Origin of the sequence: Streptococcus sp. HMSC067H01, assembly GCF_001814775.1 — a bacterium.
Lineage (GTDB): Bacteria > Bacillota > Bacilli > Lactobacillales > Streptococcaceae > Streptococcus.
In genome coordinates this window covers 1-56,781 of record NZ_KV817804.1, presented here as the reverse complement: position 1 = coordinate 56,781, position 56,781 = coordinate 1, and the positions used below count along the sequence as shown (strand labels likewise).

Sequence of the window (56,781 nt, the reverse complement as noted above, 5' to 3'; positions counted from 1 at the left end):
CTTGTGGAGACAGTACCAACTCGGGCTGAATATATTCTCCTGCTATCAAGTCCTTCCCATCCCGTGAATAGAGTCTCTTGATATCAGCCAAAGCACCGACTAAGCGCTCGATGTCTTGGATGCGGTCACCAATCGAAATATAGGCCAAGATATTGCCAATATCACCAAACTCAATCTGAATGTCGTATTCGTCTCGTAGGAGGTCATAAACCTCGATACCTGTTAAGCCAATACCCTGAGTGTAAACTGACAGCTTGGTTACATCAAAATCACAAACGGTCACGCTATCTACTAACTCTTTTGAGTAGGCATAGTAGCCACCGATGGCATTGATTTCACGACGTGCGTACTCAGATAGCTCAATGACCTTCTCAAATGACTCTTTACCACGAAGGGCCAGATTGCGGCGTGAAATATCCAAACTAGACATTAACAAATAGGAAGCTGAGGTTGATTGAGTAAGGTTGATGATCTGACGAACGTACTCAGGATTCATCTGATCGCCAACTAAAAGAAGCGAACTTTGAGTCAAGCTACCACCAGACTTATGCATGGATACGGCTGACATATCTGCTCCTGCATCCATAGCAGATAGAGGAAGTTTATCTGTAAAGTGGAGATGAGCACCGTGTGCCTCGTCTACTAAGACTTTCATTCCTGCAGCGTGGGCCATCTCTGTTAGCCCCTTAAGATCTGAACAAATCCCATAGTAGGTAGGATTGTTGATTAAGATAGCCTTGGCATCCGGATGGTCCTTAATAGCTTGTGCCACACGATCATTTTCAAGCCCCAAAGCAATACCGATTTTGGGATCCACACTCATCTCGATATAGATGGGAATAGCCCCACATAAAACGAGTGCATTGATGGCTGACTTATGGACATTTCGTGGTAGGATGATTTTATCCCCTGCTTTACAGGTGGAAAGAATCATGGTTTGCACGGATGAGGTTGTCCCGCCAATCATTAAAAAGGCATGAGCAGCACCAAATGCTTCTGCTGCTAGTTCTTCTGCATCTCTGATAATCGAAATAGGATGTCCTAGATTATCCAAAGGTTTCATAGAATTGACATCAATACCAACGCATTTTTCACCTAAAAGTTCCACTAATTCTGGATTCCCACGGCCACGCTTATGACCTGGCACATCAAAAGGTACAATCCTTTTTTTTCGTAACTTAACTAACCCCTCATAAATGGGAGCTTGGTTCTGATTTAACATTATAAAGACATACTCCTTTACTGTATTTTTCCCGCCTTAATTAAACTTAGGCGCCAAGGATACTTATGAAAAAAGAGCAGGTTGGCACCTGCTCTACAATCTACTGACGTGTTTATGTTTGTTTCTTTTGAGTATGTCTGTTCCTGATGTTTCCTAACTCTCTAGTAGCAAATATTACGTACTTTATTGATCGTTTCACAAGATGACGTGTGCTTTCACCACACTAACAAATGTATACGAATTAGAACTAATGTTCTAACATCAACTTATAAAAGTAGGCTTTTAACCCTATCAATAATGTGGCTTTTCAACCACGCTTCGGCATTCAACCCTGCCTGTCCGTAGGCATTTTTTACTCGGGTTTATATTTGCTAGAAAACATCATCTCATTTTCTAAGCTTCATTACTATATCATGTTTTCAGAGACTTGTAAAGTATTTTTAGAACTTTTTTTAAATAATTTAATATTTAGTTCGTGTAATTTATTCAACCAATAAATAGAAATCGTTTTAAATATAAATCAAAGACAAGAAAAGGAACTAAATAAATTAATTCCTTTAGATAGGCATAAGCAAATTCAACTATTCAAAATCGTATTTACTCATCACGCGCTACTTGGGCAGCTAGTTCAAAATCAGTCATCAAATAATTTTCATCTAGACGGATAAGACTATAATACTCATTCCAAAATAGAGAGTCACTGTTACTTGACCACTGTAATCCATACCACAATTGAGTGACATCACTTGTATGTGATGGGGGGATTGACCATAGATGCTTTTTGAAAGTTTCTTGAACAAGTGGAACATCCAGTCGACTAGTCAAGTCGAGTTCATCCAATTTCAAAATTATAGAATGTTCCTTAGCTGCTTCAATGCTTTCCTTGTTAAATCGGACCTGAATAACCTTAGAATCTTCTAGAACCACGTCCTTATCTTCTGCCCCGTAAAAGGAAATACTCCCAAGAACTATGCCATCTTTTGCAAAGAGATAGGGAGCGTAGGGAACAGCATTGCTATCAAGTCTGAAGCCTTTTTCGATAGTGACTGATTTATCTCCTGAATACTTTTGGAAATTGCCATCTGTCAGGAGGTCTTCGTAGTCGCTACCACCATCACCCTGTCTTACATAGATATAAAATCCAGCTTCTATCAGATCACTTGCTTTGGTTTCTGCTAACGTAATTTTACTTTCATTAATTTGCAAAATCGGTGCTTGAGGTGGCAAACCAATCGTGAGATTAAACATGACTCCTACTAGAAAGACCATAAAGGTTATAAGGAGGGCAAGTAAAGACTTTCCAGTCCTTTTTCTTGCATTGAAAAGAGCCATTATAGCTGGGAGGAGGATCATTTTAGCTAAAATAGAATTCCCCACACCACCTCTATTTAAGGTCTGAAAAGCAAAGATCCCTGCAATAGCAATCAGGGACAGGTAGACCAAAATCTCACCTAGACCCAGCTTTTCAGTTCGAGTTTGTTGGTTTACAGGCGTTTCGTACAATGACTGCCCATTCTCTTTCCTCTTTTTTAGAAAGAGATAAAAGCCCAGACCAAGTAGCAGATTAAAGATTGCAAAAACTATTAAAGTACCTATTATCGCCGTTCTAGCCATGGCTCTCTACTCCTTTATGTTATCTCTCAAATCTTATCTTTCTCTTTAGCACCCAATTCCCAACTAATAAAACCAGCAAGAAGAAGGGGCCGCCTTCTATGACCACAATGGGCAAAGCCAGTAGAGCAATCATCAAAAAACTAGCTTTCTTTTGCCGCCAACTACCGCCCCATTCTCCGTTTATCAATCCCCCAAAATAATCGATGTAGTCAATAAACCAAGTCAATAAGGGATTTTGAAAATCATTGAGCCTTAGGTAAATGAACATAGTAGAATTTAAAAAAACATAAAGAATTCCAAGGACTAGAATAATCTTTTGACTAGTTCGAGTAGCCTCTAGAAGGATTTTTTCTCTCTTCTCTGGTTTTATTTCTTTTAGACTTTCATTCTTACAAGAGAGTTTTTCAAATCTATAGACCAGAAATCGGTAGAGATAATACTTTTTTATATTACGCTTCATAAAAACCTCATTCTAGGTGGAGAAATCAATCGAAAATCATCTTCTAAACTTCTAATTTCAAGGAATTTCCTTCCAAATAGACGGCTTTTGACTCAGTGATTTTGATTTTTTGATCTTCTGAAAAGCCAATGGTTTCACCGTCCTTTAAGGTGACATTACTGCCTAAAACATACTGAAGAATAGACAATAGGAAATAATATAAGTCGTCGCTATCCATAGGGGAGTCGATAATTTCAATCTCAGTTTTTCCAAACTCTTTCAAACCATAAGTGTAAATACTAGTTTTATCTCCCTGGTTGATAATTCCCATATAAATCCAGAGTTGAAGGGGAAAGCATTCTTCTTTCAAAAGGTCAGCCAGGTCTAGATAAAGATCTTTGGGTAAGAGCAAGGTGGTAGAACCCTGATAAATACCAATAGCTGATTGACTAGTTTTTAGGATAGAGGCATTAACTTTAGTCAATAGGGAATAAGTTTCTACTGGCGAAAGATTGTCAGACAAAATAGAAACAATGGCATGCTGTGTATGCTCCTGTATCTCCTTCTCAACATCCTGCCAGAGGTAAGAATAGGCATACAATTCTTCAAATTCTTGACTTGGGATAGGCAAATCCATTAAAGCCAGCGCAACGAGAGCACCATCAATCACAAAGGTTGCACTAGAATCATCTCCAGAAACTTCAGAAATTTCAAGCGCCCAGTGAGATTTCAATTCCTGAACGACCTGGTCTAAAGAATAGGCCTGCTTGCCTTTGAAGAGGGGCATGGACAAGATCAGTTGTTTTTTCTTCTCTGATTTTTCTTTCTTACTAGTAAATAGATTTTTTAAAAAATTCATAGGACTTCTCCTTTATTTCATATCAGTTGGGAAGCAAAGCTATCTTGGTCAAAGTGAGTCGAGATACCAAGTTTCCTCATCCTCAAAACCGTAAAATTTCTCATCAAGTAGCCAATTTCCATCCACCAATCTAAGTACAAACTGATGCTTCATTTCTAAAGCTTCTTGATAATGGGTGATGACTCTTGCTTCTTCAGCTTTTGTCATGATAAAAGCTACAGAAAAATCATTCCTTTTAACATAGTTATACTCACTTGGGGAGCCATAAGAATTTCGAACTCCTCCTTCCAAGCATTTTTGAGTCACTCGTCCAGTTAGAAGTTGCATTTGCCTCTGAAAATAGTCATCCATAAGTTCATTCCACAAAGGGTGAAGCTGATTAGATGGGATGCCAAGGGCTTCTTTTTCCTTATCCAGTGCTCTGTTACGCTCAAAAATTTCCTCTTCTAACAAGGTTAAACTTTTGAGTAAATCAAGCAAGGGTGGGACGATTATTTCCACCATAGCTCGATAGTTTTCAGGGGTATTTTTATAGTTCACTCTCATGATTACTCTCTTAACTCTCCTGGATTAATTGCTTTACTTCTAAGTCTGAAAGTTGTCCTTCCATGTAGAGTTTCCTAAGTAAATCTTTATCAACTGTAATTTCATAATAGTCTGTCACAAACTCATGAAATCTCTCAAAGCTATCAAAGAGGTAAGATAGCAACCATTCAACGCCATCCTGATCTTGGTAAGTCTGTTGATGCGCGTGACCGTCATACCAGATAAAGAAGGTTGTTTCATCTTTTTGGTCTTCTGAATAAAGTGAGAGATACTTTTCATCCAGACTTTTATAAAAACCATCAATGACGTCTTGATTCCACTCATCAGCAGCAAACTGGCTTAAACTATTTTCATGATCAAAGCCTTTTATGAGGATCATTTTATCAGTCAAAATCACATCCAAAGAATCACCAGAGCCATTGTCAATAAGGTAGCGGAGTCCATAGTCTTCCTCAGTCTTAATCACGAGTCTGAGCCAATCCTCACTCGGATCTGTAAGATACTCATCAATAACTAGCAAGGCATCTAAGCGAGTCTTTATCTTGTCCCAATCAATCTTTCTCATCTCTAAAAACCTCCGTCTTATCCTTGCGATTTATCAAGATCACAAGCCCTATAGCGAGCTGTTAGATAGCCCGATAAGCTAATCTGAGGGATATTCCACTCATTGGGCAAATAAATCGAACAATCTACCTGATCACCTAGAGGGGAACTTGCTGAAAAGACATATCTTCCCAAATCTTTATTATTAGGATTTCTTTCAACTAGACTCAATCTGCTAGCATTGAACCAGCCTTTGAACAGTAACCAGATTTGCTCGGAATCTTCGTTTAATAGGGAGACTTTCAAGTTGTAACTGATTCCGACTCTACATCTTTTTTTGAATCCTGACTCATCAGCCTTACAAACTTTTATCGATCCCTTATCATATTGCCAGTTATCACTATCTAATAGGGGAAATTGAGCAGATAGGTTGTCTTTAAATCCCTGCATAGTATCTAACAAATCTTTGGAGGCAGCTTCGAATAATTCTAGTTCTTCCATAGTCTTCTCTTTAATTTTCATAGCTAATCACATTCCGATTTAATCTGCATCAACCCAGATCTGGTATTTTTGACAATGTAGACATCTGAAAAGGTAACCACAGATAGGCCCGTCTTTGACCAAGTAGTCTTCTACCTCTTGATATTCTTCACGCGCTTCATAGTCTGCCAAGACTTGCTCAGCGATTCCCATAGCTTTCAATTCTCGAGTTCCAACTGTACCTAAGTAAGCGCAGTAATCTTGACAGCAAGATAACCAATATTCACCCTGCCAACTAGAGTAGCCTGGGGTCTGACAAAAAAGCAGCTGATTCTTTTCTGGATCAAATTCACCCTGCCACTCGGCATCTTGGATAAATTCCGCATCAAATTTTTTGGCCGCTTGACCGTTTGCAATACAAAATGGGCAAAGGTATTCTATGTTGTCAATACAGTAAGGGATCAAGTCATAATAAACATTGCTTTCTTTCCCACAAGATGGACAAACCTTAGCTTCTCCTTCAACAAATGAACCTGTAGCTAAGGGATCTGGATGATAGATAAAATGCGGCAAGATCTTTAATAAGTCCTGTCTCTGCTTCTTCTCTCCTTTGCTTAGAGGACGAGGAAGGGCAAAACGATCGCCATGACTCTGACTCATTTCTTGTAATCGGCTCAGTTTCTTTAACTGTTTTCGGTCTGGTTTATCTAAGATATCGGTAAATAAGCTATAGGCACTAGTGTAGAGACCCAATTGTTCATAGAGGTCAACTAAGACTTTTTTAGCTTCTAAATCATCAGACTTAGCTAACTCATCAGCCAAATCATAAAGGGCTGCAACACTTGAAGGATTTCCATCTTTAGCATGGTATTCCCTTGTCCGGGTGATATATTCTTGTAAATATGGATTCATCTGACTACCTTCCTAATGTATGACCTAAAATCTTAACAAATAGTGACCAAGACATTTCCATTGAGCTCCAGAATCTTTTTGTAAAACTCTTTCATATTTACAAAACTAATTCGAATTTCATCCTTGATTTCTTCCTCTTCCTCAAGATAATCCCAAATATCAGGATACAAGTCTGCTTTTTTACAAGCTTCCATACTAAAGTTAGCCATAGCTCTGTCCATGTCAAAACTTTCTAAAGCTTCTACAATCTCGGCTATCTTGGTTTTTTCAGTATAGGCAATATATTCAGATACATCCTCTAGAGGAGTCACTCCTAAAACAGCTTCTCTCAAGGGATTGTCATCCAAAAATTCTGAACTACTAAATCCTGTCAAGACAAAGACCAAGGCATCCCACATTTTGTCGATATCTATTAAGATATCATGAGTATCAGCTAAGTCCTCAGCAAAGTCTAACAAGTCATCTTCTTGGTTAGAAAGAGCTTTTATTTGTTCTAATTCATTGTCTGGTAAATATTGATAATTGGCAATCATTCCCATGATTTTTCTCCTTTGAATCTTATAGGATAATACTGATGTTTTTAGCTCTATTTCTATAGAAAATGCTATAATGGAGCTAAGAAATTGTTTTATTGAATGTTAAATAGGGGGAAATAGTAATGTTCACTAGTATTGTTTTGGGTTTTTATGCTCTTTTCTTTCTATCCTTGTCCTTTACTATCTATCTCTATATCAGACTTGTAGTTGCGGTTAGAAAAGGGAAAGATGTCCCAAAATGGATCTATAAACTCGGCCATGCCATTCAAGGTAGAATTCACGTTGAATATGAAGAAATCACTGATGCTAATGCCCTTAAAGAGATTCGTTGGTTCTTTCTAATCTATCTAATCGTAAATCTACTGGTATTGGCTGTCTTCTACTATCATGGTAATAGCTTTCCTCAAGCCATTTATGAATGTTTGAAAAAACAATTTTTTATCGTACTTGTTAGTATGGTTTTAAAAAGTATTGGTAAATTTGTTGTACTGGCTATAAGAAAAAACTTTCAAAACAGTCATGCCTATGCATCAACCAACGCTTTTATAGGAACAGCTTTTTTAACGAGCTATGTTTTTATGTTTTGCATGATGATGAGTGGCCTTCCGGCTCAACCTGTTCCAGTAAGCATTCAAGATACCACTGTCATTATCGGTGAGACCAAGGCTTCCGAGCTTTTGGACCAAGGCTTTACCTTTGGAGATAAAGGCGCAGAGAGCTCCATCACCAATCCCAAAAACGACCACTTCTACTACGGTCAGCTTCTCGAAGTCAAGCGGGATGATCAGTCCTATGGCTTTATGAGCCTTACTCCTACGGGAAGAGATACCGATCAGCTCAAAAACTGCGTCATCACCTATTACAGAACACCTAAGGATAACAAGCAACTAGAAGAAATTTCAATCAATCATGTCAAGCTAGCAAATCTCAAGCTCCATGATTTTCAAACACGAAAATTAATCGATATCTTTGAAGTCAATCCTGCTGATTATAATATCTCTGATAAGGATACCAACTTTATCCTAACCATCCAAACAGCAGATTACGACCTCTGGAAAAGGTACCGGATTGAAGCCAAGTTTAATACAGATGGTTCCCTAGATAGTTATGGTGTCAGAGCCCAACACAGTCAATGGGAATGATTGACCATTTCCCCCTTTATCACATAGGCATTAAACTGGAAAAATATCGTCGACAAGCTTATAGGTTTCGATGAATCGAAGGCCAGAGGAACCTTTATCTCTAGTGATTTCTTCATAAACATCTTCTAAATTTTGGGCGGGTGCTAGCATCCAAAGACTAAAAGGTCTAAGTTTCACCTGTCCAATTTTTTCAATATTATCTAATAATTGCCCTAAATCTTTGTGATTGAACCAGCAATCTGTAACCAGAGCAAACTTTGTATTGTCCATCTTACAGGAGATATGACTGGTCAAAAAATCATCAATGGTGGGCTTTTTTGTCTGTAAGAGGCGCGTGCAAGCCAAATGGTACTCAAGCTTTCTAGGACTCTGCTCAACCAGAGATACAAAGACAAGACCATACTCATCTTGGAACTTAACAGCAAGGATATCCCCTTCTTCAAAGTAAGGTTTGCGTTTAGTTTTGGCTTTAGGAACCTTTAGAGGTCTAGGATTTTCAGTTTGCAACTGGAAAGCAAGTTTATCCAAGACCTTTTGCCTTTGCTTCAAAGCCTTTGGATCTATTTCCAACCAAAATGGATCAGCCCCTTTTTTGATAAGCTCTAAGGTTTTATCTCTGATATCATCTGTCAGGTGACCAATCTTCCACAGTGAATAGGCAAGAGCTGTCCAATAAATTTCTGTAAAAAAGTCTGTTTGGCAGTAATCATTCTCTGCATCGAGAATATCCTTGATGATATTGGCTACATGATCACCATCTCTATAGCGACCAACTACCTCATTGTAAATGTCATACCCTTGATCACTGTCAATGGTTTTAACGCCATCAATAGCCATACTCAACTCCTAATGTTCAATCGACATCTTATTTCTAAATCTCAAAACTTATTTAATCTTATGCTTGTTCATTTTCTCTTGGAAAATATCTGTAAGAATTTGTCGCAATTCTTGAGCTTCCTTTTCAGGAAGTTGTCCTTCTTGTTCAGCTACGGCGTATAATTCTGGATACTCAAGCGAGATTCTCTTGACAGTACGGGTAATAGCATGTTTTCTAACAAAAAATGGAATCCGTTTAATCATATCTTGAGGAATTAATGCGATAATCTTATCAGCAGTTTCCTTATCGTTCAGCTTAGAGAAAGTTAGTCCCTTTTTAATCATCTCTTGTTCTTTTTCTGTAAAATCTTTAATATCCATTGTGTCTCCTTATAACTATTTTATTTACTACTATTATACTATTTTTTTAATTGGTCGAATGAAATATCTCTATAAATCCTCTCTTTCCCAAGAACGGAATCTGTTGTAACAGGTAGTTTTTTCAGCAACTCTTGAATATCAATATCTTTGGGAAGAGGATTCAATACTCCCAGATTATTTTTCTGAAGGTGTGCTGCAAAGATAAACTCCCCCTTTTCCCAATCCATAGCACAATCATTGATAAGATCTACCTGCGACAGGTCCAGCAGTTCTTGCTCTTGCGCTATAAAAGTTTCGTAGATCAACTCAAAAATAGCTTCCTTATCAATTTTTACAACTCTTAATGTATGTTCATCCATGCTTGCCGTCCTCTAATCATATCAATTTAGCTATCATTCGATTGGTAACTTCTTATCCTACTCTTTAGGCAAATTATCCTATTTTTTAGAGTTGAACCCACTTATCATTATCCATAATAAAGGGCTTCGCTAGGCCTTCACCTGTATAGTTTTCATATTTTGTATCTAGATATTTGTAACAATCTTCCTTGGTCGCAAATTTGATGGCTTGATAAGGTTCCTCAAAGGTTAACTTTTCGACAAAGAGATAGCCATCCTCACTTGGTACAAGAATTCCAACATGACCGATAAAGAGGGATTGCCCATCCAAGTCATCATGGACTACAACAGATAGCATTCTTGCATTTTCATTAAACTTGAATTGAGAAAGGAACTGTTCCATCTTAGCTGCATGAACCTTAACATCTGTCGTCGCTTCAGTCTTGACTCTTGAGAATAAAATATCAAAAGCATCCTTGTCTTCTGCACCAAAGACCTTTCCCTTATCAATAGCGTCATTATCGACAAATAATAGGGAATCATCTTTTTCTAACTTTGGAATTTCGATGGAATTTCTCAATAAACAATAACTGTTGATACGACAGTTGGTACCTACAAAATCACCTTTTTTCGGAGTCCAAAGATTGGTAATTTTTTTAACGTCATAGTCTGTTTTGGTAAATGTAGAAAAATCTCCAGTTAAGCCTACTGAACCAACAGTATTGTTATAATCGTTGACAAGATTGAAAAATGCATCGACACTATCTTTATCCAAATGTGCAGCCAAGGCTTTTCGAACTTCTTCTGCACTTGGTTGACTGTTCATATTAGTATAGCTAGCCTTCCAAGAAACTTGACCAGACTGTGTTTTAGTTACTGAAGATTCTGTTGTTCCATCACTCGACTTTTGAACTTGACTACACGCCACTAAGGTCAAAAGAAGCGTTGAGCAAAGACCAATAGTCGCTAATCTTCTAAATTTCATAGGCTTTCCTTTGTTAAATAAATAGTACTTGTTAAAGCTTAAAAAGCTTATTCTTTCGGTTGAGAATAGACTTGAATATGCTGACCTAGCACCTTAATTTCTACTGGTAGGTCATCAGATTTGTCGCCGTCAACATCCGTTTCTAACTCAGTGTCTGAAGAGATTTTGATGTGACGAGCTTTAATGTACTCGATGTGATCATTTTCTACGACGTCCCCTTTTAATAAGTCAGGAATAACTGACAATTTAGTAAGAATTGATGCATCCTTAAGAATCAGAACGTTTGCATATCCATCCTTATCTTCATCAAAAATCTTCTTATCAGCAAAATAATTGGTTAGGAGAACTAAAACGTGACTTGCTTCTCCAATATAGTTTCCATTTTCAGTCTCAACTGTGATGTTAAACGCTTGATCTGTAACCACAGATTTCATGGTATTAATCGCATAGGCGAGCATGCCAAACTTTGTTTTATCTTCAATTCCAACATTATGGATGGCTTCTGGTAATGACCCAATACTAAAGATATAACCGAAATAGTTTCCATTTGATTTTCCGATATCAATCTTGTTTGTAGAATTGAAATCAAGCTCGTCAATAGCCCCGTCAATATCTTGATTGATTTCTAATAGTTTCGTAATGAGATTTCCAGTTCCTCCAGGTATAATTGCTAGTTTAGGAATATAGTCTCTTTCAGCGATACCTGAGATTACTTCATTGACAGTCCCATCTCCACCAAAAACAAGGACTGCATCATAATTCTCCCGAGAAGCTTCTGTGGCGAAGTTGGTTGCATCTTGCGCTTTTTGTGTAATTCTGGTATCGACTTGCTCAAAGTATTTTTTAGCCTTATTTTCTAACTTTTCCTTATAATCTAAAGCCTTTTCTCCACCAGAGGTTGGATTGATAATCAACATTATTTTTTGCATTTATTTTCTCCTCAATATCTATTTACATCCTTAGGCTATCAATATATCTTTTTTTGATACACTTTATTTTATAATGAAATTTTTAAAAACAAAAATTGAAAGTACTGAACTAAAATAGATACAATCATGAACTGTCTAAGAATTTTTCTTTCAAAATTGGAAAAATAGATTTGTGGAAAAAATTTTATCAAGTTACAAACTGAAGATATCATCTCATTCACTCTTTCTTCATATACATCAGTTTTTATTTTACTTTAAAACAAAACCTATACTTCTATTATTTTTTTAGCCACAAATGTTGTAAAAAACTAATATCTTTATAGGGTTTTAAATCACATACTGCAAGTTCAATCTTTGTCATTTCTTCTAACCAGTTTTCTTTGTTCTTAAATTCATTTGGTTGTAGACTGTAAAATGTTCGAATCCCCAAATAGTTTTCTAATTTAAGACCAGACAAAGCTAATAATTCCTCTATCGTATAAGTAGAACCACTTGCAAAAGATTGGCTCTCAAAATTTTCACCATTGAGTAAGCTAAATGCTTGATTGATGTCATTAGCAAAAACAACACTTTGTAGAACTTTTCCAACGTGATTATGCTTAATAATTGAAATCAAGCCATCATCTTTTAAAATTCTTTTGAACTCCAGAAGATAGTCTTTTCGGTCATTAGGATCTATATATTCTAAAACATTATGGCAAAGGACAAGATCAAAGGATTTATCCGTAAAACGAGCGAGTTGGTCAATACTTCCCCACAATTTTTCATAGGATGTGGAAGAGTTGGCATAGAGCATTTCCTCATTAGGTTCAACAGAAATAACTTGATTCTTGCGAGAGAGAAATTCACTGACCAAGCCAAATCCAGATCCAAAATCAAGAATTTTCTTACCTTCCAGATGAGCAAGTTGGGCAAAGGTTATTTCATATTGTATCTTTCCCCAAGGTTGTTTTAACATATTTCTATAATGTTCAAGATCAGATTTTTTACTTGTCATGTCTTACCTCATTGGAACTGATATTTTTCTTTACAATCATTTCTTCTAATAATTTACAGTAAACTGCCGGATTTTCAGTGATCTTACAACAGTGGTCATATCCTTGCCAAATATGAAATGTGGCATGAGGATACTTTTTTGGAAGAACTTTTTTAGCAGCTATCAAGTCGAATTCTTTTGAACCATAAAAGAAAACACATTTTTTTTGTTCCTCTGGCGTAAGGTTAGGCAAAGCTACGAAGGCACAATCATGGGAAATATGTTTGATGCTTTCTTCACCCATAGCAATGAAAGAATCCGCCATCATCTCTCCTTTTTCTCCATAAAGTGCAACCATCTTACGAACAGCTAGATCTCTATTTCGCAGAGCTTTTCTATGCTTTATTAACAATAAATACCTAGTAAATACATCAAGCAAAGGCGCTTTGGTCCATAAACTGACCCCTTCAAAAACAAGTTTCTCAAACTTGATGTCCTTGTAATTCAATAATTGCAGTAACACAACTCCACCCAAGGATGCGCCAAAGGCTAAACACAAGTCTTTTATATGATGAGCTTTTAGATAATCATAAATCATCTGGCTTTCCTTAAGAGCCGATTCGTAGATGAGCGAAGCTGATTGCCCATGCGCCGACAAATCCGGAATAATATATCTAAACTCTTGCCCCATCTGGTCTGCAATCAGGGACTTCATCCCTTGAGCCGATGATAACATCGGGTGGATTAACAATATCGTATCTTTCTGATTAGAATTAAGATCAAGAATGTTCATTATCTATCACCAGATTTCTTTCCTTTTTAGCCCTTATCCTTAAAGAACTTATACCATCCATTTATGATTTATTCAGATAAATGCTTCAATTATAATACCTTCACTTGAACCCCTTGCTTGTCGAAGGTTTTTTTGACATGTTCAAAATTACCGCTTATGATAGTCGCTTGCTTCAGATTTGGAAACTGTCGCAGTTCTTTAAGACTAACTTCATTTAGATCGAAACTATCATCTTCTCCATCCCACTGAGGAATCAAATTCAGATAAATTTCATTTCCTCCATCCATATAGATTTCTTGGACCTGTTCGGCATATTTCTTAGGTATAGGAAGATTCATCATATATTCAAGCGCTGGCTGAATTATCTCCATACTTTCTGTGTCGATATTCAACTCACTGGATTCCTCTGCAAAGTCAAAAATATTAAAAACAGGTTTCAAAACCTCTAAGTCATACATTAAAACCTGGATAATGGCTAGTTTAAAAGCTATATTTTCAAAGTACAACAGTTCTTCGTCAGTTTCTTTTAACTTGTAGCCTTCACGTTCACGTTTTATCTCTGGAAAATAAGAAATCGAAAGTGTGTCTGTGATGGTCCCTGCAATTCCATTAAAATTAGTTCCGTAAGGGGTCCATAAAATCAGGTTAAAATCCCCTACTCTATGCCTATCAGAAAAGAAATAAGGAGATTTTCCATCTGATAATACCACAGCTTGACATGGTTGCTTTGGCAATTCTTTCTCTCCAGTCATAGATTTTACAACATCGCCATAGTAGAGGAAAACAGTAGAAATCAAATGTTCCTCATCAATGTAGGTCTTACATTTTTTTAAATGATTATTAATTGAGAAAGAATGTCCAAATACAATTCCAGCTTTATCATAAATGTATTTGATAAACTTATTATCTCTTTTGACAACCTGATCAGGCTTCCCCAATACAGCTTCAATATCTTTCAAGGACAAAGGAAAAGATAAGCTGGTTCCGTTAATAATCATTGAATTGTTTTGAAGATTGATTTCAAGTTTTTTGTGTGTTTTTTTCTTAAAAAAATCAAACATATTATTACCTTTTCTTAAGTTTCTTCCAGATAAATCTTGACCGCTTGGTATTCCTGCTCTTTAGCATAGGCAAATACTTCTGAATTTCTAATGTAGTCAAAAATATTTTCCTCTAAATCTTCATCCCAGGTCGATTCATGAAATATTTCATTCTCTTGACATGCTTCATAGAAAATATCAAGGTGAACTTGATAAAACTCTTCATCTTCATTTGGGGCTTGCCTTACTAAGGATAGTTGAAACAAGGGCTTATCAGATATAGCTGTAAATGTCCCTGTTTCAAATAAAATCATCTCATCCTCAATAGGCTCACGACACAAGTCTTCAAAAATTGCTACTATATCCTCTAAGGGCATCTTATCGGTGATTCTTTCTCTTAAAAATTCAAGTGATTGCTTCATATTGCTCCTCTTTCTACATGTTTACCATTAGAAACTGACTAAAAATTAAAAGTAACCTATAACTCTAATAATCTCTATAAAGTAGTATATACCTATTACGATAGCTATCATAATTGCTAGAACAACTAAACCAATGATAATCCTTGCCCAGATATGCCTTTGTGCCTGTTCGATGACAAAAGCACTAAGAGACGCGAACGATAATCCAAAAGCAAGAAAGATAGATATGGCCCAAACAAACGGAATAGCTGTCATCCAAGGGTAGGGAAATGGTTGGCCGACTGGATGATTTTCTAAAATAAAATAAGTAATAATCGCAACTAGATACAAAAAAATATTCACGATATATAAATATTTAAAAACCTGACGTCTATGAAAGAATACCATCAATCCTAAGACGAAAATCATGATAAGGGGGATGAAAAGACGCCCCCAAATATAACTGTCATTAAACATAGCTAACTCCTATATCTTATGCAAAATCACTTTCAACTACCAATGCTGCAATTTGCTAATCTGGTCTCCCTTATTCCTGATGATTCCAAAGATATTTTTCTGAATGACACCAGCCAGAAATATAGTCTAGCATTTCTGCAAACAACTCTTTTATCATTCCATCTTGTAAGCTGTCATAGTATGTAAAAAATCTCTCATAAACTTGTGTCTCCTTCATACCTAGATGATGGATTTTCCTTAAAAGATCATACCCTAACTCCGCATATTCTTGATAATTTTCAGCTGTAACCTGATTCGAATATTCGATTATTTGAAGAAATAAGCTCTCAAATTCAGTCAACTTTCTCACCTCTGATCTAGCTTTTGACTCCATAAAATAACTAATCTTAACTTGGAAAAATCCTATTAAAAAATAGAATTCCTACACCCTTTATTATACTACATTAACAGAAAAAAAGACTGAACAAGATGGCTTTCACCCTAGTTTCAGTCTAGATCTTTTTGATAATCGGAATAGCCACTGTAAGGACGTCTATCCCAAAATTAATTCCATGTAAAAGGGTTAATAAATACATATGCTAGGAAGCTATGGAAATCATAAAATCTCCTAAGAACTAACCTGGCTCATCTTTTAATCTAACTTGATAGTTTCAGATAGGATAATTGCCCCAGTACCACTGACATCAAAAAATCCCACATCATGTTTTAAGGCTAACATGAGCATTGTATTATAGGCTGTTTCTGCTTGTGACCATGCAAATCCTGCATAGATAAGATTCTTACCAATACTATAGTCAGTAAAACGACTTTCCAGCTCTTGGTCATTCTCTAAAGCATCATCCATATCAAAGTCACCATTCATAGGAGGAAATAGTTTTATCATGTCCAGAAACCAACTTTTTAGTTTGCTTGAACTAACTTCAATTGAATCATAATCGTGGTCTTCCTTCCACTCCACTTGCTCCTCATACCATTCTAAAAATTCAGCTTTACTAGCTGGTGCGATTGATTTCTCAAATACTACTAAATCATAAGACATAGCTATACCTTTCTCTTTTATTATCATTACGCATATTTTCTCAATATCCTATACAGCTTCTCTCAACTATGCAAACTTTCAATCATGATTAAAACTAAAGATTGGGGATTGATTTCAAAGCCATCAGCAGTAATTCTGTTATTAAAATACTTGACCGCTTGATCATGATCAAGAAAGCGATTGTTACTAAGATACTGTTCAATCTCATCCAAGAGAAAAGCACTTTCTTTTAAAGATTTATCTTCAAAACTATTCGCATAATGGATGCTCTTCATCATTCGTTTGAGCTTAGTTTTAGGATAGCATTCTTTAAGTTTATCCCTTAAAGAAAGAACAAGATCCTCAAAGGATTGACTATCTATATCATCCTCTAACAAACCTGATATTATATTCTTTTCGTACATATCTTCGATTAGTTCTTTCAAAGCCTGTTTCAGGACAAGATTGCTTTCTTCAGAATTTGGTGTCATATAAAATTCTTTATCCATTATCTTTCTCACTAAATATATTAAAAATTATGATTTCCCACAAAAATATTTCAGTAAACTCTTTAAAAGCGAGCATTTTCAATTTTCATCTCACATTTTTTAAAATTTTTCGTGAGCAACTTCTTCAAAATAATCATCCAGATGATGGTAGATCTGCATATCTACTTCTGAACCATCTTGCAAAACTGCGAATACCTTCACTTTATCATCATTGACAAAGACGAAATTATGTTCACCAAAATAAGCCTGATAACCCTTGTCAATTAAGGTCCAAAGTTCATCTTTTTTTAAACCAAAAATATCTTTTTTTACAAGATAGGTTTTCCCGATTTCCATTTTCATGATAGATATTTCTCCTTAAGAAGCTAGATAGTGCTAGATGTTTCTCTTTACTGCTCAATCCGTCTACTCAAGCAGTAGCATACACTCACAAAGAACTTTGGTTGACTATTGAATATCTTCCATCGCTTCTTTCACATATCCTTCTACATCTTCAATCTCTACAAACATTGGGTCTAGGTGACATAAGAAGTGCCATTCTTCGTTGCCTTTTTTTCTATAGACAATCGCTTCGCCATCTTCACTTCCGAAATAGCTTCTGTCGACTTCATATCCACTGCCTTCTAAAAAGTCTTTTGCCTGATGATACTTGCTTTCTCTTGCTTCGACATAAGCTTTGACTTCATCGTTATTAACGACATAGGCATCGACTTTTGTAGCTCCTTCAATCACTTTATCGTTTTTAAGTGACAGATTCGAAATCTCTTTCCAAATAATTTCCACATTTTCCTCAGAATTAAACGAAAACCTAGATAAAGGGACAATATTTCCATTGAACACAATTTCCATATAATCGGGCAAGTGTTTAGGGTTAAAATACTCCACTTCAAACTCATCTTCTGTTTCTAAAGTATATCCAGGGATTTGAGCTACAAAGGCTTTCCCCTCCTCTAAAGAATCAAACACGACTAAATCTTTAGAAAAATCATTTTGGTACAATTCCAATATAACCATCTATCATCCTCTAATCTTAACTGTTTCTATTAATTCTGATCATTTTTACGTTATTACTATCTCAGCCTGTGGTACTTCTGTTGAAAAATAAAAGTAAGACATTAAATTTTGTTAATCTCCTGCTTAAACTTTAATTCAAGTATTTTATTATAACCTTCATAAAAACGATCTCTTGTTACCACTTCACCTGGATATTTCTCTTCTAGAAGTTCATAAATTTCAATTGGTCTAATCCCTTCTTCCGCCAAATCTTGAAGGAATGGACTGCATAGCCTCATCTCACCTTTACTCGATTGTTTTAATAAAACTCCGTATATAGGAATCTTAGTTAATAGATTATAGGTACTCTTTTTCATAATATTTATCTCCCACATAAATTCGGATTAATTAGCAAGCCTACTTGACAAAATGATGCTGCTCATAGCTTGACTTAATTTTAGAAAAGAGGCCAGTAACAAACTTAAGCCCAGCCTCTTAGATAATCATTTTTCTTTGTAGCAAATAATGTATGCTTTGATGAAATCACTACCCACGACAATGGTTAACGGAACACTCAAAACAACTTCATCAGTTTTGCCATTCTCATACTCTTGTCTTTCTTCAGGAGAGTATAGGTACATAGCTATTGAATAGGTGTTCCCAGCCTCCAAGTCAAGATCCATACTGATATTTTCTGATTTGATATTGATTGTTTGATTCAGTCGAGTCTCAGTCGTTTTATAAACGCCCTCGATTGTATATCTCCCTGGAACTAAAGCAACTACCCTTTCTAGGTTTTCTCCAGTTATTGGATTAAAGTCAGCAAGATTCCGTCCATTAATTTTAGTTTTTGAACAGTATAAATGAACAATAGCTTTATCACTATTATCACTAACAAAGCTAACAGCTTTTTTCTTTCTATTGCTATATACAATCATAAATCCAACAAAAAGCAAGAGCCAAAAGACAAGAAAAAATACAATAATATAAGTTGATTTCATCATATATCTCCTATATTTTCTTTACTTCTTAACTACATTATAGCACCAATCATTGAACAAAGCAAAAAGATATACTAAATGCAAGTAATTGTTTTGGGACTTCTATTTCAACTCCTTTTTGTCACCTTTAAATAGCTGTTTTCACAAGCATTTTCATTTATATTAAGTAAACGAGATCACTAGAATAAATCTTTAATCAATAATTTTTATAAAGCGCTTGCTCATGACCTTACGTCATGATGTATAATATATATTAGGAGGTGAGAATGATGGCAAAATTCAGAGTAATCCCAGAAGGGTTTATGACAGTTGGGGAAGTTGCCAAGAAAATGGGAGTTACAGTCCGAACTCTACAATACTACGATAAAGAAGAATTGCTTTCCCCGTCTGCAGAAAGTGAGGGAGGACGTAGGCTTTATACCGATAAAGATCTAGTTATGCTTCATCAGATTATATCATTGAAATCACTTGGTTTTTCTCTGAAGGACATAAAGGGGCGTTTGAACTCTTTGAAAACTCCAGCTGAAGTTGCAAATGCTCTTACAGAGCAAGCAGATGATATTCGCCAAAAAATAGAACAGCTTCAGGCATCATTGTCAGAAATAGAGCAGTTAAAAGTTGAAGTTTTACAAATACAGACGGTTGACTTTAAAAAGTATGCAGATATTATTGTCAATTTACAAATGAAGAATGAATCTTACTCTCTGATTAAACGTTTTGATGATGATACGCTGGATCACATACGCAGTCGATTTGACAAGAAAAGCGGACTAAACTTTATGGACAGATTTAATCGCCTAAGTGATGAGATTGTGCGTCTCCAAAAAGAAAAGGTACCGGCTGAAAGCGAACAATGCCAACAAGTCGTTCAAGAATACTGGGGCTTGATCATGGAGTTTACAAATGGAGATATGACTATGCTTCCGAAGTTGATGGAAGTCGGTAATATTGATATCGCTATTAACGCTTGGGAGGAAAAGCAAAAAATCGTTAACTCATATTTAGAGCCCGCTTTGAAAGTTTATTTTTCAAGACTTGGAACCAATCCCTTTGAGGAGGTGTAGCCATGAAATACGCAATAGAGGTTCGTGATCTAAATAAGAATTACGGCTGTCATGGGGTCCTAAAAGGTCTTAATTTTCAAATCGTAAAGGGAGAAATTTTCGCTTTACTTGGTGTGAATGGTGCTGGGAAAACAACAACGCTTGAATGTATTGAAGGTCTGAGAAAATATGATGGAGGCTCTATTGTTGTAAACGGCAAAATGGGAATTCAATTTCAGTCATCTTCTTTACCCGCTCATATTAAACCTATGGAAGCGATAAAGCTCTTTGCAAAATGGAATCAAACAAAAATTGATGATAATATGCTTAAAGCTCTGAAAATAAAAGAAATTGAGAAGTTACAATACCTGCAATTATCCACAGGACAAAAAAGAAGACTACATCTCGCTCTTGCACTTATCGGCAATCCCGATATTATTTTTCTCGATGAACCGACAGCGGGACTTGATGTTGAAGCAAGACTAGCCCTCCACGAACAAATACGGAATCTCAAATCACAAGGGAAAACAATCATTTTGGCAAGTCATGATATGGCTGAAGTTGAGACCTTATGTGACCGCATTGCTATTTTGAACAGTGGAAAAATTGTCTTTTGTGGCACTCCTTCAGAACTGACAGACAAGGTTGGAAGAAGATATTATATCCATTTGAAGACTCAAGAAGCAGAGAAGTCTTTTGAAACGACCAATATTGAGGATACCTTAATTTCATTATTGACTGAATTCAAGCAGAAAAAAATCCAGGTATTGGATATTAAGGTTGATCGTGGCACACTGGAGCAGCATTTCATCAAAATGGCAAGGAGGGAATCAGAATGAACTGTTTTCTATATAGTCTAGTATTACAGTGGAAATTAGATATACGAAGCAAATCTCTCTTGGTTACTTTCTATATTGTACCGCTTCTTTTCTTTCTTATCATGGGTGGTATTTTTACTTCCGTTATGCCTGGGATGGGAAGCACACTCATACAGTCTATGATAGTCATGAGTGTTTCAATGGGGGCCTTTCTTGGCTTGCCACCTTCATTGGTTGAAATTTATGGAAGCGACATTAAAAAAATCTATAATGCAAATGGAGTGCCTATTTATTTAGGATTGCTAACTATGGTTCTCTCGGCTTTTGTCCATTTGATGATGACCAGCATTGTGATCCTGCTACTTGCCCCTATTTTATTTAAAGCAAGTCTACCGACTCAACTTCCGATTTTTTTACTTTCACTCACCATCTATATTATTGTATCATTGAGTATTGGATGTATACTGGGACTTACTTTAAAAAACCAGGCAAAGCTGACCATGTTAGCTCAACTTGTATTTTTGCCTTCAATTATGCTTTCGGGGATTATGTTTCCAATTAGTTTGCTACCTGATTTTCTTCAAGTAATAGGCCATGTTTTTCCGGCTTATTGGGGATACCGTTTGATGTTAGATAAAGGGCTTCGACTTGAAAATCTATGGTATTTGATTCTGGTATCTTGTATAGCAGTAATAACATGCATTTTACTAATGAATAAACAAAAATCTGAGTAAATCAACGTGAATCCATGGTAACATTAACTTTAAAACAAAAGCGACGAGATAAGAAACAATCTCGTCGCTTTGCTATTTTTCAGTGGTCAAGCTCATGACTTGGTTAAGTTTATTTCTGCCTTTTCTTCTCAAAAGATGATAACTCTTTACCCTAGTATTTGCTCAACTTCCATAATCTTATCTTTCAGAGTTTAATACTAACTAGTTAGCATCCGTTATGATATTGAAACTTCTTTCTCCCACCGTCTGAACACATCTTTTAAGGGCTCATCTAGATAGGTATAGGCCTTGTCCTTAATCCACTCAGGAATTCCATAAGCTGCTTCGGCGATACTTCCTGTGATTGCAGCAAGAGTATCACTATCCCCACCAAGGGAAATCGCATTTCGAATCGCATCTTCAAAATCTGTACTCTCCAAAAAGGCAACGATAGCTTGAGGAACCGTATCCTGACACGTTTCATTGAAACGGTACGTAGGTCGAATTTCATCTAGTGTTTGAGAAAGATTATATCCATACTCTTGTTCTATGTGCTCCTTGATGAGTCTCTTACACTCCATAGGATTATCGTTGATCGCTTTTCCATAGTCACCACTATAACCTCCAAAGTAATAACGACACATAAAGATAGCATCAGACGTCGCCATAGCTCCTTTGATCCCCTCTGGATGGTTATGAGTCACCTCTGCAGAAAGTCGTGCAAGAGCTCTTCTGGACGGCCAGGCTCCCGTTCGTGCACAGAAACTACAATCCATGGCCCAGGCACATGGAGAAACACGCATTGCTGAGCCATTGCCAAAGCTATTATAAGGTTCTCGATCGTCGCCATCAACCCAATTACCAAATCTTGCACCGTAACCTGCATCGGGATACATCCTACCATATTTTTTCATGGCATCAATAAAGTCATCCTTCTGACCGCCATTCATAATGGCTTCTGCAACAGCACAGGTCATAACCGTATCATCAGTGAAAAAACAATCCTCACGAAATAAAGGAAAATTCTTGGTTTTAATATTGTCCCATTCGTAAACAGAACCTACAATATCTCCAACTATTGCTCCTAGCATAAGATTCCTCCTTGTTATATATTGGAGGTGTAACTATCAACTATAAATTTTATTTCTCTACTAACTAAATTCATACAACTAAAATATACATACTTAGTAATGTAAGAACTTTCTTAATTACTATCAGACGAATAGAGGAGAAAATAAATTTGAATTGATACTGTGAAACTGTACTACATTTCCCAAAACGGCATAACAATATTGGTAAAGTTATTATTCATACAGCCTTTTGACTTATTACAATGTTCACAAGTAAGCTGCCAATTGGAAGGGTCATTATTTCCTCCATTTTGTAAGGGGATAATATGATCAAAATTTTCCTTTGTCACTGTTGTATGTGCCTTTGATAGGTCACAACCACAAATCGAACATCTATACTTATCTCTATAAATAATTGCATGCTTTAACCATGCGGGTACATATTTCGCTCTATGTAAAACCCCATTTTCTTTTAAAATTTTTGGATATTTGGCTTTTTCTATTTTACTGATATACTTAGCACACTGGAAATTAAACTCATACAAGAAATTTTTATTCCAGAATAAATTAGTAAACACATCATTTACAAATCTGTCGAGAACATTATCACAAAAAAGTTTAAACAACTGATAAGCATATTCTTCCAATTCTTCTGTGGATTCATCATCAGAAAATTCAGTAATATCTAATCTCACAACAGTTGAATGATCAATATCATAATTTTCAAAAACTGAAGACATTTCCTTAATTCCTATTACTGGAAAATGTTTATCAAGTAGATAATTTATACTATAAAGAATAATATCCTTAATGTATTTATGTACCATTGTAACCTTCTGTGGCTTAGTCCAACACTCCAAAACATCTTCATAATAATCATTTAACCAAAATAACACATCCATAGACTGCTCAGTGTCAGTACATGATTCAATAACTAAAGAAGCATACTTCATTACCACATTTAAATTTGGATTAGTGATTTTACACATATTTTTCTCCAGAAATAATATATAACTCTTATAGCTGATAATTATCACTTAATAAATTTACTTGCCAACTTGTAAACTTGTTTTATCTCTTTACTTTCTAATTTCCAGCTATCAAGCTCAATTTTAATCAACTCAGGGAATTTCTTACAAATATCCCTCAAAGCATTGCCAACTGATTTTCTAACATATTCACTAGAATCTTCTTTTAATGTTGCGATTCGTTTAATAGCTTCATCTGGATTATCCTTGAAATATGGTCTACTCGTCCATATTCTCAAACCTTCTGTAACAGCTCTTCTAACATTTGGATTAGTGTTTTGTAACCATTCGTCAATAACCGGAAGAGATTTTTCATAACCTGTTTGCTTACAAAATTCATCAAATGCTTTTGCTAATACTTCTTGAACTCTCCAATTGTCATCCTTTGAAACCTCATCCCTCATGAAGACCAAAATTTCTTCATACGATGACAAATGGCCGAAGAGAAATACACTATACATTCTAACTTGATATACATTAGATTTAAAAGCTAAAAATGCTAATTCTTTGGTATACGCATTATCGTTTGATAGATAGTCAGCAAGAGCTCTTTTCTCTTCTTCTTTAAATCCATTTTCTATTAAAGAGAATTCTTTTTCTAAATTTAAAATATATTCTTTCATGTAACTTGACCCCGAAACAACACTCCAAGTTTCAAGATAATTCTCGATAGGTATTAATAAAGAATTGAATTCGTTATAATATGAGCAAATAATCTTGACATTTTTTCAAATTGATATTTAAACTCTTTTATTATTCAGCCTTTTCTCAATCAAATACCAACTAGGAATGATTTGCTTCATATCATCATACCATTCTAAAATTTCCTTAGCTTGATTTTGCATTACTGATATTTCTTCAACTCCGTAAGGTACAGCCCAGGGAAGTGATCCAACTAAGTTATTTAGAATATAGATAGCAAGAAGTTTCCAAAATAAATCTGGGACCTTACCATCAAAATATCCATCTATCATACCAGACGCAAAAGAGGGAGAGACTTGAGCAGACCATACAATACGATTGAATTCCTCCCAAGGATCTCCAAGGTCAAATCGATCAAAGTCAATGACATAAATTTTACGATCTTCACCAATCATGAAATTCCCTATATGATAATCTCCATGTTGGAAAACCTGAGGTCTATCTTTTAACAATTCTCGATTTGCATTTAAAAAATCAATAAAGATCTGACCATTTTCATATTGGACGGGACATTCTTTGTATTTGGAGATTTTATCATCAATTTTTCGATTAAAAAAAGGTTCCCAATCTTCACGAACTTCTGTTAAAGGGAGTGAATGAATTTTTTGAAGGATGCTTCCTGCTTCTACTCCATAAGTGTATTGTTGTTCTTTCGAAACAGTTAAAATGGTTTCTCTTGCATCTTTCCCGTCTATCCATTCGTGTAAAGAATGTACTCCATCATCGCAGAGTTCAATGCTAATTGGTTTACACATCGGAACTCCAAGAGAAGCTACTTTCTCCATCATATCAAATTCAAATCTTTTAGAATCTAACTTCTCCTTATCAGAAACACGCAGGAAATATTTTTGCTGATTTTGATCTGTCACACAATACTTTTTATCATCTGACTAGCCTTTATTTATGGCTATCTTACTACTAAAATCCATCAAGCACTCTCCGATTCATTTCACAACACTTTTTGCAGTTTTCACTAGTAACCTATCCAGTTCGTCTACATTTTAGTTACCTAGATCAAGATTTAGATAATGGAAACCAGTCAATTTTCTCTATGATATTTCCAAGTTTATCCAATACAAGACAGGAATGATCATTTAGTGGAATTATAGGAACATTAACGAGTTCTTCAGCTCTATCCTTATTTGCTTTATCATTCCATGAATCATAATGGACACTAATTAAAAACTGACTAAAGAGTCCTAATCCATTTTTTATCTTTATCTGATGATCTGAATTATCATTAGGTGAAACATAGACTTTTTCTCCTAATAATAGGGCTCCTGCAGAAAACCCCATAACTTTCGCCCCTTTATTCAGCACACAATCGATATAATTTTTGAACTCCTGATTGACGTAAGTAGCTAGATACTTTTCCGTATTTCCAGCACCGATAATAATTAGATCAGCATCTAGATAGCCATCAAAATTAATCTGCTCAGTGTCCAAGAGTAAGTAATCAGTGTTTAGGTTAGAAAAATGGCTTTGGAAAACTTCCGTGTACTTTTTCATATACGGTTTCCAATTTTCTCGATAAACTGTAAAAATGACAATTCTTTCGATCTTCCTTGATGACACAATTTTATTAACAATCGTATGGTTCTTTATCGGCGGATTTCCACCCATCAAAAAAATTTGTTCGTCCAATCTTTCACACTTTCTAAAGGTACATAAAGTTTAAACAAGTTTATTCACGTTTCTAAATTATAATTTTTTCTTAAAATGAATAATTCTATTTGCCTCCTGAAATCCAATATTGAGATGAAATCTTATAGAATCCGTATTCGTTAAAGTACAGTCACTTGCAAATTCCTTACATCCTTTATTTTTCGCCCATTCCTCACATTTTGTACAGAGATTTTTAGCAATATCCTTTAAACGATATTCCTCGTCGACAATAATCCCTTCTAAGAATCCAACAGGACTATATTTACAACCTTCAACATAATCAAATCTGAGTGAACATAGTGCTAGGCCTACAATTGTGTCACCTTCAACTTCAGTAAAGATTGCAGTATTTTTGCCATTCGTATATTTTTTTACTTCATCAATAGCTTCTTTATCAGTCAATTGGGGCCATAATTGTTTCATTAGTTTAGCCGTTTTTATAGAATCTTTTGTTATTCCATCCATATTGATGTTCCTCCGCAAATTACAGGAAAATGTTTCGAATCATGCTGTTACTTTGTTACTCATTGATTGATACCAATACCATCCCCTTCTACTTTTCGACTGTCTCAGATCGGAAGAGCAGAGCCATGCACTCGGCAGTTCGGACTTACCGTATCATTTCGTCGGTTTCCCTCCTCATTCTACGAGTACTATCCCATGGGCGGAGCATCTACTTCTACTTCGCTGATGCCTCAGCTCGTACAAGCAGTGATACCGCCTCAACATGAAACGAGTGAACACTAATTATGCCAGGTAGTCTTGTCTGTTCTATAAACTTTTTAATGATAACATAAGGTTATCGTTAAATGGTATTACCCAGATAAACTGAGATTTTATTATTTCTTTTTCTTTGGTTTTGGTGCAGGTAACTCATCATACATTAAATTAAATAAGCCGGTTAAATATTCTTTGTTGTCAACATCATCTACCAATAGCATTTCCTTTGCACCTTCATACGGCAATTCGTATTCTACATTCGGCATATACGCTATTGCAGATTTGACAGGCTTCACTAAAAATCTATCATCATAAATTCCACCCATGATTTTCCCTCGATAATAAATTATATATTCACCCATCATTGCTCTATATGATATTTCTTCCAACTCGGACAATTGTTCTAAAATGAAATCTAAATATTCTTTACTTGAAGCCATTTTTGCTATCTCCCTTAATTACTAAAATTTCAATAGTCCATTTTCATCAAATTGAAAATTGGGTCCCCAAAAAACTTCCCAATAATATCCATCTAAATCCGAAAAATATGAGTGATATCCACCCCAGAAAAGTCCCTGTGGCTCTTTTACAATTTTTCCACCTGCTTTTCATTACTAATTCTAGTACTCGCAAATATAGTATAAATTAAATAACCAATAAAAATGATAATAAAAATAACATAGCAGCCAGTCTTACTACTTACTACTTTTCATATGATAATTTACAAATGTCTTTCCAGCCACTCGATCTTTTTAAAATCCTTATTGTTATTGTGATCATTTCGATAGGAGTCTTGAGAAGAAGCTTTGTAAATACTTAGATACTGCTCCAGACTTGGAAGACGAAAAGTGATGCCTTCAATGTGAATAAGCTCTATATCCGATTCCGAAACTCCTGCAAAATCAGGTAAGGAATCGATACTTCCAAATTCAACACTCACTCGATCCTTTTTGAATTCATGCTCATGAATATCTATTAAGACGTAGCCTAAGTCTTTCATCACTTTCATTATCTTGTCCCAGTCATAAATTCTGAGATGATCAGGCGCTTCCCAACCTCTAGGGTCACCAGGCACATGAATGTCAATGTCAGACGGCCCCCAATTTTCTTTTGTTCTAAACTCCAATCCCAAAGAACCCATCAGTGTCGGTGTAATTCCGACTCGATTTAAATGGAAACAAATGGTTTTAAATTCTTCAAATAAGAGACTCATGTTTACTCTAAACCTTTCATATAAATCTTCGTTATTTCTTCTTTATTACCTTGAACAAAATCATCTTCATTTTCTAGAGTATATCCAGTTATTTTGGATACAAATTCTTTTCCTTCTTTTAAGGACCCAAATGCGACTAGATCTTTATAAGAAAGATTTTGATATAATTCCAACATATACATCTCTAGTCCTTCTGATTTTTGAACGATTATCCACATTTCACAAACAAGCTTACACATTCGACGTGTGATAATATTTTTTTGTACTAATAAACAAAAGGCAATGAAAATCATTTTAGAATGATACTGTGGAACGGAAAGATTTTCGCCAGTTCCAAAAGAAACGATATTCATCACCCCACTTTAAATTATAATAGAAAATTCTCTAACATAGATCATCTAATTAGCAAATCGTTACTTTCAATAAAGGATATCCTGATCTAAATTTTAAAATGTTGTTTCCTTACTAATTCTATTACTAGCCAATATAGTATAAATCAAATAACCAATAAAAATGATAATAAAAATAAGATTAATTTTTAACACAAAATAGAGATTTAACAAATTTGCGAACGCATGAAATAATATACAGTATCCCACAGATTTCGTTTGACGGTAAAGAAGCCCAAAAACAAAACTTAAAAATAATGTATATATAAAAAATAAAATGAAAGGAAAGCCTTGATGACTTTCTCCAACTATAAACCATAAAGGCAGATGCCATATTCCCCAAATTGATCCTACAATCAAATTAGATTGCCAATAAGTATATTTTTTATCAAGTAAGGGTTGTAATATTCCTCTCCATCCTAATTCTTCATGTCCACCACCAAAAAAAATTAGTTGTATAAAGAATAATGGCATCAGATAAATTGATACTTCATTTAATTCTAAGGAAGATACAGAAAATAGTATCAAAATTGCTAACAAATGAATGATGAAATAAATACTACTATTTTCTTTCTTACTAAATACAAAATGTTTAAATTTTATATTATTCCTTTTCAAATAAAAGCCACTTGCAATAGCTGGTCCAAGTGCACCTACTATATGTAAAGTTCTTCCTATAATCGTTTCTAATCCAAAAATATGAGATTGCGTAAAGATGGCAAGACTCCCCCAAGCTATATAAGTAATTCCAAATGTACAATAAAGATAATTTTTAAAATTCTTTTTGTCAATTTCTGTCATTTTATTGCCCTTATCTTGATTATTTTATGAATAATATTTTTACTGCTTCTAAGTTGCTGTCGATTATAACTACCTATATTCTATCACAAAAATGCAAAAAAGCCTTACAATCAAGGCTTTTCATTATCCCTTTCATTCAAAGGTTTCTAGGTTTTTACGAGCAGAGCAACACACTCGGCGGTTCGCTGTTGCCGTATCGTTTCGTCGTAAACTCCTTACTCTACGACAGCTATCCCATGGGCAGAACATCTGCTTCTACTTCGCTGATACCTCAGCTCGTACAAGCAGTGATACTGCCTCAACATGTGGTGCTAGTATACTCCTATATTATAGAACGAAAGGGATAGAGTTGATGTTTAAACTTAAACTATAGAATGAAAATATTTTAAAGTATCTTTTTCTAACTTTATAGCTGATAATTGTCACTTAATAAATTTACTTGCTAACTTGTAAACTTTTTGAATCTCTTTACTATTAATATCCCAACCATCAAGTTCTTCTTTTATCAACTCTGGAAATTTTTTGCTAATATCCCTTAAAGCATTGCCAACTGATTTTCTAACATATTCACTAGAATCTTCTTTTAATGCTGCAATTCGTCTGATAGCTTCGTTTGGATTTTCTTTAAAATATGGTCTGCTTGTCCATATTCTTAATCCTTCTGTTACTGCTCTCCTTGTATTAGGATTATTATTTTTTAACCATTCATCAATTACTGGAAGTGCTTTTTCATATCCTATTTTCTTGCAAAAATCATCAAATGCCTTTGCCAATACTTCCTGAACTCTCCAATTATCATCTTTTGAAACTTCATCTCGCATAAAAGCTAAAATATCATCTTGTTCTGATAAGTATCCAAAAAGAAATACACTGTACATTCTAACTTGATATACATTGGATTTAAATGCTAGAAATGCTAATTCTTTAGTATACGCATTATCGTTTGATAGATTGTCAGCAAGAGCTCTTTTCTCTTCTTCTTTAAATTCATTTTCAATTAAAGAAAATTCTTTTTCTAAATTTAGAATATATTCTTTCATGCTACTTGCCCTCGTGACTGAATTTTAATTATTTTTCTATTTTTGATTCAAGTTTATTTAAATAATTTTTTATCTCATGACCTAATCTTTTCTTTGAAAATAAATCCATTCTACCACCTGAAACCATTCCACCAAAGAAAACAGGAATATCTCTGTCCCCGAAGACTGTAAATGTCTTTATATAACTATCACACAACCATTGAGAAACTTGTGAATTATTTATGTATACAAATTTTATATTTTTATCAGCTTCTATAAGAGACTCAATGTGAAGTTCCAACATTTCTTTGCAGTATTCAGGGTAAGATTTTGATTTTATTAGTGGAAGTTTTTTAGAACTTGTTTGATGGTAGTAGAACATATCTCCAATATAGATTGTTACTTTACTATTCTGGTGATTTAAATACTCTTCATGTATCTCATCTAAAAAATTTTTGTCCTCAGAATGTTCTAATTCTTTACTTAAAATATCCCATGATTTATTACACCAATGCCATTTAGCATCATTATCAAAGATATCATTCATTAGTTCATATATAGGTTTATAGTATTTATTATAAACATATTTACTTTTAATAGACTTTTTTAAACTATATAGATATGTCCTGTTAGTTTTCTCATTGTTTGTATCATCGTTATCTCCTGCAGGATTTAGACCAATAACAAGAACACAATCTTTTTCAGATGTTGAGTTATCAAATTCAAAGCCTCTAACTCCAAGTCTTGAATCCTGCTCAGATATAGCTAAAGCTTCTTTTGTTTTCTTTATAAACTCATTAATTGTTGAACTATTTGTCATAATTATAACTCCATTATTTACAGCTTTCCATAATAAACATTTGAAAAACAAAGTTACCAGTAGTACCTTTTCTCACTTAGATATTGTTCTTTTAGTTCTCTAGAATTTTCATGATTTCTGACTCCTAACAATTCGTCTGTTGAAGAAACTATTGGGTCTATCCAGTCAGCTTTGGATCTAATCCAATCAATTTCTTCTTTACTAAGCTTCCCCGCTATCTCCAGTCTATCAGCCATCAGTCTTAAATCATTTGCTGTTTGAAAATCTTCTAGCATATTCAGAAGAGACATTGTCCGCTTCTTCTCTTCTTCGATTCTATTTTGTAATTTTCTTTTTCGCTCTTGTTCTTCTTCGTATAGTCTTTCTCTCTCTTCACGTTCAAGTCGTAAATTCTTAACTTTATAATACTCTTGGTAAATTAAAACAATTATTTCTGGTATTGATTGTTCAAGTGTGAATTCTTTAGTATCTTTAATGTATTTACCATCTATTATCTTAAATCGAAATTTTCCATTTGGAATATAGTCATACTTCTTTATTCTTGGTTTAAAAGCATATCTATTAAACTTAACGCTATCATTGTACTCTGCTAGTTCTTTAGCTTCTTCTTTTGTTAATTCATGAGTTACTTTGTCTGTTGATTCTATAACTTCAAAACGAACAATATCCTTTTCAATTTGAATATCCCAATTTGAAGTTACATTATCGCTGATTTTTTCAATAACAGTAACTAGTGTATCTAAAAAGCGATATAAACGTGGAAGAGAATTTAGTGAAATACTTTTTACAAATTTAGGTTCTTTTAAATCATTATATCTGTGCCTAGAATCAAAGTAAGGATAAGAAGCTGCTTTTTCCCTCTTATTCCACTCTGTAATTTTATCTCTTAGATTAGCTACAGATTTATGTAATCTCTTATTTGGAGCCTGGTTTAGGTTTGAAACTGCTTCAATAATACGTTCTATTTTATCGTCCTCTATAAATGATAATGAACTTCTTATACTAGTTGTATCAAGTTTAACAGTATCTTCTTTTTTATCTTCTGTACTATCTTCTTTATGTTTAGCAGCTTTAATTCTACTGTTCTTTAAACTTTTTCTATCAATATGAACCTCATTTACATCATTTTGTGGTAATGGAACGATAAGTTCACTTAGGTCTTGTCCAGTATTCTTACGATACCAATAACTCACCTTTGGAATTGGGATTTCAAATTCTTTACATTTCTTGAGTAAGTCAGAATAACTTAAATCATATTTCAATGAAACTTGTTTCGCACTTATCTCCCAGATTTCTTCATAGAGTTCCTCTCTAGAAAACGTCTTTATCATCTTCATTTGAAACACCTTTACCCTTATATTTTACATCACTGTTTTTATATTTACCAAGCGAAAACGCAAATTCAAAAACTTCTAATTCTTCACTTCTGCATTTTCGCTTAATATAAAAAGTAGATCTTGTTTTAAAACGTTAAATTCCTCTATAATTTTATCTAAACTAGTTTCAATATTTTCAACACGGATCTCTGATAGCTTACCGTGATTGTATGAAATCATTCTTTCAGCAATAATATGATATGACCAACTCTCAGTGAAACGTCTGTCTCTTTCTTCATTATGAATAGCAAAACCAATTGGAAGAAGATTATTTCTAAGACCTATAGCAACTGCCTGTGAACTTATACCTAAATAATCACCAGCAATTTTTAATGTGATTTTACTTAATTTTCTAATATCTTCGTCGGTATATTTCGGCATGTTAGTTCTCCTTTGTTATAATTCAAAATGCAATATCATCTATGTAAAAATATCTTAATTCGATGCTATCTAGTTGTTTTCTCTAACAATAAAATTAATATGTGGCGCATAGTACTCCGAAGGCTAATAATCTATTCAATTAAAATTTACTATCAATCAAAACTAATCTCCTCGGATTCATAGTTACGATGTTTTCTATGGATTCCAAAAATCTTTTTCGGTAAATTATCTCTAGTTAAATAAAGCTTTTTATCTTCTAACTCACCTTTATCAATCTTTTTAAGAGAATCTTGAAATTCGTCTACTTTATAGAATAAAAGACCATCATAATGTTCTACATCATCATCATTAAATTCAATAGTGTTATTATGAATATCATATACTAGATTTTGTTTTATACCATCGTCATATTCAAATTCAAAATATATATTATACTTCTTGAATTCTCGGATTTTTTTACAAAGTTCATCAAATTGATCATGGTGAATAAGATTTAACTCATGTTTCCTCTCTTCTGGAATAATACATGATCCCAATAAAACGAAATAAAGGTAGATTGCATTTCTATGTATTTTTTCAACTAAATCCCAATCATTTAAATTATGAGTATGAAAGAAACCGTTTCGACATTCAATTCTAAAACAACTAATCATGTCAGTAACTGTTTTTGCATTATCCGGATTTGAAAAAATATGCTTATTACATCTTAAAAAATACTCAAAAGTTCCAATAGAACTATCCATGAATTCTTTTTGATGTTCCGTAAATTCGATATATGGATAGTTTGTGAACCTATAATTGTTTCCCTGCTTATTTCTGGGAACTTTATTAAATTTGTTATCAATCAGCTCAAAAACTGGGATATTCTGTCTGAAAGCTTTTTTCAACATATCTTGCTTCATAGCTATTTTACAATCGTTATCAATATTGAGCATAACAATCTTATACAATAACTGTTCAATAGACTTTAAGTATCCACTTACGACAGAGGTGTAATCAAAGTTCTTTTTACCCTTAAACGAATCATAAAGCCATTCCGATGTTATAAAACTTGTAGCATATTCGTTCGAACTTACCATTGTTTCATATAATTTATCGAAAATATATGATTTATGCATATCATCCAGATTTTCAAAAATTATATCTTTTTGAGTGAGATATAAATAGTTCTGGACTTTCTTATCACTTACATTAATAATCTGATACCTGTAATTCAAATAATCCCAATCTCTAAGCTTTTTCTGTTCAAAAATTTTTATTGAAGCCAGATTCATTTTAGAAAGAAATTTAACTGATTTATAACCTGTGATTTCCTTTGTAACGTTTAGGTAATTATCAACGGAATCAATAAACGCTTTATATTCTTCTTCACCAAATTGTTTTAAATAAAATTCATGAATAGATAATGCTCTTATATTTACATTTGTATCTTTATATTGTTGATTCTCTAGCTCAATTAATTTATTTGTTTGCTTACCTTTTGAAGTTCTAAGAATAATCGCTTTATCGACATGATTAGATTTAAGAATACTATTGATATCTTCATCTTCAAGGAAATCTGCTAACCTATATCCTATTCGTTCATGATTTTCTTTAATTATAAAAATAAATGGAGCATCATCTGAATATTCTACAGGTATATTATACTCCTTCAGTACCCTCCAAAGGATGTTAGTTAGTAATATTTTAGCAGCTTTTTCCTGTCTTTCTACTGTGAAACGATAAAAATAGAAATCATCATCAGCAAATTGAAAAAGTTCTTCATTCCGGATAGACTGAGATTTCACCCAAGATTCTATAAAATGCTTTAGCATATTTATATTTTTATCAATTTCTTCTTTATATATATATGAACAGTCAATTTTTTTCATTATTCTTCTAACCTTGAATATTTTTATAAAATAAAAAAGCATCAAATCCTAAGATTATGTGCTTCTCCAAGTATATAGGAGTTAACAGTTGCTTTTAGTAGCAACTGCAAACTCCTTAGTAGCTTCAATCGCATGGATTGAAACACGCTCAGCTGCTGAAGAATCCATATTCAAAGCGAAAATGGTTGCAACCGCAGCTGTGCCAAGGGCAACAACGAACTTCCAGTCAATTAAGACAGTTAAGTTCATAGCACACACCTCCTTTCAGGCTTTAAAGCCAAGAATATATATAGGTGGGTATATCGTTGCCCTATCCAATGTTCCCACTGGACTACTTTAGTATACTTCAGAGATTTAAATCTGTCAATGTCTTTAAAGTGTAATACACTAAAATTGGTAATGAAACAGAGTATATTTAAATCGTGAGAATTATATAAAATCAATTTATGAGAATAAGAAACCACTAAGGTCTTATTCTTAAACCTGTTAATCATTTAACTAAAAACTAACGAGTCTAAGTTTTTGTATAGACAATCAAAAGTATTAATCTGATACTAGAAGCTTAGCATACAGATTCTGATTCAAAGTAAAATTATTACAATTTTTTTAGATAAATAATAAAATTTACTCTTAGAACATCTATATACCACAAAAGAAATGATTTTCTTATAAAACCATCATCAAAATCCTGTTTTCCGAATGATTTTTCTACAGAGTTTAGTCGTTTCAACATATCTTTTCGAATAGCTGATGCTTTAAAAATTTCTGAGTTTGGTAAAATCCATGGAATTAGATTTAAAGAATCTGTGATCAAATAAGTTTGACTATCTAAATACTCAACCTCAATCCTTTTGTTAAAAATCAGCCATTTCAATAACATTATCATAAAGCTATTTGGTTTATCAAACCAATATCTCCAACTACTTTTCTTTTTATTAAGATATCGAATGTTTGCCTCTATATATTTCAAACCTAAGCATTTAAAAACTAAACTACGATGCCGTCCATTATCGGATACCATAAATATACGACCTGATTCATTTGGTGCTGGATATTCATCCAGCCACAAATTTGACATAGAATTGATATGTAATTGAATATTATTTCTATGCTTTAATGCATATTCTACTAGTTCACTTTCTGAATATCTTTTAAAAGTAAAATATTTGTCATGAACCACCTCATCATTAAGAATAATATCCTCTTTAAAATTACTACGACTGTATGGTATACAGAAAGGTGGTTTAAAGACTGATTTTTCTATTGCTTCTTCTAGTCTTTTTTCAAAGATAATTTTTAATTCAGATTCTGATATATCGTCGTAATTAAATTGTTCCTCTAAACATATTTTATTTATTCTCATGTGATTTCTCCAAGCTTATTTTTATATTACCACTTATCATTTAAAATAGTTCTCAAATGTTCTTTCATATTTAGAACTCTGTTTATATAAAACTCTTCAAAATCAGAAAAATCCAAACTTACTGACTCATCAATAAATAGTCGTTTCTTAGAAATACCATTATTTTTAACCCAGGTAGGTAAATCGTTATCACTTTTTGCTGTATTAAGTTCACTATTTAATAGTTGCAAATTACCCAATTTATTCCAATTTTTACCAACTCTTTCAATCATGGCACTATAAGAGCTATTTTTTCTTTTGAATAGTGTTTGAGGATGAATATGGTCAACATGGAAATTTTGGTTAAAGTAATCTAAATCTTGATAAAATAATGATAGTACAAAAAATACATCTCCACCGTAAGTCCGTTCAAACAAATCGTCAATAAATTCAGTGTCGAAGTTATAGTTTTTTGTTGGATTTGATTTAGCTTTATCAATAATAACTTGCAAAGGAAAACTAGAACTGCTATTCTCATTAATAATCTTTCTAAGATCAACAAGAACAGTATCGGATTGACCACCAAATATTCTCTTCAGGAAAGATAAAATAAGCCATTGTTTAATCAATTTATGATTTGTGCTACCAAAGAATCTAACCTTAATAATCTCTTCTTCTAAGTTATTTTTATAAACATAATAAATAATGGGAATTGCAGCATTTAGTGCTGGAAAAGTTTGAGAATTAAATCCCATCCTATAAAACATTTGGAAAGTATTGGAAATGCTTAATTTTATTCTAGACCAATTTTTAATTACAGAATTTAATAATTCTTCATCAAAATTTTTTACTCTATTTTTAATATCATTAGAAAACAACATTAAAATAGATTTAATTATTAAATCCGAACTAATATTAAAATCACCAAAGCTACGGACATCCTTAATCAATTCATCGAACTCATCTCTACTCTCTTTCCAATGAGTCGTTAAAACTGACATTAACAAATCTGAAAATGTTAATTTAGTCCCACCGTCATTTGTGCGAATAAATATATCTAATACCTTATCAAGGTCTTGTTCGGTTTCCAAGTAGTAATTAAGAATTTTATCTTCCCTAATTACTTTATTTAATTTACTTAGTGTATTACGTGCGTATTTTTTATCTTTTATATTTAATTGTTTTTCAACAAAATAACTAATTTCTTCAAATATGTCATCAGGATTTATTTGAAGAATATCACCTACTTTATACCAAGTTTTATCTTTACTATTCTCAACCTCAGATTTCGTCAAAAATCTGAAATTATATGCTCTGTCGATATCTGATTCACTTTGGTATTCCGAAGTAATATCTAAATATAAAAACTGTTCTTCAAAGTAATCAGATTTATCTACCCAAGGTCTATGAGGTTTTTTCATTGTATAGCTTCCTTTTAAACCAAGGTATAAGCTATTTAGTCTTTGTTGCCCATCAATAACAGCAAAAAAATCATCATCGGAAGCTGTTTTATTAATCATTTCATTTTCAACTTCAAATCTTTGTTTATACTTTCTCAAAAAAGAATAATAGTTATAATTATTTTTTATTTGAGGAGAATTTATTTCCCACAACATCAATGAATTAAAAGGGTAATCTCTCATAATACTGTCGAAAAGTAGTTCAATTTGATTTTTTCCCCAAACGAAACGTCGTTGAATACCTGGCAAAACATATTTATTTTCATCAATTTTATCAATAGCTTCTTTAATGGTTATAGGAGTTTGAAAACCCTTTGGCATTTTAACATCCCCTTAAATATTATTTTATACTATTATATCATTAATCAAATTAAAAAACTGCAACTTACTAGTTACAGTTACTCACAAATTAACTTCTGTGCCTTCAAGAAATTTAACACTAATCTCGCCTTTTTCTGAAATTGTGATACTATGTAAAATTCGGCACATTTCAACCCCATTAAAATCCCATTTATGTCTAGAAACTATTTCTCTAAGTCGATCACTATAATACTGTTTTAAACTGCTATCAGTTTCCATAAGTTTGTTCCATTTACTTTGAAGAAGTTCTCTATTTTCCTTAAGAATACTTACAGCCATCATAACAGCTTTCTCGAGCATTTCCTCATCGATATGATTGTTTAAACATCCAATCTGGCCTTTGATCCTATATCGATTATTACACTGCCATACCTTACGTTTACCTCGACTTGTAGTCCAATTTTTTCTACCAAATGCTGAACCACATTCGGCGCAAAATACTTTTGTTGTAAAGGGATTGTTTTCTTTCTGCATGATATAAAATTGGAGCTTATGTTGTTCTCTAAATTTCTTTCTTCTTGCTATTTCTAACTGAACAATCTCCCACTTTTCTCTATCTAAGATTGGTTCATGATTGTTCTCGATATAGTATTGATTAACTTGCCCATCATTATCAATTCTTTTCTTCGTCAGGAAATCAACGGTATAGGTTTTCTGAAGCAAAGCATCACCCTTGTATTTTTCATTTTGAAGCATTTTCCATATAGCACTTGGGCACCACTTTGCTTTACCTGTGCAACCTGGTATTTCCTGTTTTCTTAGCTCTTTTGAAATAAATTCTGGACTATACCCTTCTATAAATCTATCGAATATATACCTTACGACATTAGCTTGTTCATGGTTTATAATGAGATTTCCTTTTTCATCTTTGTCATATCCCATAAAGTTTGTAGTATTTACTTGAACTACACCACGCTCAAATTTCTTACGAATTCCCCAAGTTGAGTTTTCTGAAATGGATCTCGATTCATCCTGTGCGAGTGACGATAGAATGGTAAGTAGTACTTCTCCTTTTGAATCTAGGCTATCAATATTCTCTTTTTCAAACGTTACTCCAATACCTAGTTCTTTCAGTTCTCTCACATATTTGATGCAGTCCAATGTATTTCTGGCAAATCTACTAATAGATTTAACTAAAATTCTATCCACCTTACCACCTCTACAATCTTGTATTAGGCGGTTAAAAGCATCACGTTTTTTTGTATTAGTTGCGGAGATCCCTTCATCCGCATAGATGTCTACTAACTCATAATCTTCATGTTTTAAGATATATTCACGGTAATAATTAACCTGATTCTCATAACTTGATAGCTGTTCGTCTTGGTCTGTAGACACTCGACAATAAGCGGCTACTCTGATTTTTTTCCGAGTTTGAGATATGACCGTTTGCTGTAGCTTTTTGGCCGGTATAACCGTAATGTTTTTCTCCATCTTCTATCCTTTCTAATACAATTACCGGTGAACTTAGTTTCCAATCTTCAATATCCCTTTCAGGGACTCTCATACCTTTACATGAATTTTTTCCTTCTTTGATATATTTGGAACAACACCAAACAATCTTTTTCTTATAAGATACCTGTCTTTTTAATGTTGAACCACAATATTGGCATTTTAACATTCTGGAAAATTTATAGGTTTTATTTGTACCTTGGATCCGAGAACGTCTTTTCATTTTTACCTGAACCTTCTCCCATATTTCCTTAGAAACAATTCCTTCATGATTATCTTCGATATAGTATTGTTCAACCTGTCCTTGATTTAATTTCTTTGGACCGTTTACACCGTCATGAAAGTATTTTTGAAGTAGTAAAGAACCTTTGTATTTTTCGTTTTTTAAGATATTACGAATTGTGCTGTCATACCATTTCTTTCCTGTTACAGTTGGAACCTTGCCCTCGTTAAGTTTTTTAGCAATCCTATGTGTACCCATTCCTTCTAAATAACTATAAAAGATGGTTCTTACTATTTGCGCTTCTGCTTTGTTTATAACAAGTTCACCTTTTTCGTTTAAATCATACCCTAAAAACCGTTTAGCATTAATGAGTAATTCTCCCTTCTGGAATTTTCTACGAAAACTCCATCGTTGGTTTCCGCTCATGCTTTGTAACTCTTCCTCAGCCAAACTTGCTAACACAGTCAAGACAACTTCACCTTCATTGGATAAAGTGTGGATATTCTGCTCTTCAAAAAAGATATCAATACCAAGAGTTTTTAATTCTCGACTGATTTCAAGAACATTGATGAGATCTCTTGCAAACCTTGATATTGACTTAGTATGGATAACATCAATTTGTCCTTTTCTACAAGCATCTAACATAGTTTGAAAATCAGGTCTATCATACTTTGAACCCGAAATCCCTTTGTCACAAAAAACACCCAAAAACTCAACATCATCACGTTCAGCATACAACTTTTCAAAATAAACTTTTTGATTCTCTAGCGAATCAAGTTGACTTCCGTTGGTTGTAGAAACTCGAACATATGCACAAATTCTCTTTTTTCTTTTGTTATTCTTTGCTTCAATTTTTTTTATATTCATTTTTCCTCCTACAAGAAGTTTTTACACACTATATATCCCTCTAAACGCTATATTAGTCAAGTAATCAGCAACCCTGTACTTTAACAAAATGTCTTTATTGTCCTCTTACCTAAATAGGTACTTTCAAGATAGATTTTTCCGGTTTAAGAAAAAATCAAAAAGAAAAAGCCTGATGTATTTCACCAGGCTTAGATTTTTTATTTGAAATTTAATCGCAATATGTTATAATAAACATAGAAAAAGGAGCTGAGCTACCAACTCAACTCCAATGTAGAACCGTTAAAAAGACGGTAGCTCGTATAACAGATTTAATCCGTCCTACTCGCTCAAAAGTGGGGACGGATTATTTTTTGTCCTTGTCTTTGAAGATTTTATAGCACAAGCCAATCAAAGTAATGGTAAAGCTACCAAAACCAAGTATTGTCTGTACAACTTCAAATGCGGTCAAAAGAGTGCCCCTCCTTTCCGTCAGATTTTGATGAACTGCACATAGGCATCACCTCTCTTTCGGTATAAGGAGCCACCGTCTTCACTTTTCTACAATAGATATTATACCACATGAACCACCAACTTCGGTGGTTTATTTTGTTTAAAGATTTATTTTAAGAGTAGTATCTACAAAGAGTAGTATCTACAAACTCTTAGTTAGTAGTAATCAAACCATCAGGTTCAATCGTAAATTCTGGTTTTACTGATAACGAACCATCAGACTTGAGATAGTACCATCCGTTTCCTGATTTAATAAATTGCTTAGATTTCATATCCCCATCTTTTTCATCCAAGTAATACCAAGTTTCACGATATTTTACCCAACCTTTAGCCATTCTACCATCCGACTTAAAATAGTACCAACGATGATCGATATGCATCCAACCAGTAACCATGGCACCACGCTTATCTAAATAAAACCAATCCTTGCCATCATTGAACCATTTATTGATGAAACAGTAGCCTCTATTATCAAAGTAGAACCATTCTCCTTTGATATTTTTCCATTGAGATTTTGGATAAGAGCCATCTGCTTCTTCCCACCACCAACCAACTTCGTTTCGTTTCCAGTTTCCTTCAGTTAGACCAGATTCAATATCTTTCTTAAACTGTTCTCTACTGATGCCCCATTTTGCAAGGTATGGATAGGGATCTACATGATCACTTCCATTATTTGGTTGATTGTAAGTACAAAATTGATGAGTTTTAATCCCAGCAAGACTACTAGAATCTAGAGTTTTAGGGATTCCAGCCTCGTCAGCTAACTCACGTAATAGCTTGACATAAAGTCGATAATCTCTCATGAATTCTTCTTTAGATTCATGACTTTCTATTAGTTCAACTTGAGCGTAACCTTCAACATTCCATCCGCCACCAACATCATAAGCACCTCGGTCTACTAACCAAGTTTGCATGATACGACCATTCCCTACCACATGGGAGAAAAATCCTGACTCAACTGGACGACGTAAATGGTAATCCGCTTCATTTTGTGCTGTTGAGTTAGGATTACCTGTAGAGTGAGCATGAACTTGTCGATAGGGTTGCTCACCGATTTGAGGAAGATTTGTTCGTAATCTACTTTTATCAACTTCCATGATTATCCTCCTTATCATCGTTAGACTTTCCTTCAGTTAGATGTTCAAAAGCTTTTAAAATTGGTTTAAAAAGTAGAATATTCCCTTTTACTTTTTGATAGTTCTCAATTAGTGATTGGAAAGTAAAAACTAGGTATCCGATATAAATCGAATACAGAAACATAAATCCAGTTTTTTCAGGCAACAAAACAGACATCGGAATCAATAACAGTAACATAAAAATCCCTAAGACTTTTCGAATTAATCCATTGATTCCAATTCTACTCTTATACTCAACATCAGGATTTACAATTGCAGCAAATGTTCCTGATGCAAAATCAACAATTTCCATGATGACAATCAACCCTAACGCATACAAAATAAGCCCATCTTCTGTTTCGATGAGCTTTCTTAAAAAATTAAACAATTCAATATCCATTTTTAATACTCCCTATTGTTCTTTTTTATTTGACTCAATTTCAGCTAAAACAGCATCTTCTAATTCATATCGTTTATCTCGGAACAATTTTTCTTGGTTTCTCATTTCGAGACGATGCTCCGCATAGAGCTCTGAATGATAGAGAAACTCAGATACTGTAGAAACACCATGTTCATCAACATCAACAGTATACTGCTTAACTACTTCATCACCAATCTTCAAATTTCCAACCAAACGTGTTGTTTTAGTAATTTCTAATGCCATTAACTTTCTCCTTTCTCTCTTTTAGTTTTTACTTCCTCAAATAAGTCTTTTAGGTCTGAGTCGTATTCTAATACATCTTTCATTAACTGCAATTCGCTTGCAACAACCAAATAAAGAGCCTCATTTTGTGCTGCTTGACCTTCGGTTTGTGCTAGTTTCTTAGTCAACGACTCCATTGCTAATTGATGGATTAAATCTGTGTTCATCTTCTAACATCTCCAATCGTTTATTTAATTTTCTAATATCAAGTATTAACTCTTGAATTCCTTTTAAAGCGATATTCGTTAATCTTGTATTATCAAGATTCAGAAATCCACCATTTTCATACACTAGTGATGAGTCAATTTGTTGAATATCTTGAGCGATGAGTCCAATTTTGGTATGAGCCTTTTGAATACGATTCCCTATTTTCTTCCAGTCATACTCTTTAAATTGAAATCTTTTGATAAAATCGAGTGCTTTATAGTTAGATAAGCCTATATTCTCTTTTAAGTTTTTATCAGAAAAATGTTGGTTAACAATTTGCCATAAGCTATAAGCATTTCCGTTATATGAGTAGTAAATATCATTTCCTGATCCACCAAAGTCTAGAGACACATTATTAGAATTCCAATAACTAATAGTTCCTGTAGTTGAGCCATTAATGCTACTTTTGCCGTACTTTAACCAGCCAATTCCTTTTGCCTTAATGTATCCTTCGACCGTCAATAGAAAATCATCACTATCACTTGCAGTGTTTCCAGTAGTAAAATCTGAATCTTTGTAAATAAATAAGCCGTAAGGAACATTGTCCCCTCGGCCATAAGAACCTATAAATTGTACACCTAAACCATCTTTAGAATTAAACTGACGAGGAACATTAATCTGTAATCCACCGTTGATAGCGTCAAATGAACCGTAAGCACCTAACTTAATTTTTGTTTCTCCAGTTAATAATCCACCAGAAATTGTGGTTCCAGTTATTGTGCCACCCTGAATTCTGTCACCACTTAGTAAGCCTGACTTTATTTGACTAGCATCAATCCTAACACTTTGTACACTATTGATAAAAGCATTCTTAGCAAACAGCTGTCGTAAATAAGCTTCATTTGCAATTAACTTATTAAAAAACGCTTGATCCACGACAATTTTATCTGCAGTTACTGAATTTGACGCTAATACCATAGTAGTTACTGACCCAGATTCAAAGTTTGATGTCTTTAATTTATCAATCATTCCTGATTTAATGACTGCTCTATCAATTAAAGTATCCCCAGTTATATGAGTTGCCTTACCAATGATTCTATTGATTCCATTCGCGCCTAGATTAATCCCTGAAATTAAAGAGCCTGCATTAGTTAAATTTTGAATCGAATAGGAACCTTGATGTTGCTGAACAAGACTTTCTGTTGCAATTTGTTGAAAGGATGTACTATCTACAAAGTTATTAGGTGGCTGACTACCTCGAACAATTGAAATTTGGCCAACTGCCACAGTGCCGTTCTTTTCTAGCCAAATATGAAGCCCAAAATCATCTGTTTTTGTCACGGTTTTATTTATCGTAAAAGTTCCTGTAAAAATTTGAGCTGCGCCCTTTCTAGTCGGACTGATGGTGAAACCTCCTATTGAGTTACCGGATTTGATTTCAAAACCAACTTTTCCATCAGGTAGTACATCTATCCATAAATTGACCCTATAAGAAAGTTTCTCACCAGCAACAAATTTTTGACTATGAAGAGGCATTTGGAAACCACGCCAACCATTTGTTGTCCTACCACTTTGAGCAATTCTTAGCAGCTTGTATTCATTAGTTCCAGTCATAACTAAATTCGAATTCGGTTCACGTTCTCTATATTTACTAAAATTGGTTGGATCGTATACTAAGTTTTGGGTATCAATTAAATCACTGACTCTTGTAATCAGTCCTTCGGATGTTTGTAAAACCTGACTAATTGATTTACCTTGTTCACTAATAGTTCTTGTATGGCTACCTAGAGTATCTTTTACCTCGTTAAAGGCTGTTACAGTTGTTAAATCTTCGATAGGTTTAGTCCAATAATTTGGAAAGATATCTCCAGTAGTAATCATTAAAGCTCTCCAATGAAATTTACCTGAACTTGCTCCATCAATACGAAATTGTAATTCAAAGTTTTTAAAGTTATTGAACATCTCATCTGTTACGATTCGAGAAATCTTAATAAGATGGTAGTTTGTACCCGTTTTTAATGTAGTAGACCAAGAGGTATGAAAGGGATTAGAATGAACACTCCATACAGCACTATTATCTGATTTTTTATAGCCTGGACCTTGTAAGATAATTCTAGGAGTAACAGTTGAATCTAATACAACATTATCGACAGAAATATAAACAAATAGATTGATTTTTGTCCCTGAATAAATGCCAGTCGAATCACCATAAGGAATTTTTCCTAATGTTTGAATCCAATTGAGTTTCGAGTTTATTTCTTTGTATGAAGTCCAACTATCACTGGAACCAGATGCTAAGTTTCGATGAGAAACACTAGTTGGTATTAAAGCTTTAGTTTCACTAATCGTCCGAGTGAAACTATTAGATGTTTCTCTAACTAAGTTTTGCACGCTAGAGTTCGTTACATAACCTCTGTCTAAAATATTTTTATCAACATCTGATTTAGTTTGAAATCCTTTTAAATTTATCACGGATTCTACCTGACTACTGGTCAATCGTTTGGCTATTTCACCTGCTTGAATTTTAATTGTTGTTTCAGTACTAGCAAGTCGATTTGTCGTTTGATTAAAATCTGTTTGTGATACTTTAGTATTTATAGCATCTGCAGTAACTTGTAAATCAGCTTTAGTTTTAGATATTGCTAATGCGTTCTCTGATATTCTTTGGAGTGCTTCACTAGCTGTTTGTTTAATATTTTCTACATAGGTCTTTTCAGCTTTTAGATTTATTTTATCCTTGGCTTGTGATATTTCCGTTCGTTGTTGCTCTACGGTATTTTTGATAGCATCAAAGTCTGTCTTTGAAACCTTGTTAGTAACAACCCCCTTAAGCTTATCAATTGAAGATTCTACTGTCGTAATTTGATTCAATAAGCTATTCTTGCTGAGTTCAACTAAACGGTTTGCTTCAGCAATAGCTTCTTTTTTATAATTTAAGGTATCTGTTAGTACTGTATTAGTAGTTTCTTTAACTTCTTTACTGACCTCTAAGGCATGATTAGCTAAATCTCTACTACTATTTGCTTTAGCCAATACATCGTTGTATCTATTTTCATTAAGTAATTCATTAGATAGAACTTTAGAATCAACATCAGCAATCTTTCCTTCAATCTCTTGACGAATACCATCTGCGTAAACTTCTGCACTAGCTTTGACTTTTTCAATATCATCTAGAATTGAATCTTTTTGTTTAGTGAATTCGGCATCAAATGCTGTGTTCGCATTTCTCAAAGCTTTTTCAATTGCGACTTCTTGTAATGTGAAACCAGAGTCTAAAATTTCATTTGCGACAGTTGAAATTGCACTATTTGAAGTTGAAGCACCTACCATTGGTTTATCATCAAAAGTAATCGAGATATATTCTTGTGTCAGTGCGTCAAATTCATAAGCGACTGCCTTTTTGGGAATATCGATCCCATGTTTCAAACTCTTGATATTTACGGTATCCCCTAAATGTACAACCTGCCCATCGAGTTCATAGGCTTCAATCGTAATAGCATCCGATAACTTATCAATTCCTTCATTCTTAAACTTAGCCTCAGCCCACTTCCTTAACTCCTCAATGCTTTTAAGAGTATTATTTTCGTACTCTTTTTCATTGATATATGGATAGAAAGTGATTAGAGGACTATCGACAGTAATTTTAATTGTCTGATCTTTATCTTTACCATCTGGTTTAAATGTTGATTTTGCATGAATACGAGTAATGATTGATTGAGTTGATTTGGTTCTCTTGTAAGACTTTAGATTCTTATGTGTTGTTATGACAACACCCCTATTTTCACCTCTATTCTTCTTGATTGTCAGAGCCAAATTGTCACGAATCAACTCCCCTTCCCAAGTTCCTATGATAGAATGGGCACCATCCATTAAGACAGCATAGAGTGTCTTTACTTCATGTGTATTGAAAGTACGGCGATCTGTAACATCACTCGTAAACGAAAAATCACCAAGATTGGTCTTAGTATTTTGAACCATTTGAGATAAGGCCATACCACAAGTAAGATTAGCAACACTAATTGGTTCGATAGACCGTTGCATAATATCATCTGAAATATGGTAGGCGGTTATATCCAAACTATCATCGTTTTCAATTGGCTTTTTAATACGAAATAACTGGAATCCTAAGACAGGCACAGGAGCCTTGATAAGCATATCCTCTTTTATTTGTTTATAGATACCAGAATCGGTAATTGGATAGCGAATAGATAAGGTGAAATCACCGTTCAGGGTTTCTTTTACAATAGCAGAGCTGGTTTCATGAAGAGGTAATCCATTCCACTTTACAGTTCTAATATCTTTGTTCAACAAAAATAACATTTAAGCCCACCCCCAATTTGTTTCAAAGCTTAAAGAAGTAATACCTCTACCAAGAACAACACCTACTTCTTTTTTAGAGCTTGGATCAATAGTGATAAAATCACCAGACCATTTGATGTACTTTTTGCTAAAAGTTAGAAAACTTGGACTATTTGGCTCGTTTACCATCACAAGAGGTTCTGTAACTTTTTCAATTTTAATGACCTGATCTCCAATCGTAAACTGAGTCTCAGTTGCCGAATTCCCCATTATCGTTATTTTGGGGAACGCTAGAGACGTCCCTTGAACTCTAAGTACACCGTTTGATGTCAAAGTTTGTCTATCCATTGATTTAAAAAACTTTGTAGGATGACAAATAAAGGTAGCTTTCGTCGCATACACACCATCTCTCTCTTGTTTTACCTCAGTACATTTTACTCGGTAACACCAAAGACGTGTGGTTTTCATCCGTTCACTCTCAAGCCAAAACTGCTCCTTGATAAATAGACCCATAAATTGATGAAGTTGTTCTTCTGAGGGCTTAACAATGTATATCGTATATGATTTTTCAATCAAATCTCGGTGTCGATTTGTTTGCGAAAGAGCGCCACTCATTCCTTTATGTTCTAATAAACTCGTCTTACTCTCCGCTAAGATAACAGAAGGCGATTCGTGGACAATCACCTTAAAAGGAAAACTAGAAGTTCCAATTCCGTCTATGACTAACTCGTTTCTTTTAATCATATAGTGGCTCCTCTCAATTGTTTTTGACGTGCTAATTCTTCTGCGATTCGACTTGCTACTTCATTTGCTATTTTTTCAATATCTGCCTGTTCTCGGATAATATTTCCAGTAATCGAAATGTTGATGTCTGGCATTCTTAAATCCATCGTTCTTGCAATACCTCTTCCGATTGCACCAAGAGTAGATTCATTTAAAGGGAGTACCGCTTCGTTTCCTGCTTCTCCTCCTACCATTAGGGAATTCCCTATTGTTCCGAAGGCAGTTGGTTTTGTTAAAATTCCCCCTTTTGCATACCACTCAATACCGATTCTAGGAATTTGTCCCTTTAACCAATCCAGAGGGTTTGCAGATCCTGACACACTAAAATGAGGTAAAGGAATGTGTGGCCACTGAAATCTGAAATTAAAGAGTTTTTTGATAGCAGTTATAGCAGTTGAAACTGCATTTTTGGCAGTGTTAATTGCATTTGAAATCGTATTTTTTACTCCATTCCAAACATTGGACACTGTACTTGAGATTCCATTTAAAATACCTGAAATAGTTGAACTGATACTATTCCAAATTGTACTGACAACGTTACTAATTGCTGATAAGAGATTACTAATTGTGTTCTTAATCCCATTCCAGGTGTTTGATATAAGTTGACTAATAGTACTTAGAATTAAGCTTACAATTGACTTGATGGATTCCCATACTGTTGAAATAACTGCCTTTATTGTTTCCCATGCACCAGACCAATCTCCTGTTATAACCTGCATGATTGCTTTAATAATGCCTAAGACAAGATTGATTGCCGTTTCAACTACTTGTTTGATGATTTCCCAAGCTGTGCTGATAATCAGTTTTATATTTTCCCATGCTGCCTGAATATAGGGTTCTAGAATTGACATAACGGTAGTTATGACTGTTGAGATTGCATTCCAAACTGTGGTTGCAGCTGCAAGAATTAAATCTTGATTGTCAGTCCACCATGAAGTTAGAGTCCCCCAAATGCTTAAAATAAAGTCTGATATTTCTTGAATGATAGTAGATATAAAAGAATAAATAGCATTCCAAATATCCATTACTGCTGTTCTAAATCCCTCGTTATGTTCCCAAAGTTCTTTTATTCCAACAATTAACAAGGCAAGAACAGCTATAATTCCTAAGACTATAGCTATAATAGGCGCTACACTTGCTATTAAGCCACCAATTGTGACACCCATTGCTAAGGCAGCTGCCTGAAGTGCTAAAAATATAGGGAGTAATAATCCTAATCCAGTAATGAGGCTACCTACAATAATGATAAATTGTTTTACTGGCGTTGATAAACTAGAGAACCACTCTGCAACTGAACGTAACAAATCAGCTAAAATCTCTAGTATCGGTGCAAAAGTGACAGCAATAGCATCTCCAACTTCAGCTAATGCTAACTTAGCTTCATTTTGAGCAGTTGTAAATTTATCAATTGGATCTAGTGTCGCTTCATAAGTTGAGCCGACTGTTCCTGATGCTTTCTTTGCTGTTTCAGCTAAGTCATCAAAAGATAAAGCACCACGATTAATAGCATCCACCATTCGTGGAGCACCCTTAGTTCCAAATATATCTGAAGCGAGAGTTAACTTTTCAGTTTCGCTAGTTGAATTTTTAATTTTTTCGATGGTTTCAGATAAACCTTGCTGTAAGGTCTTTCCAGAAGCCGCATACTTCACAGATGCTTTTGATAGGGATGATAAAGAGGCTGATGAATCCACACCAGCCTTTTCAAATTTCCCCATTAAAGCAACACCCTCATCAAATGAAAGTCCTAGTGCCTTAATTTGTGGCGCTCCAGAAACAACCTTATCCATCAAATCTTGAACTCCCACACCAGTAGCTTGACTGGTAAAGGTGACAGTATCAAGAACACTAGACAAATCCGTTGCCTGTAAGCCGTATGCTTCTATAGCTTTCTTAGCTGAAATAGCCGATGAAGTAACATCACTCCCATTTATAGATGCGAATTGGATGAGATAACTTGAAGCTGATTTTAAACTATCACCGGTTAAACCAAATTGTGTGTTCAACTCTCCGACTGCACTACCAGCAGTATTAAAGTCTGTTGGAATTTCAGTAGCAAGGTTCTTTGCGATAGTTGTCATCTCTTCTAAAGCTTGGTCAGAAGCACCAGTTTTGGTGACAATGATATCCATCCCTTCATCAACTTCGTTAAAAGCTTCAAGCGACTGTTTCCCAAAATCAATCAATTTTTGTGATAATTCTGCTAAACGATCACTGAATTCCATTAGGATATCTGCCTTTAAGAGATGATTGATTTCTGATAGATTATCCTTCGCACTTGTTGAACTAGTGCCCATCTCTTCCATCTCATTTTGAAGATGATTATAGGCCGTTTTGGTATCATTTAGAGTCTGTTCCAGTTTATTGGCTTCAATCGAGTTTTCGCCATACTGAGATTTTGTTAGTTCTAGCTGTTTCTCTAAATTCTGAATCTGTTTTTCTAGTAAAGAGGAACTTTCATTTACTTTTTTCTGAGCTAAAGCTAGCTTTTCAGATTCACTAGCACTTGAAGAAAGTTCACTTTCTTGTAATTTAAATTGACTCGTTAATTTTTCACTCTCAGAAGCTAGACGAGCTTGTTCTTGTTTCAAGCTATCCCATTGACTTTTAGTAGTACCTATTCGATTTCCATTTTCCGATAAGGCTTGATTGACACCCTCTAGTTTGCTTTCATAACTTTTCAGTACTGTCTGAGTAGTTTCTACTTCCCTTTGAAAGGCTCGATATTGTTCCGCCCCGATATTACCTGACTTAAATTGAGCTTCAACTTGGGCTTGTGCCTGCCTTAAGGTAGCTAATTTTTCTTTAGTGGTTTCAACTTGTTTAGCAAGCACTTCTTGTTTTTGAGTAAGGAGTGTGACATTTCCTGTATCAAACTTAAGAGCCTTATCAATTTGTTTCAATTCTTTAGTTGATTCAGCTGCTTGTTTATTTACCCCTTTTAAGGCATTTTGCAAGGGTTGTGTGTCACCACCAATTTCTATTGTGATACCTTTTATATTTCCAGCCATGTTCACATCTCCTTTCTATTAAAAATTATCAAAATCACTTTGATTTGCTTTTCTTGTGTTGCTTGTTTCATTTGTCCGCAAGTTTACATAATCAGTTTGATAATCAAGAGCCATCCCAATTGAAATATGTTTTAAGTCGTCTATGGATAAACCAGTTTCCTTACAACAAAATAAATAGCTTTCTACCGTAAAGATTTCTTCACTTGCTGTTTCTGTTTGATCTGCTTTTTTCTTGTATTCATCCCTTGATTAAGCATGTTCATTAAGATAGTTGCTACTTCTTGAACTGGAAACTCCTCCATCTCCATAAAGAATTCTTTGAATGGTTTAATTCTTGGATTAGCAGATTTCGCAAATACCCAAAAAATTCTGTGAAAAAAAGTCATATCAAAATTGGTCAGGATAGATAGATCAATGTCACCAGTTTCGAGTTTTTCTTCCTCATTTAGGTGTTCAATCTTATCGAGAATTGACTGCGTACTCACCATTGAAAACAAGTCTTGAAAATAATCTTTACCAAACTGTTCTTTATAAGCAATCGGTGTATAGGCATTAGTAGCTAATTCATAGGTCTTTCCTGAAATTGTAATACTATCTCTCATCTGTAACTCCTTTATTCACGAGGTTCAAAGACTTCCTTGAACCAATTCTGACGAATCTCATCACTTGTTTCTTCTGTCGTTTTGCGACGAACCACCTTATCAAGTGGCCGAGGACTTGCAGTAAAGTTTAGCTCAACCTCATTAATATCTGAACCAGATTTTGTTTTTGATCCCATTGACGGACGTGATGCGTAACAGTAATACAAAACATGAAGTGTTTCTTTCTTATCTCCTTCAAAACGAAACATCAGAGCGAAATTCTTCTTTTCAGCATTTGCGATTTCAGAAATTGTTTTAGTTGTTGGATCTAATTTTTCTCCTAAGACACGAGTTAAAAATTCTTGGGTTAATAAGGCGAGCTTCAATGTTCCCTCATAACCATCATTTGATTCCGAAGTATAAAAGTTGATATTATCTGCCTTGTATGAACCTTTGTCACCAGTCGGTTCCAAGGTTAGTTCTGCTGCACCTCGTAATCGTTCAACCGTTCCATAAGTCAATGCGCCATTTGAAGCTTCAGTTGTAACTTCTGCCCAATGGACATCTTGTAGTCCGAATGTAACTTTATTTTTTTCAGTCATAACTATCCTCCGTTTAATGAAATGTAATATGTAATTTGATAGAGTTTTTCAGTTGAGATATAAGTCTCTACTTTGTCAAAAAAAATTGAATGACTATCAAATAAGTCATCCATCTTGGTTTCGATTTCTAAGTCCTTCTTTAAGGTATAGAGTTCCACTTGAAGATTAAGAGTCTTATGATAGCTCCAATTATCAGCTCCAGCATTTTCTGAGCCCTTAACAAGATATACAATAAATGGCGGAACTGGACTTCTTCCTTCTTCAAAATGATGATAAGCTACTGGCAACTTTGATTTTATTAAAATGTTATAGAACTCTTTTAATGTCATAAACTCCTCACAATCTTTGTCTCAGCTTATCTTCAAGTGACTTAACGGCACTTTTTTCAACGATTTCAATATGTTTTTGCCCTTCTACTCGACCACCATTTTGTTTAGCGTGACCATTTTCTAGGAGATGAGTTAAGCCTGGTGTTCGGTTGTGAATGGTTTTTGTTAAGCCTGTAGGACTGTCACTTGTGGTCTTACTTTTCCAACCTCGTGCATACTTACCAGTTTTTCGTGGAGAAGAGATCTTTAAAGTATCTACAGCACTGTCTGTTACTTCTTCTACTACCTCTCGCATTGCAGATGTCGTCTCTTTAATGTAATCACCCAACTCTTGATCAATTACTTTTTCCAACTCATCCATTCCTATCCTGTTCATAGTCATTCTCCTTTGTTGCTACAATATAAATCAATTGCCTAGGAACGCTATCACCATCAATTGAATCTATCGTAAAGTAGGCGTCTCTGTATCTTATCCGAGCTTTTAATGAACTTAGATTTAGTACCGCTTTGTCGTACCTTAGTGTAAATTGGATTTTATTATAAAGGAGTTTAGACACACTCCCCTCATTTTCTGTTAAGGTCAATGGCCGACTAGAACACCATCTTTGGAAAATGGTGTTCCAAACTGAAGATTCATTTCCAATTTCATCAACCACAATTTTACGCACTTCAAATGTAAGACGATCACGTAATGGAGCAATTTTCATCAAAAGATATCCTTCCTATCAGCTAATAGTAGGTGATATAACATTTGTTTTAACTCTTTATAATTAGCAGTTTCACGGTGTTCATAAAGATAGGCAACCCCATACAGGATTGCCATTCTTAGAACCTCACTGTAAGTATTCTGTCTTAATGTTTCTTCACAGAGCTTTTCACTCGTATCAATCAATTGCATAATCAAGTCATCTTCATCTGTGTTTTCTACCTTAAGGTAAAGTTTTGCTTCTTCTAGACTTATCATGATTATTTTGCTTTCACAGTTAAAATTTTTACTGCTTCTGGTAATACTAATTTCCCATCAACACGTTGAGATGCAAGAAAACCAATTTGACCATTATTAGCATAAAGTTCATTAAGACGTTTAAAAGTACGACCTTGTCTATCTGCAATCCAGTAATATGAGAAATCACCAAATGCAATAGCTTTATTCCCCTGTTCAGGTAGGGGTGCAAAGGTAGATGTATAGTATGGACGGTTAAGAATTAAATCTGGTTGTCCAGCTTGTGTAGACGGTTGCCAAATATAATTTCCGTTATTGTCTTTCAGTTTACGGATTGCTTTGACAGTTGTATCATGAAGAATCCATACTGCATTTTTACGATACGGAGCAGGAAGAGAATGATACAATTCAATCATGTCATCAAACGTAATGTCTTTAGTCGTCGTTGTAGGACCAGTAACATTTGCTTGCGTAAAGATTCCTGTTGGTTTCTTTGAGCCATCTCCAATAAGGAATGATTTCTCTTCTTCTGTACCAATACGTCGTGCAAACTCACTAGTCATATAGGATTCTAAATCAAATACTGAGTCATTTAACAATTCTTCTGAGATTCGAATAGCTGTTCCAATCTTATGCGAATCAAGTGTTACTTGACCAAATGTCTCATCAGTTTCAGGATAAAGTCCATTTTCATCCATCCACGACGCAGTTCCGTGCCCTGTAACAACTGGAATCTTCCGCTCTCCACTTGATGTTTTAATGACAGTTGCTAGACTTCGGAAGAAATTCTCTTCTTGAAGACCTTGAACTAGTTTTTTCTCATACTCATCAGGTACTAAATGGCCACCTTCTGTATCTTCTCCAACACGAAGAACATCCTTAACATCAAAGAAGTTACGCTTACGGACATTCGTCCAAAAGGTTTTGGAATAGATATCAGACTTAGTTCCCTTCTTCTCATCTTCTACCTCACTATCTTTTAAGACCGTGGTAGGTTGTCTTGTCAAGGCATGAGAAGTTGGTTGAGCCAGTTCTAGATCAATCTTTTCTTGTCGTTCTAAGCGAGCAATTTCTTGATTATAGCGATTGATTTTACTTTCCATTTCATCATAGCGTTGAGAATCTTCTTCTGAGACTAAACCATCTTCAGTTCGCACTGAGTCTAGGAAAGTTTTTGCTTGTTCCCAAGCTTGATTTCGTTTTTCTTTTAATTCAAGTAATTTAGACATAGGTTAGTTTTCCTTTCATTATTTCAATAAATCTAATCTTTTTCTTAACTGATTGAGAGGAGTCGTTGATAAAGGTTTGTAGCTATCTATTTTGGCTTGAAGTTTAACAACAAGGTTATGATCTGCAGTGGCTCTACTAAATGAATAACTGCTAAGTTCTAGCTCTTCTTTAGATTCATCTTTACCGAATAAAATCTTGTCCGCAAAGCCGAGTTCAACTGCTTTTCTCGCATTAAACCATGATTCAGAATCCATTAAATGTGAGATTTTTGCCCTAGATAATCCTGTTCTTAACTCATAGGCATTCACAATGGACTCTTTGATTTCCCCCAACATTTCAATAATCTTTTCCATATCCTTTGCTTCACCTTGTGCAATCGTCCATGGATTGTGAATCATCATCATGGCAACAGGACTCATGGATACTGTTGTTCCAGCCATGGCAATGACACTGGCAGCACTAGCGGCAAGGCCATCAATTATGACATGCACATTTCCTTTGTAATCCATCAGCATGTTATAGATTTGAGCTGCAGCAAAAACATCACCCCCTGGACTATTAATCCAGAGGGTGATATCACCTTTTCCTGAATTTAAATCATTTTTAAAGAGTTGTGGAGTAACTTCATCTCCAAACCATGTTTCATCCGCAATCTGTCCTTCAATACGAAGAGTACGAATGTTCCCATCATCTGAAAAACTCCAAAATTTACGCATCCTCTTCCTCCTTTGGTTTTTCTTGAGATTGTTCAATTACCTGTTTTGTCATAAAACCACCAGCATCTTTTAATTTAGTCATGTTTCCGTTAATTAAATAAAGATTTCCTCCTTCTTCATCTGTTAAAAGATTTAAATCTTCAAGTTCTCGAATATCATTTGTAGATAGCCAGCCATTCTGTCTTGCAATAGCATACCCACTCATACGACTTTGATAATCTCCACGTAATAAACCATCTACGTTGAACTTAACAAAGTATTTCTTCTTTTCTTCAGGTAAAAAAAGAGACCTCTTGAAGGCCTGTTCTAAACGAACTACCCAAGGGTCTAATGTGTATTTGACAAACTCTAGTGATTGTTGCTCGATATTTGAAAATGAAGATTTTTCTAAATCACCAATCATATGTGGTGGTATTCTATACAAGCGTGCGATCTCATTGATTTGAAACTTCCGAGTCTGTAAGAATTGCGCTTCTTCTGGAGGAATACCTATTTGAGTGTACTTCATTCCTTCTTCTAGAACTGCAACTTTATGTGCATTTGTAACACCGTTATAAACCGCATTCCAAGAATCACGTACTCTTTTTGGATCTTTTAGAATTCCTGGATGTTCCAATACACCTCCTGGATTCGCACCATTTTTAAAGAATGATGCTCCGTAATTCTCTGTAGCCAAAGTCATCCCAATTGCGTTCTTTGCTAATGCGATGGGCGAATAGCCAATCAATCCATCAAAACCAAGTCCTGGAATGTGAAGGACATCTTCTTGTTTTAAAATAACACTGCCTTTATCCTTGAAATTTGGATTTTCTTCGGTCTGACGTTGATATTTGTAGTAAAGTTTCCCACTTTCATCACGGTGTACTGACATTTTATCCGGTAACAAAGGATACAAACTGAAAACCTGACCGCTCTTATCCCTTATGATTTGAATATAGGCATTTCCCCATATCAAAAGATGAGTCATCAAAGTTTCTCGAAAGACAAATGAAGACATCTCTGGATTTGGTTCATCATGAAGCAAGAAATAAAGAGGGTGTTCAAATTTCTTCTCTCTCCCATTAGATGTTCTTTCGTAAATATGAATGGGTAGAGATGCGACAGCTTCAGCTAATATTCGCACACAAGCATAAACAGCTGTAGTCTGCATCGCTTTAAATTCATCGACATTTTCACCACTAGAAGTTCGTCCAAAAAGATAGGAAAAGTCCTGCCCCTCATAGCTATTATGCGGTTTATCTCGTGATCTTTTCCTTCCAATAAAATCTAAGAATCCCATCTTATCCTCCATTTTTGAATACAATAAAAGCACCTCATTTGTGAGATGCTATACTAATTATAATTGAATTTTTACAAGGTACATTTATTATATGATTAAATGTCTATTATATAGCGTATTTTAAAAGGAGGTTTTATCATAATTGTTATTTGTAATACGTTATATATAAGTAATTAGGTACCAAAAAGGTACTGAATGTTTTGTTTCGGAGCTTATAAAACATAGGAAAAAGAATGCATAATGTACTGACCCCAAAAAGTTAGACAATTAATTT

Annotated in this window: 67 protein-coding genes and 1 pseudogene (1 of these 68 only partly in view); 4 read left to right on the top strand and 64 right to left on the bottom strand. The window is 34.4% G+C overall.

What is annotated here, in order from left to right; genetic code table 11:
- The 9 genes from HMPREF2987_RS08230 to HMPREF2987_RS08190 all read right to left on the bottom strand — a co-directional run.
- Positions 1–1,222: the 5' portion of an aminotransferase class I/II-fold pyridoxal phosphate-dependent enzyme gene (locus HMPREF2987_RS08230; protein ID WP_075230118.1), read on the bottom strand. 233 nt of this gene lie to the left of the window's left edge; 1,222 of the gene's 1,455 nt are visible here — the first part of the coding sequence; it begins with the start codon at positions 1,220–1,222; the stop codon falls past the left edge of the window.
- A 597-nt stretch (positions 1,223–1,819) separates the two neighbouring features.
- The gene (locus HMPREF2987_RS08225; RefSeq protein ID WP_075230117.1) at positions 1,820–2,836 is read right to left on the bottom strand and encodes a hypothetical protein; all 1,017 of its coding nucleotides are present in this window, start codon (positions 2,834–2,836) and stop codon (positions 1,820–1,822) included.
- A gap of 19 nt (positions 2,837–2,855) precedes the next feature.
- Positions 2,856–3,296, bottom strand: a complete 441-nt coding sequence (locus HMPREF2987_RS08220) for a hypothetical protein (protein WP_075230116.1) — start codon at positions 3,294–3,296, stop codon at positions 2,856–2,858.
- A 43-nt stretch (positions 3,297–3,339) separates the two neighbouring features.
- Entirely contained in the window at positions 3,340–4,134 is a 795-nt protein-coding gene (locus HMPREF2987_RS08215; RefSeq protein WP_075230115.1) for a DUF4261 domain-containing protein, read from the bottom strand.
- A 48-nt stretch (positions 4,135–4,182) separates the two neighbouring features.
- Positions 4,183–4,680 carry a hypothetical protein gene (locus HMPREF2987_RS08210; RefSeq protein ID WP_075230114.1) on the bottom strand — a complete coding sequence of 166 codons (498 nt, stop codon included), beginning with the start codon at positions 4,678–4,680 and terminating at the stop codon, positions 4,183–4,185.
- A gap of 10 nt (positions 4,681–4,690) precedes the next feature.
- Positions 4,691–5,245: a hypothetical protein gene (locus HMPREF2987_RS08205; RefSeq protein WP_075230113.1), complete on the bottom strand. Its 555-nt coding sequence runs from the start codon at positions 5,243–5,245 to the stop codon at positions 4,691–4,693.
- A gap of 17 nt (positions 5,246–5,262) precedes the next feature.
- Positions 5,263–5,745, bottom strand: coding sequence for a hypothetical protein (locus HMPREF2987_RS08200; protein ID WP_180364512.1), 483 nt, complete (start codon positions 5,743–5,745; stop codon positions 5,263–5,265).
- A gap of 18 nt (positions 5,746–5,763) precedes the next feature.
- Positions 5,764–6,615: a CbrC family protein gene (locus HMPREF2987_RS08195; RefSeq protein WP_075230111.1), complete on the bottom strand. Its 852-nt coding sequence runs from the start codon at positions 6,613–6,615 to the stop codon at positions 5,764–5,766.
- Between the two features lie 32 nt (positions 6,616–6,647).
- Positions 6,648–7,154 (bottom strand): YfbM family protein, encoded by a 507-nt coding sequence (locus HMPREF2987_RS08190; protein ID WP_075230110.1) that lies wholly within the window; start codon positions 7,152–7,154, stop codon positions 6,648–6,650.
- 119 nt (positions 7,155–7,273) lie between these two features.
- On the opposite strand from HMPREF2987_RS08190, the gene HMPREF2987_RS08185 reads away from it, so the two are divergent.
- Entirely contained in the window at positions 7,274–8,293 is a 1,020-nt protein-coding gene (locus HMPREF2987_RS08185; RefSeq protein WP_075230109.1) for a hypothetical protein, read from the top strand.
- Between the two features lie 30 nt (positions 8,294–8,323).
- On the opposite strand, the gene HMPREF2987_RS08180 is transcribed toward HMPREF2987_RS08185, so the two are convergent.
- The 17 genes from HMPREF2987_RS08180 to HMPREF2987_RS08100 all read right to left on the bottom strand — a co-directional run bounded on the left by HMPREF2987_RS08180 (position 8,324) and on the right by HMPREF2987_RS08100 (position 18,950).
- Positions 8,324–9,130, bottom strand: coding sequence for a hypothetical protein (locus tag HMPREF2987_RS08180; protein WP_075230108.1), 807 nt, complete (start codon positions 9,128–9,130; stop codon positions 8,324–8,326).
- A gap of 48 nt (positions 9,131–9,178) precedes the next feature.
- Positions 9,179–9,490 carry a hypothetical protein gene (locus HMPREF2987_RS08175; RefSeq protein ID WP_000351658.1) on the bottom strand — a complete coding sequence of 104 codons (312 nt, stop codon included), beginning with the start codon at positions 9,488–9,490 and terminating at the stop codon, positions 9,179–9,181.
- A gap of 38 nt (positions 9,491–9,528) precedes the next feature.
- Positions 9,529–9,849, bottom strand: a complete 321-nt coding sequence (locus tag HMPREF2987_RS08170; RefSeq protein ID WP_075230107.1) for a hypothetical protein — start codon at positions 9,847–9,849, stop codon at positions 9,529–9,531.
- Between the two features lie 85 nt (positions 9,850–9,934).
- Positions 9,935–10,813 (bottom strand): DUF4300 family protein, encoded by an 879-nt coding sequence (locus tag HMPREF2987_RS08165; RefSeq protein ID WP_075230106.1) that lies wholly within the window; start codon positions 10,811–10,813, stop codon positions 9,935–9,937.
- 47 nt (positions 10,814–10,860) lie between these two features.
- Positions 10,861–11,742 carry a diacylglycerol/lipid kinase family protein gene (locus HMPREF2987_RS08160; protein WP_075230105.1) on the bottom strand — a complete coding sequence of 294 codons (882 nt, stop codon included), beginning with the start codon at positions 11,740–11,742 and terminating at the stop codon, positions 10,861–10,863.
- Positions 11,743–12,019: 277 nt separating this feature from the next.
- A complete protein-coding gene (locus HMPREF2987_RS08155) occupies positions 12,020–12,739 on the bottom strand; it encodes a class I SAM-dependent methyltransferase (RefSeq protein ID WP_075230104.1) in 720 nt (239 codons plus the stop codon).
- Positions 12,729–13,511, bottom strand: coding sequence for an alpha/beta hydrolase (locus HMPREF2987_RS08150; protein ID WP_075230103.1), 783 nt, complete (start codon positions 13,509–13,511; stop codon positions 12,729–12,731). The genes HMPREF2987_RS08155 and HMPREF2987_RS08150 overlap by 11 nt, the downstream gene beginning before the upstream one ends.
- A gap of 89 nt (positions 13,512–13,600) precedes the next feature.
- A complete protein-coding gene (locus HMPREF2987_RS08145) occupies positions 13,601–14,572 on the bottom strand; it encodes a DUF6892 domain-containing protein (protein ID WP_257375201.1) in 972 nt (323 codons plus the stop codon).
- Between the two features lie 14 nt (positions 14,573–14,586).
- Positions 14,587–14,973 (bottom strand): hypothetical protein, encoded by a 387-nt coding sequence (locus HMPREF2987_RS08140; RefSeq protein WP_075230102.1) that lies wholly within the window; start codon positions 14,971–14,973, stop codon positions 14,587–14,589.
- Between the two features lie 45 nt (positions 14,974–15,018).
- Positions 15,019–15,429: a hypothetical protein gene (locus HMPREF2987_RS08135; protein ID WP_075230101.1), complete on the bottom strand. Its 411-nt coding sequence runs from the start codon at positions 15,427–15,429 to the stop codon at positions 15,019–15,021.
- A 70-nt stretch (positions 15,430–15,499) separates the two neighbouring features.
- Positions 15,500–15,769, bottom strand: coding sequence for a hypothetical protein (locus HMPREF2987_RS08130; protein ID WP_075230196.1), 270 nt, complete (start codon positions 15,767–15,769; stop codon positions 15,500–15,502).
- A gap of 291 nt (positions 15,770–16,060) precedes the next feature.
- A complete protein-coding gene (locus tag HMPREF2987_RS08125) occupies positions 16,061–16,468 on the bottom strand; it encodes a hypothetical protein (protein ID WP_075230100.1) in 408 nt (135 codons plus the stop codon).
- 62 nt (positions 16,469–16,530) lie between these two features.
- Positions 16,531–16,956 carry a hypothetical protein gene (locus tag HMPREF2987_RS08120; RefSeq protein WP_083312440.1) on the bottom strand — a complete coding sequence of 142 codons (426 nt, stop codon included), beginning with the start codon at positions 16,954–16,956 and terminating at the stop codon, positions 16,531–16,533.
- Positions 16,957–17,055: 99 nt separating this feature from the next.
- Complete coding sequence (locus HMPREF2987_RS08115; RefSeq protein WP_075230098.1) at positions 17,056–17,298, bottom strand: phosphohydrolase; 243 nt, start codon at positions 17,296–17,298, stop codon at positions 17,056–17,058.
- Between the two features lie 105 nt (positions 17,299–17,403).
- On the bottom strand, positions 17,404–17,970 hold the full coding sequence (locus tag HMPREF2987_RS08110; RefSeq protein ID WP_075230097.1) for a hypothetical protein: 567 nt from the start codon (positions 17,968–17,970) through the stop codon (positions 17,404–17,406).
- Between the two features lie 101 nt (positions 17,971–18,071).
- Positions 18,072–18,326 (bottom strand): hypothetical protein, encoded by a 255-nt coding sequence (locus tag HMPREF2987_RS08105; RefSeq protein WP_006153970.1) that lies wholly within the window; start codon positions 18,324–18,326, stop codon positions 18,072–18,074.
- Between the two features lie 126 nt (positions 18,327–18,452).
- Entirely contained in the window at positions 18,453–18,950 is a 498-nt protein-coding gene (locus HMPREF2987_RS08100) for a hypothetical protein (protein WP_083312439.1), read from the bottom strand.
- A gap of 266 nt (positions 18,951–19,216) precedes the next feature.
- Here HMPREF2987_RS08100 and HMPREF2987_RS08095 point away from each other — a divergent pair, with 266 nt between their 5' ends.
- The 3 genes from HMPREF2987_RS08095 to HMPREF2987_RS08085 are packed head-to-tail and all read left to right on the top strand — an operon-like array spanning position 19,217 to position 21,545.
- The gene (locus tag HMPREF2987_RS08095; protein ID WP_075230095.1) at positions 19,217–20,014 is read left to right on the top strand and encodes a MerR family transcriptional regulator; all 798 of its coding nucleotides are present in this window, start codon (positions 19,217–19,219) and stop codon (positions 20,012–20,014) included.
- 2 nt (positions 20,015–20,016) lie between these two features.
- Positions 20,017–20,832 carry an ABC transporter ATP-binding protein gene (locus HMPREF2987_RS08090; protein WP_075230094.1) on the top strand — a complete coding sequence of 272 codons (816 nt, stop codon included), beginning with the start codon at positions 20,017–20,019 and terminating at the stop codon, positions 20,830–20,832.
- Positions 20,829–21,545, top strand: a complete 717-nt coding sequence (locus HMPREF2987_RS08085) for an ABC transporter permease (RefSeq protein ID WP_075230093.1) — start codon at positions 20,829–20,831, stop codon at positions 21,543–21,545. The genes HMPREF2987_RS08090 and HMPREF2987_RS08085 overlap by 4 nt, the downstream gene beginning before the upstream one ends.
- 215 nt (positions 21,546–21,760) lie before the next feature.
- On the opposite strand, the gene HMPREF2987_RS08080 is transcribed toward HMPREF2987_RS08085, so the two are convergent.
- From HMPREF2987_RS08080 to HMPREF2987_RS07905, 38 genes and pseudogenes are all read right to left on the bottom strand, one after another.
- On the bottom strand, positions 21,761–22,615 hold the full coding sequence (locus tag HMPREF2987_RS08080) for an ADP-ribosylglycohydrolase family protein (RefSeq protein ID WP_075230092.1): 855 nt from the start codon (positions 22,613–22,615) through the stop codon (positions 21,761–21,763).
- Positions 22,616–22,788: 173 nt separating this feature from the next.
- Positions 22,789–23,583 carry an HNH endonuclease gene (locus HMPREF2987_RS08075; protein WP_075230091.1) on the bottom strand — a complete coding sequence of 265 codons (795 nt, stop codon included), beginning with the start codon at positions 23,581–23,583 and terminating at the stop codon, positions 22,789–22,791.
- A 44-nt stretch (positions 23,584–23,627) separates the two neighbouring features.
- Complete coding sequence (locus HMPREF2987_RS08070; protein ID WP_075230090.1) at positions 23,628–24,245, bottom strand: DNA alkylation repair protein; 618 nt, start codon at positions 24,243–24,245, stop codon at positions 23,628–23,630.
- 117 nt (positions 24,246–24,362) lie between these two features.
- Complete coding sequence (locus HMPREF2987_RS08065; RefSeq protein WP_373878861.1) at positions 24,363–25,193, bottom strand: aminoglycoside phosphotransferase family protein; 831 nt, start codon at positions 25,191–25,193, stop codon at positions 24,363–24,365.
- Positions 25,194–25,338: 145 nt separating this feature from the next.
- Positions 25,339–25,968, bottom strand: coding sequence for a Type 1 glutamine amidotransferase-like domain-containing protein (locus HMPREF2987_RS08060; protein WP_075230089.1), 630 nt, complete (start codon positions 25,966–25,968; stop codon positions 25,339–25,341).
- A gap of 57 nt (positions 25,969–26,025) precedes the next feature.
- Positions 26,026–26,454 (bottom strand): aminoglycoside 6'-N-acetyltransferase, encoded by a 429-nt coding sequence (gene aac(6'), locus HMPREF2987_RS08055; protein ID WP_013903432.1) that lies wholly within the window; start codon positions 26,452–26,454, stop codon positions 26,026–26,028.
- Between the two features lie 374 nt (positions 26,455–26,828).
- Complete coding sequence (locus HMPREF2987_RS08050) at positions 26,829–27,149, bottom strand: TfoX/Sxy family protein (RefSeq protein ID WP_075230088.1); 321 nt, start codon at positions 27,147–27,149, stop codon at positions 26,829–26,831.
- A gap of 21 nt (positions 27,150–27,170) precedes the next feature.
- Positions 27,171–27,311, bottom strand: a pseudogene (locus tag HMPREF2987_RS10475) (VOC family protein); the annotation flags it as partial.
- A 119-nt stretch (positions 27,312–27,430) separates the two neighbouring features.
- Entirely contained in the window at positions 27,431–27,922 is a 492-nt protein-coding gene (locus tag HMPREF2987_RS08045) for a nucleotidyltransferase (RefSeq protein WP_075230087.1), read from the bottom strand.
- A gap of 2 nt (positions 27,923–27,924) precedes the next feature.
- Positions 27,925–28,275 carry a hypothetical protein gene (locus tag HMPREF2987_RS11315; RefSeq protein ID WP_257375200.1) on the bottom strand — a complete coding sequence of 117 codons (351 nt, stop codon included), beginning with the start codon at positions 28,273–28,275 and terminating at the stop codon, positions 27,925–27,927.
- 93 nt (positions 28,276–28,368) lie between these two features.
- Entirely contained in the window at positions 28,369–29,112 is a 744-nt protein-coding gene (locus tag HMPREF2987_RS08035; RefSeq protein ID WP_075230086.1) for a CPBP family intramembrane glutamic endopeptidase, read from the bottom strand.
- A 422-nt stretch (positions 29,113–29,534) separates the two neighbouring features.
- A complete protein-coding gene (locus HMPREF2987_RS08030; RefSeq protein ID WP_075230085.1) occupies positions 29,535–30,152 on the bottom strand; it encodes a DNA alkylation repair protein in 618 nt (205 codons plus the stop codon).
- A gap of 28 nt (positions 30,153–30,180) precedes the next feature.
- On the bottom strand, positions 30,181–30,951 hold the full coding sequence (locus HMPREF2987_RS08025; protein WP_075230084.1) for a hypothetical protein: 771 nt from the start codon (positions 30,949–30,951) through the stop codon (positions 30,181–30,183).
- A gap of 53 nt (positions 30,952–31,004) precedes the next feature.
- Positions 31,005–32,288: a cellulose synthase gene (locus HMPREF2987_RS08020; RefSeq protein WP_075230083.1), complete on the bottom strand. Its 1,284-nt coding sequence runs from the start codon at positions 32,286–32,288 to the stop codon at positions 31,005–31,007.
- Between the two features lie 75 nt (positions 32,289–32,363).
- Positions 32,364–32,708, bottom strand: coding sequence for a hypothetical protein (locus tag HMPREF2987_RS08015; protein WP_075230082.1), 345 nt, complete (start codon positions 32,706–32,708; stop codon positions 32,364–32,366).
- 152 nt (positions 32,709–32,860) lie between these two features.
- A complete protein-coding gene (locus HMPREF2987_RS08010) occupies positions 32,861–34,579 on the bottom strand; it encodes a kinase (RefSeq protein WP_075230194.1) in 1,719 nt (572 codons plus the stop codon).
- A gap of 81 nt (positions 34,580–34,660) precedes the next feature.
- Positions 34,661–34,828, bottom strand: coding sequence for a hypothetical protein (locus HMPREF2987_RS08005; protein WP_006148479.1), 168 nt, complete (start codon positions 34,826–34,828; stop codon positions 34,661–34,663).
- A 346-nt stretch (positions 34,829–35,174) separates the two neighbouring features.
- Positions 35,175–35,942, bottom strand: a complete 768-nt coding sequence (locus HMPREF2987_RS08000; RefSeq protein ID WP_075230081.1) for a hypothetical protein — start codon at positions 35,940–35,942, stop codon at positions 35,175–35,177.
- Positions 35,943–35,968: 26 nt separating this feature from the next.
- Positions 35,969–37,702: a DUF262 domain-containing protein gene (locus HMPREF2987_RS07995; protein WP_075230080.1), complete on the bottom strand. Its 1,734-nt coding sequence runs from the start codon at positions 37,700–37,702 to the stop codon at positions 35,969–35,971.
- Between the two features lie 81 nt (positions 37,703–37,783).
- Positions 37,784–39,076 (bottom strand): recombinase family protein, encoded by a 1,293-nt coding sequence (locus HMPREF2987_RS07990; protein WP_075230079.1) that lies wholly within the window; start codon positions 39,074–39,076, stop codon positions 37,784–37,786.
- Entirely contained in the window at positions 39,039–40,280 is a 1,242-nt protein-coding gene (locus HMPREF2987_RS11045) for a recombinase family protein (RefSeq protein WP_075230078.1), read from the bottom strand. Before HMPREF2987_RS11045 ends, HMPREF2987_RS07990 begins: the two co-directional genes overlap by 38 nt.
- A gap of 343 nt (positions 40,281–40,623) precedes the next feature.
- A complete protein-coding gene (locus HMPREF2987_RS10455) occupies positions 40,624–40,752 on the bottom strand; it encodes a putative holin-like toxin (protein ID WP_162837937.1) in 129 nt (42 codons plus the stop codon).
- Between the two features lie 169 nt (positions 40,753–40,921).
- A complete protein-coding gene (locus HMPREF2987_RS07980; protein ID WP_000451462.1) occupies positions 40,922–41,866 on the bottom strand; it encodes an N-acetylmuramoyl-L-alanine amidase family protein in 945 nt (314 codons plus the stop codon).
- Positions 41,856–42,284: a phage holin family protein gene (locus HMPREF2987_RS07975; protein ID WP_075230077.1), complete on the bottom strand. Its 429-nt coding sequence runs from the start codon at positions 42,282–42,284 to the stop codon at positions 41,856–41,858. Before HMPREF2987_RS07975 ends, HMPREF2987_RS07980 begins: the two co-directional genes overlap by 11 nt.
- 12 nt (positions 42,285–42,296) lie before the next feature.
- Entirely contained in the window at positions 42,297–42,548 is a 252-nt protein-coding gene (locus HMPREF2987_RS07970) for a hypothetical protein (protein ID WP_001162702.1), read from the bottom strand.
- On the bottom strand, positions 42,548–42,754 hold the full coding sequence (locus HMPREF2987_RS07965) for a hypothetical protein (RefSeq protein WP_001090723.1): 207 nt from the start codon (positions 42,752–42,754) through the stop codon (positions 42,548–42,550). The genes HMPREF2987_RS07970 and HMPREF2987_RS07965 overlap by 1 nt, the downstream gene beginning before the upstream one ends.
- Positions 42,708–47,054 carry a phage tail spike protein gene (locus HMPREF2987_RS11310; protein WP_075230076.1) on the bottom strand — a complete coding sequence of 1,449 codons (4,347 nt, stop codon included), beginning with the start codon at positions 47,052–47,054 and terminating at the stop codon, positions 42,708–42,710. Before HMPREF2987_RS11310 ends, HMPREF2987_RS07965 begins: the two co-directional genes overlap by 47 nt.
- A complete protein-coding gene (locus tag HMPREF2987_RS07955) occupies positions 47,055–47,777 on the bottom strand; it encodes a phage tail protein (protein WP_075230075.1) in 723 nt (240 codons plus the stop codon).
- Positions 47,774–50,827 carry a phage tail tape measure protein gene (locus tag HMPREF2987_RS07950; RefSeq protein ID WP_075230074.1) on the bottom strand — a complete coding sequence of 1,018 codons (3,054 nt, stop codon included), beginning with the start codon at positions 50,825–50,827 and terminating at the stop codon, positions 47,774–47,776. Before HMPREF2987_RS07950 ends, HMPREF2987_RS07955 begins: the two co-directional genes overlap by 4 nt.
- 182 nt (positions 50,828–51,009) lie before the next feature.
- The gene (locus tag HMPREF2987_RS07945) at positions 51,010–51,429 is read right to left on the bottom strand and encodes a hypothetical protein (RefSeq protein ID WP_006153800.1); all 420 of its coding nucleotides are present in this window, start codon (positions 51,427–51,429) and stop codon (positions 51,010–51,012) included.
- 11 nt (positions 51,430–51,440) lie between these two features.
- On the bottom strand, positions 51,441–52,010 hold the full coding sequence (locus HMPREF2987_RS07940) for a major tail protein (protein WP_045616007.1): 570 nt from the start codon (positions 52,008–52,010) through the stop codon (positions 51,441–51,443).
- A gap of 2 nt (positions 52,011–52,012) precedes the next feature.
- Positions 52,013–52,339 (bottom strand): hypothetical protein, encoded by a 327-nt coding sequence (locus HMPREF2987_RS07935; RefSeq protein WP_075230073.1) that lies wholly within the window; start codon positions 52,337–52,339, stop codon positions 52,013–52,015.
- Between the two features lie 7 nt (positions 52,340–52,346).
- A complete protein-coding gene (locus HMPREF2987_RS07930; protein ID WP_075230072.1) occupies positions 52,347–52,715 on the bottom strand; it encodes an HK97 gp10 family phage protein in 369 nt (122 codons plus the stop codon).
- Positions 52,693–53,046, bottom strand: coding sequence for a phage head completion protein (locus tag HMPREF2987_RS07925; protein ID WP_075230071.1), 354 nt, complete (start codon positions 53,044–53,046; stop codon positions 52,693–52,695). The genes HMPREF2987_RS07930 and HMPREF2987_RS07925 overlap by 23 nt, the downstream gene beginning before the upstream one ends.
- Positions 53,046–53,303: a head-tail connector protein gene (locus HMPREF2987_RS07920; protein ID WP_075230070.1), complete on the bottom strand. Its 258-nt coding sequence runs from the start codon at positions 53,301–53,303 to the stop codon at positions 53,046–53,048. The genes HMPREF2987_RS07925 and HMPREF2987_RS07920 overlap by 1 nt, the downstream gene beginning before the upstream one ends.
- Before the next feature lie 2 nt (positions 53,304–53,305).
- Positions 53,306–54,511, bottom strand: a complete 1,206-nt coding sequence (locus HMPREF2987_RS07915; protein WP_075230069.1) for a phage major capsid protein — start codon at positions 54,509–54,511, stop codon at positions 53,306–53,308.
- A gap of 18 nt (positions 54,512–54,529) precedes the next feature.
- Positions 54,530–55,228, bottom strand: coding sequence for a head maturation protease, ClpP-related (locus HMPREF2987_RS07910; protein WP_075230068.1), 699 nt, complete (start codon positions 55,226–55,228; stop codon positions 54,530–54,532).
- The gene (locus tag HMPREF2987_RS07905; RefSeq protein WP_075230067.1) at positions 55,221–56,507 is read right to left on the bottom strand and encodes a phage portal protein; all 1,287 of its coding nucleotides are present in this window, start codon (positions 56,505–56,507) and stop codon (positions 55,221–55,223) included. Before HMPREF2987_RS07905 ends, HMPREF2987_RS07910 begins: the two co-directional genes overlap by 8 nt.
- Positions 56,508–56,781: the final 274 nt, after the last annotated feature.

What these genes read in the sequence shown, in the direction of transcription:
- HMPREF2987_RS08225 (WP_075230117.1), bottom strand. Translation starts at nt 2,836, where the DNA reads ATGGCTAGAACGGCGATAATAGGTACTTTAATAGTTTTTGCAATCTTT.
- HMPREF2987_RS08220 (WP_075230116.1), bottom strand. Translation starts at nt 3,296, where the DNA reads ATGAAGCGTAATATAAAAAAGTATTATCTCTACCGATTTCTGGTCTAT.
- HMPREF2987_RS08215 (WP_075230115.1), bottom strand. Translation starts at nt 4,134, where the DNA reads ATGAATTTTTTAAAAAATCTATTTACTAGTAAGAAAGAAAAATCAGAG.
- HMPREF2987_RS08210 (WP_075230114.1), bottom strand. Translation starts at nt 4,680, where the DNA reads ATGAGAGTGAACTATAAAAATACCCCTGAAAACTATCGAGCTATGGTG.
- HMPREF2987_RS08205 (WP_075230113.1), bottom strand. Translation starts at nt 5,245, where the DNA reads ATGAGAAAGATTGATTGGGACAAGATAAAGACTCGCTTAGATGCCTTG.
- HMPREF2987_RS08200 (WP_180364512.1), bottom strand. Translation starts at nt 5,745, where the DNA reads ATGAAAATTAAAGAGAAGACTATGGAAGAACTAGAATTATTCGAAGCT.
- HMPREF2987_RS08195 (WP_075230111.1), bottom strand. Translation starts at nt 6,615, where the DNA reads ATGAATCCATATTTACAAGAATATATCACCCGGACAAGGGAATACCAT.
- HMPREF2987_RS08190 (WP_075230110.1), bottom strand. Translation starts at nt 7,154, where the DNA reads ATGGGAATGATTGCCAATTATCAATATTTACCAGACAATGAATTAGAA.
- HMPREF2987_RS08185 (WP_075230109.1), top strand. Translation starts at nt 7,274, where the DNA reads ATGTTCACTAGTATTGTTTTGGGTTTTTATGCTCTTTTCTTTCTATCC.
- HMPREF2987_RS08180 (WP_075230108.1), bottom strand. Translation starts at nt 9,130, where the DNA reads ATGGCTATTGATGGCGTTAAAACCATTGACAGTGATCAAGGGTATGAC.
- HMPREF2987_RS08175 (WP_000351658.1), bottom strand. Translation starts at nt 9,490, where the DNA reads ATGGATATTAAAGATTTTACAGAAAAAGAACAAGAGATGATTAAAAAG.
- HMPREF2987_RS08170 (WP_075230107.1), bottom strand. Translation starts at nt 9,849, where the DNA reads ATGGATGAACATACATTAAGAGTTGTAAAAATTGATAAGGAAGCTATT.
- HMPREF2987_RS08165 (WP_075230106.1), bottom strand. Translation starts at nt 10,813, where the DNA reads ATGAAATTTAGAAGATTAGCGACTATTGGTCTTTGCTCAACGCTTCTT.
- HMPREF2987_RS08160 (WP_075230105.1), bottom strand. Translation starts at nt 11,742, where the DNA reads ATGCAAAAAATAATGTTGATTATCAATCCAACCTCTGGTGGAGAAAAG.
- HMPREF2987_RS08155 (WP_075230104.1), bottom strand. Translation starts at nt 12,739, where the DNA reads ATGACAAGTAAAAAATCTGATCTTGAACATTATAGAAATATGTTAAAA.
- HMPREF2987_RS08150 (WP_075230103.1), bottom strand. Translation starts at nt 13,511, where the DNA reads ATGAACATTCTTGATCTTAATTCTAATCAGAAAGATACGATATTGTTA.
- HMPREF2987_RS08145 (WP_257375201.1), bottom strand. Translation starts at nt 14,572, where the DNA reads ATGTTTGATTTTTTTAAGAAAAAAACACACAAAAAACTTGAAATCAAT.
- HMPREF2987_RS08140 (WP_075230102.1), bottom strand. Translation starts at nt 14,973, where the DNA reads ATGAAGCAATCACTTGAATTTTTAAGAGAAAGAATCACCGATAAGATG.
- HMPREF2987_RS08135 (WP_075230101.1), bottom strand. Translation starts at nt 15,429, where the DNA reads ATGTTTAATGACAGTTATATTTGGGGGCGTCTTTTCATCCCCCTTATC.
- HMPREF2987_RS08125 (WP_075230100.1), bottom strand. Translation starts at nt 16,468, where the DNA reads ATGTCTTATGATTTAGTAGTATTTGAGAAATCAATCGCACCAGCTAGT.
- HMPREF2987_RS08120 (WP_083312440.1), bottom strand. Translation starts at nt 16,956, where the DNA reads ATGGATAAAGAATTTTATATGACACCAAATTCTGAAGAAAGCAATCTT.
- HMPREF2987_RS08115 (WP_075230098.1), bottom strand. Translation starts at nt 17,298, where the DNA reads ATGAAAATGGAAATCGGGAAAACCTATCTTGTAAAAAAAGATATTTTT.
- HMPREF2987_RS08110 (WP_075230097.1), bottom strand. Translation starts at nt 17,970, where the DNA reads ATGGTTATATTGGAATTGTACCAAAATGATTTTTCTAAAGATTTAGTC.
- HMPREF2987_RS08105 (WP_006153970.1), bottom strand. Translation starts at nt 18,326, where the DNA reads ATGAAAAAGAGTACCTATAATCTATTAACTAAGATTCCTATATACGGA.
- HMPREF2987_RS08100 (WP_083312439.1), bottom strand. Translation starts at nt 18,950, where the DNA reads ATGAAATCAACTTATATTATTGTATTTTTTCTTGTCTTTTGGCTCTTG.
- HMPREF2987_RS08095 (WP_075230095.1), top strand. Translation starts at nt 19,217, where the DNA reads ATGATGGCAAAATTCAGAGTAATCCCAGAAGGGTTTATGACAGTTGGG.
- HMPREF2987_RS08090 (WP_075230094.1), top strand. Translation starts at nt 20,017, where the DNA reads ATGAAATACGCAATAGAGGTTCGTGATCTAAATAAGAATTACGGCTGT.
- HMPREF2987_RS08085 (WP_075230093.1), top strand. Translation starts at nt 20,829, where the DNA reads ATGAACTGTTTTCTATATAGTCTAGTATTACAGTGGAAATTAGATATA.
- HMPREF2987_RS08080 (WP_075230092.1), bottom strand. Translation starts at nt 22,615, where the DNA reads ATGCTAGGAGCAATAGTTGGAGATATTGTAGGTTCTGTTTACGAATGG.
- HMPREF2987_RS08075 (WP_075230091.1), bottom strand. Translation starts at nt 23,583, where the DNA reads ATGTGTAAAATCACTAATCCAAATTTAAATGTGGTAATGAAGTATGCT.
- HMPREF2987_RS08070 (WP_075230090.1), bottom strand. Translation starts at nt 24,245, where the DNA reads ATGAAAGAATATATTTTAAATTTAGAAAAAGAATTCTCTTTAATAGAA.
- HMPREF2987_RS08050 (WP_075230088.1), bottom strand. Translation starts at nt 27,149, where the DNA reads ATGGCTTCAAGTAAAGAATATTTAGATTTCATTTTAGAACAATTGTCC.
- HMPREF2987_RS08045 (WP_075230087.1), bottom strand. Translation starts at nt 27,922, where the DNA reads ATGAGTCTCTTATTTGAAGAATTTAAAACCATTTGTTTCCATTTAAAT.
- HMPREF2987_RS11315 (WP_257375200.1), bottom strand. Translation starts at nt 28,275, where the DNA reads ATGAATATCGTTTCTTTTGGAACTGGCGAAAATCTTTCCGTTCCACAG.
- HMPREF2987_RS08035 (WP_075230086.1), bottom strand. Translation starts at nt 29,112, where the DNA reads ATGACAGAAATTGACAAAAAGAATTTTAAAAATTATCTTTATTGTACA.
- HMPREF2987_RS08030 (WP_075230085.1), bottom strand. Translation starts at nt 30,152, where the DNA reads ATGAAAGAATATATTCTAAATTTAGAAAAAGAATTTTCTTTAATTGAA.
- HMPREF2987_RS08025 (WP_075230084.1), bottom strand. Translation starts at nt 30,951, where the DNA reads ATGACAAATAGTTCAACAATTAATGAGTTTATAAAGAAAACAAAAGAA.
- HMPREF2987_RS08020 (WP_075230083.1), bottom strand. Translation starts at nt 32,288, where the DNA reads ATGAAGATGATAAAGACGTTTTCTAGAGAGGAACTCTATGAAGAAATC.
- HMPREF2987_RS08015 (WP_075230082.1), bottom strand. Translation starts at nt 32,708, where the DNA reads ATGCCGAAATATACCGACGAAGATATTAGAAAATTAAGTAAAATCACA.
- HMPREF2987_RS08010 (WP_075230194.1), bottom strand. Translation starts at nt 34,579, where the DNA reads ATGAAAAAAATTGACTGTTCATATATATATAAAGAAGAAATTGATAAA.
- HMPREF2987_RS08005 (WP_006148479.1), bottom strand. Translation starts at nt 34,828, where the DNA reads ATGAACTTAACTGTCTTAATTGACTGGAAGTTCGTTGTTGCCCTTGGC.
- HMPREF2987_RS08000 (WP_075230081.1), bottom strand. Translation starts at nt 35,942, where the DNA reads ATGAGAATAAATAAAATATGTTTAGAGGAACAATTTAATTACGACGAT.
- HMPREF2987_RS07995 (WP_075230080.1), bottom strand. Translation starts at nt 37,702, where the DNA reads ATGCCAAAGGGTTTTCAAACTCCTATAACCATTAAAGAAGCTATTGAT.
- HMPREF2987_RS11045 (WP_075230078.1), bottom strand. Translation starts at nt 40,280, where the DNA reads ATGAATATAAAAAAAATTGAAGCAAAGAATAACAAAAGAAAAAAGAGA.
- HMPREF2987_RS07980 (WP_000451462.1), bottom strand. Translation starts at nt 41,866, where the DNA reads ATGGAAGTTGATAAAAGTAGATTACGAACAAATCTTCCTCAAATCGGT.
- HMPREF2987_RS07975 (WP_075230077.1), bottom strand. Translation starts at nt 42,284, where the DNA reads ATGGATATTGAATTGTTTAATTTTTTAAGAAAGCTCATCGAAACAGAA.
- HMPREF2987_RS07970 (WP_001162702.1), bottom strand. Translation starts at nt 42,548, where the DNA reads ATGGCATTAGAAATTACTAAAACAACACGTTTGGTTGGAAATTTGAAG.
- HMPREF2987_RS07965 (WP_001090723.1), bottom strand. Translation starts at nt 42,754, where the DNA reads ATGAACACAGATTTAATCCATCAATTAGCAATGGAGTCGTTGACTAAG.
- HMPREF2987_RS11310 (WP_075230076.1), bottom strand. Translation starts at nt 47,054, where the DNA reads ATGTTATTTTTGTTGAACAAAGATATTAGAACTGTAAAGTGGAATGGA.
- HMPREF2987_RS07955 (WP_075230075.1), bottom strand. Translation starts at nt 47,777, where the DNA reads ATGATTAAAAGAAACGAGTTAGTCATAGACGGAATTGGAACTTCTAGT.
- HMPREF2987_RS07950 (WP_075230074.1), bottom strand. Translation starts at nt 50,827, where the DNA reads ATGGCTGGAAATATAAAAGGTATCACAATAGAAATTGGTGGTGACACA.
- HMPREF2987_RS07945 (WP_006153800.1), bottom strand. Translation starts at nt 51,429, where the DNA reads ATGAGAGATAGTATTACAATTTCAGGAAAGACCTATGAATTAGCTACT.
- HMPREF2987_RS07940 (WP_045616007.1), bottom strand. Translation starts at nt 52,010, where the DNA reads ATGACTGAAAAAAATAAAGTTACATTCGGACTACAAGATGTCCATTGG.
- HMPREF2987_RS07935 (WP_075230073.1), bottom strand. Translation starts at nt 52,339, where the DNA reads ATGACATTAAAAGAGTTCTATAACATTTTAATAAAATCAAAGTTGCCA.
- HMPREF2987_RS07930 (WP_075230072.1), bottom strand. Translation starts at nt 52,715, where the DNA reads ATGAACAGGATAGGAATGGATGAGTTGGAAAAAGTAATTGATCAAGAG.
- HMPREF2987_RS07925 (WP_075230071.1), bottom strand. Translation starts at nt 53,046, where the DNA reads ATGAAAATTGCTCCATTACGTGATCGTCTTACATTTGAAGTGCGTAAA.
- HMPREF2987_RS07920 (WP_075230070.1), bottom strand. Translation starts at nt 53,303, where the DNA reads ATGATAAGTCTAGAAGAAGCAAAACTTTACCTTAAGGTAGAAAACACA.
- HMPREF2987_RS07915 (WP_075230069.1), bottom strand. Translation starts at nt 54,511, where the DNA reads ATGTCTAAATTACTTGAATTAAAAGAAAAACGAAATCAAGCTTGGGAA.
- HMPREF2987_RS07910 (WP_075230068.1), bottom strand. Translation starts at nt 55,228, where the DNA reads ATGCGTAAATTTTGGAGTTTTTCAGATGATGGGAACATTCGTACTCTT.
- HMPREF2987_RS07905 (WP_075230067.1), bottom strand. Translation starts at nt 56,507, where the DNA reads ATGGGATTCTTAGATTTTATTGGAAGGAAAAGATCACGAGATAAACCG.